This window comes from Streptococcus sp. CP1998, assembly GCF_041026655.1.
Taxonomy (GTDB): domain Bacteria; phylum Bacillota; class Bacilli; order Lactobacillales; family Streptococcaceae; genus Streptococcus; species Streptococcus dentalis.
The window spans coordinates 461,373-519,043 of sequence record NZ_CP163380.1; the positions used below are offsets into that span (position 1 = coordinate 461,373).

Annotated in this window: 51 protein-coding genes, 2 tRNA genes, 3 rRNA genes and 1 pseudogene (1 of these 57 only partly in view); 44 read left to right on the forward strand and 13 right to left on the reverse strand. The window is 42.0% G+C overall.

The window, feature by feature from the left end:
• Positions 1–74: 74 nt before the first annotated feature.
• The 6 genes from AB4X21_RS02485 to AB4X21_RS02510 all read left to right on the forward strand — a co-directional run bounded on the left by AB4X21_RS02485 (position 75) and on the right by AB4X21_RS02510 (position 5,988).
• A complete protein-coding gene (locus tag AB4X21_RS02485) occupies positions 75–1,775 on the forward strand; it encodes an acetolactate synthase large subunit (protein ID WP_003004603.1) in 1,701 nt (566 codons plus the stop codon).
• Positions 1,768–2,244 (forward strand): acetolactate synthase small subunit, encoded by a 477-nt coding sequence (ilvN, locus tag AB4X21_RS02490; protein ID WP_003010242.1) that lies wholly within the window; start codon positions 1,768–1,770, stop codon positions 2,242–2,244. The genes AB4X21_RS02485 and ilvN overlap by 8 nt, the downstream gene beginning before the upstream one ends.
• Before the next feature lie 66 nt (positions 2,245–2,310).
• Positions 2,311–3,333: a ketol-acid reductoisomerase gene (gene ilvC, locus AB4X21_RS02495; RefSeq protein ID WP_320910919.1), complete on the forward strand. Its 1,023-nt coding sequence runs from the start codon at positions 2,311–2,313 to the stop codon at positions 3,331–3,333.
• 76 nt (positions 3,334–3,409) lie between these two features.
• Positions 3,410–4,660, forward strand: a complete 1,251-nt coding sequence (gene ilvA / locus AB4X21_RS02500) for a threonine ammonia-lyase IlvA (protein WP_003004336.1) — start codon at positions 3,410–3,412, stop codon at positions 4,658–4,660.
• 110 nt (positions 4,661–4,770) lie between these two features.
• Positions 4,771–5,664: an SPFH domain-containing protein gene (locus AB4X21_RS02505; RefSeq protein ID WP_369088134.1), complete on the forward strand. Its 894-nt coding sequence runs from the start codon at positions 4,771–4,773 to the stop codon at positions 5,662–5,664.
• A gap of 108 nt (positions 5,665–5,772) precedes the next feature.
• On the forward strand, positions 5,773–5,988 hold the full coding sequence (locus AB4X21_RS02510; RefSeq protein WP_003004771.1) for a hypothetical protein: 216 nt from the start codon (positions 5,773–5,775) through the stop codon (positions 5,986–5,988).
• Between the two features lie 119 nt (positions 5,989–6,107).
• On the opposite strand, the gene AB4X21_RS02515 is transcribed toward AB4X21_RS02510, so the two are convergent.
• Positions 6,108–6,848, reverse strand: a complete 741-nt coding sequence (locus AB4X21_RS02515) for an amino acid ABC transporter ATP-binding protein (protein WP_155127046.1) — start codon at positions 6,846–6,848, stop codon at positions 6,108–6,110.
• Positions 6,848–8,410 carry an ABC transporter substrate-binding protein/permease gene (locus AB4X21_RS02520; RefSeq protein ID WP_155127049.1) on the reverse strand — a complete coding sequence of 521 codons (1,563 nt, stop codon included), beginning with the start codon at positions 8,408–8,410 and terminating at the stop codon, positions 6,848–6,850. The genes AB4X21_RS02515 and AB4X21_RS02520 overlap by 1 nt, the downstream gene beginning before the upstream one ends.
• Before the next feature lie 117 nt (positions 8,411–8,527).
• On the opposite strand from AB4X21_RS02520, the gene AB4X21_RS02525 reads away from it, so the two are divergent.
• The 9 genes from AB4X21_RS02525 to sufB all read left to right on the forward strand — a co-directional run bounded on the left by AB4X21_RS02525 (position 8,528) and on the right by sufB (position 18,743).
• Entirely contained in the window at positions 8,528–10,435 is a 1,908-nt protein-coding gene (locus AB4X21_RS02525) for a DUF2207 domain-containing protein (RefSeq protein ID WP_369088135.1), read from the forward strand.
• Between the two features lie 108 nt (positions 10,436–10,543).
• The gene (locus AB4X21_RS02530; RefSeq protein ID WP_003013906.1) at positions 10,544–11,380 is read left to right on the forward strand and encodes an undecaprenyl-diphosphate phosphatase; all 837 of its coding nucleotides are present in this window, start codon (positions 10,544–10,546) and stop codon (positions 11,378–11,380) included.
• A gap of 135 nt (positions 11,381–11,515) precedes the next feature.
• Positions 11,516–12,253, forward strand: a complete 738-nt coding sequence (mecA, locus tag AB4X21_RS02535) for an adaptor protein MecA (protein WP_151379282.1) — start codon at positions 11,516–11,518, stop codon at positions 12,251–12,253.
• Entirely contained in the window at positions 12,250–13,407 is a 1,158-nt protein-coding gene (locus AB4X21_RS02540; protein ID WP_369088136.1) for a glycosyltransferase family 4 protein, read from the forward strand. Before mecA ends, AB4X21_RS02540 begins: the two co-directional genes overlap by 4 nt.
• A 134-nt stretch (positions 13,408–13,541) precedes the next feature.
• Positions 13,542–14,312, forward strand: a complete 771-nt coding sequence (sufC, locus tag AB4X21_RS02545; protein ID WP_003004238.1) for a Fe-S cluster assembly ATPase SufC — start codon at positions 13,542–13,544, stop codon at positions 14,310–14,312.
• Positions 14,313–14,378: 66 nt separating this feature from the next.
• The gene (gene sufD / locus AB4X21_RS02550; RefSeq protein ID WP_369088137.1) at positions 14,379–15,641 is read left to right on the forward strand and encodes a Fe-S cluster assembly protein SufD; all 1,263 of its coding nucleotides are present in this window, start codon (positions 14,379–14,381) and stop codon (positions 15,639–15,641) included.
• A gap of 9 nt (positions 15,642–15,650) precedes the next feature.
• On the forward strand, positions 15,651–16,877 hold the full coding sequence (locus tag AB4X21_RS02555; protein ID WP_369088138.1) for a cysteine desulfurase: 1,227 nt from the start codon (positions 15,651–15,653) through the stop codon (positions 16,875–16,877).
• Positions 16,864–17,298 carry a Fe-S cluster assembly sulfur transfer protein SufU gene (gene sufU, locus AB4X21_RS02560; RefSeq protein ID WP_003004754.1) on the forward strand — a complete coding sequence of 145 codons (435 nt, stop codon included), beginning with the start codon at positions 16,864–16,866 and terminating at the stop codon, positions 17,296–17,298. Before AB4X21_RS02555 ends, sufU begins: the two co-directional genes overlap by 14 nt.
• 32 nt (positions 17,299–17,330) lie before the next feature.
• Positions 17,331–18,743, forward strand: a complete 1,413-nt coding sequence (gene sufB / locus AB4X21_RS02565; RefSeq protein ID WP_003010279.1) for a Fe-S cluster assembly protein SufB — start codon at positions 17,331–17,333, stop codon at positions 18,741–18,743.
• A gap of 58 nt (positions 18,744–18,801) precedes the next feature.
• On the opposite strand, the gene AB4X21_RS02570 is transcribed toward sufB, so the two are convergent.
• Positions 18,802–20,043 carry a serine hydrolase gene (locus AB4X21_RS02570; protein WP_320910915.1) on the reverse strand — a complete coding sequence of 414 codons (1,242 nt, stop codon included), beginning with the start codon at positions 20,041–20,043 and terminating at the stop codon, positions 18,802–18,804.
• Positions 20,044–20,248: 205 nt separating this feature from the next.
• Between AB4X21_RS02570 and AB4X21_RS02575 the strand changes: the two genes are divergently transcribed.
• The 10 genes from AB4X21_RS02575 (at position 20,249) to AB4X21_RS02620 (ending at position 31,978) form a co-directional block, all read left to right on the forward strand.
• The gene (locus AB4X21_RS02575; protein ID WP_155127073.1) at positions 20,249–22,234 is read left to right on the forward strand and encodes a peptide ABC transporter substrate-binding protein; all 1,986 of its coding nucleotides are present in this window, start codon (positions 20,249–20,251) and stop codon (positions 22,232–22,234) included.
• A 73-nt stretch (positions 22,235–22,307) separates the two neighbouring features.
• Complete coding sequence (locus tag AB4X21_RS02580; protein WP_070595566.1) at positions 22,308–23,807, forward strand: ABC transporter permease; 1,500 nt, start codon at positions 22,308–22,310, stop codon at positions 23,805–23,807.
• Positions 23,807–24,733 carry an oligopeptide ABC transporter permease OppC gene (gene oppC, locus AB4X21_RS02585; RefSeq protein WP_003010290.1) on the forward strand — a complete coding sequence of 309 codons (927 nt, stop codon included), beginning with the start codon at positions 23,807–23,809 and terminating at the stop codon, positions 24,731–24,733. The genes AB4X21_RS02580 and oppC overlap by 1 nt, the downstream gene beginning before the upstream one ends.
• 11 nt (positions 24,734–24,744) lie before the next feature.
• Positions 24,745–25,812: an ABC transporter ATP-binding protein gene (locus AB4X21_RS02590; protein WP_003010293.1), complete on the forward strand. Its 1,068-nt coding sequence runs from the start codon at positions 24,745–24,747 to the stop codon at positions 25,810–25,812.
• 10 nt (positions 25,813–25,822) lie between these two features.
• Positions 25,823–26,746 (forward strand): ATP-binding cassette domain-containing protein, encoded by a 924-nt coding sequence (locus tag AB4X21_RS02595; RefSeq protein ID WP_369088139.1) that lies wholly within the window; start codon positions 25,823–25,825, stop codon positions 26,744–26,746.
• A gap of 265 nt (positions 26,747–27,011) precedes the next feature.
• Positions 27,012–28,556, forward strand: a 16S ribosomal RNA gene (locus tag AB4X21_RS02600).
• Positions 28,557–28,609: 53 nt separating this feature from the next.
• Positions 28,610–28,682: transfer RNA gene (locus AB4X21_RS02605), tRNA-Ala, on the forward strand.
• Positions 28,683–28,805: 123 nt separating this feature from the next.
• Positions 28,806–31,704, forward strand: a 23S ribosomal RNA gene (locus AB4X21_RS02610).
• Positions 31,705–31,783: 79 nt separating this feature from the next.
• Positions 31,784–31,899, forward strand: a 5S ribosomal RNA gene (gene rrf / locus AB4X21_RS02615).
• Together the 16S, 23S and 5S rRNA genes with 2 tRNA genes alongside form the textbook arrangement of a ribosomal RNA operon.
• Positions 31,900–31,904: 5 nt before the next feature.
• Positions 31,905–31,978: transfer RNA gene (locus AB4X21_RS02620), tRNA-Asn, on the forward strand.
• A gap of 94 nt (positions 31,979–32,072) precedes the next feature.
• On the opposite strand, the gene AB4X21_RS02625 is transcribed toward AB4X21_RS02620, so the two are convergent.
• Complete coding sequence (locus tag AB4X21_RS02625) at positions 32,073–33,428, reverse strand: aspartate kinase (RefSeq protein ID WP_369088140.1); 1,356 nt, start codon at positions 33,426–33,428, stop codon at positions 32,073–32,075.
• A 240-nt stretch (positions 33,429–33,668) separates the two neighbouring features.
• Between AB4X21_RS02625 and AB4X21_RS02630 the strand changes: the two genes are divergently transcribed.
• The 13 genes and pseudogenes from AB4X21_RS02630 (at position 33,669) to AB4X21_RS02690 (ending at position 44,328) form a co-directional block, all read left to right on the forward strand.
• Positions 33,669–34,460: an enoyl-CoA hydratase gene (locus AB4X21_RS02630; RefSeq protein ID WP_182322097.1), complete on the forward strand. Its 792-nt coding sequence runs from the start codon at positions 33,669–33,671 to the stop codon at positions 34,458–34,460.
• Between the two features lie 96 nt (positions 34,461–34,556).
• The gene (locus AB4X21_RS02635) at positions 34,557–34,991 is read left to right on the forward strand and encodes a MarR family winged helix-turn-helix transcriptional regulator (protein WP_003003993.1); all 435 of its coding nucleotides are present in this window, start codon (positions 34,557–34,559) and stop codon (positions 34,989–34,991) included.
• Positions 34,991–35,960: pseudogene (locus tag AB4X21_RS02640) on the forward strand (beta-ketoacyl-ACP synthase III). The gene AB4X21_RS02635 and the pseudogene AB4X21_RS02640 overlap by 1 nt, the downstream one beginning before the upstream one ends.
• Before the next feature lie 57 nt (positions 35,961–36,017).
• Positions 36,018–36,242: an acyl carrier protein gene (locus tag AB4X21_RS02645; protein WP_003003892.1), complete on the forward strand. Its 225-nt coding sequence runs from the start codon at positions 36,018–36,020 to the stop codon at positions 36,240–36,242.
• A 114-nt stretch (positions 36,243–36,356) separates the two neighbouring features.
• Complete coding sequence (gene fabK / locus AB4X21_RS02650; protein ID WP_369088141.1) at positions 36,357–37,322, forward strand: enoyl-[acyl-carrier-protein] reductase FabK; 966 nt, start codon at positions 36,357–36,359, stop codon at positions 37,320–37,322.
• A gap of 22 nt (positions 37,323–37,344) precedes the next feature.
• The gene (gene fabD / locus AB4X21_RS02655; RefSeq protein WP_003010459.1) at positions 37,345–38,265 is read left to right on the forward strand and encodes an ACP S-malonyltransferase; all 921 of its coding nucleotides are present in this window, start codon (positions 37,345–37,347) and stop codon (positions 38,263–38,265) included.
• Positions 38,266–38,277: 12 nt separating this feature from the next.
• Positions 38,278–39,012 (forward strand): 3-oxoacyl-[acyl-carrier-protein] reductase, encoded by a 735-nt coding sequence (fabG, locus tag AB4X21_RS02660; protein WP_003010456.1) that lies wholly within the window; start codon positions 38,278–38,280, stop codon positions 39,010–39,012.
• Positions 39,013–39,073: 61 nt separating this feature from the next.
• Positions 39,074–40,306 (forward strand): beta-ketoacyl-ACP synthase II, encoded by a 1,233-nt coding sequence (fabF, locus tag AB4X21_RS02665; protein ID WP_003010454.1) that lies wholly within the window; start codon positions 39,074–39,076, stop codon positions 40,304–40,306.
• Positions 40,307–40,309: 3 nt separating this feature from the next.
• Complete coding sequence (accB, locus tag AB4X21_RS02670; protein WP_369088142.1) at positions 40,310–40,795, forward strand: acetyl-CoA carboxylase biotin carboxyl carrier protein; 486 nt, start codon at positions 40,310–40,312, stop codon at positions 40,793–40,795.
• Positions 40,792–41,217: a 3-hydroxyacyl-ACP dehydratase FabZ gene (fabZ, locus tag AB4X21_RS02675; RefSeq protein ID WP_369088143.1), complete on the forward strand. Its 426-nt coding sequence runs from the start codon at positions 40,792–40,794 to the stop codon at positions 41,215–41,217. The genes accB and fabZ overlap by 4 nt, the downstream gene beginning before the upstream one ends.
• Positions 41,218–41,230: 13 nt before the next feature.
• A complete protein-coding gene (locus tag AB4X21_RS02680) occupies positions 41,231–42,595 on the forward strand; it encodes an acetyl-CoA carboxylase biotin carboxylase subunit (protein ID WP_045760281.1) in 1,365 nt (454 codons plus the stop codon).
• A gap of 103 nt (positions 42,596–42,698) precedes the next feature.
• Positions 42,699–43,565 carry an acetyl-CoA carboxylase, carboxyltransferase subunit beta gene (gene accD / locus AB4X21_RS02685; RefSeq protein WP_061591172.1) on the forward strand — a complete coding sequence of 289 codons (867 nt, stop codon included), beginning with the start codon at positions 42,699–42,701 and terminating at the stop codon, positions 43,563–43,565.
• Entirely contained in the window at positions 43,558–44,328 is a 771-nt protein-coding gene (locus AB4X21_RS02690) for an acetyl-CoA carboxylase carboxyl transferase subunit alpha (RefSeq protein WP_031575185.1), read from the forward strand. The genes accD and AB4X21_RS02690 overlap by 8 nt, the downstream gene beginning before the upstream one ends.
• A gap of 42 nt (positions 44,329–44,370) precedes the next feature.
• Here the strand turns inward: AB4X21_RS02690 and serS are convergent, their stop codons facing one another.
• From serS to AB4X21_RS02725, 7 genes are all read right to left on the reverse strand, one after another.
• Complete coding sequence (serS, locus tag AB4X21_RS02695) at positions 44,371–45,648, reverse strand: serine--tRNA ligase (RefSeq protein WP_155200065.1); 1,278 nt, start codon at positions 45,646–45,648, stop codon at positions 44,371–44,373.
• Positions 45,649–45,865: 217 nt separating this feature from the next.
• Positions 45,866–46,234 (reverse strand): DUF956 family protein, encoded by a 369-nt coding sequence (locus AB4X21_RS02700; protein WP_003003958.1) that lies wholly within the window; start codon positions 46,232–46,234, stop codon positions 45,866–45,868.
• 80 nt (positions 46,235–46,314) lie between these two features.
• Positions 46,315–47,226 (reverse strand): PTS system mannose/fructose/sorbose family transporter subunit IID, encoded by a 912-nt coding sequence (locus AB4X21_RS02705; RefSeq protein WP_369088144.1) that lies wholly within the window; start codon positions 47,224–47,226, stop codon positions 46,315–46,317.
• 18 nt (positions 47,227–47,244) lie between these two features.
• Positions 47,245–48,048 carry a PTS mannose/fructose/sorbose transporter subunit IIC gene (locus AB4X21_RS02710; RefSeq protein ID WP_048789380.1) on the reverse strand — a complete coding sequence of 268 codons (804 nt, stop codon included), beginning with the start codon at positions 48,046–48,048 and terminating at the stop codon, positions 47,245–47,247.
• A 27-nt stretch (positions 48,049–48,075) separates the two neighbouring features.
• The gene (locus AB4X21_RS02715) at positions 48,076–49,065 is read right to left on the reverse strand and encodes a PTS sugar transporter subunit IIB (RefSeq protein WP_003010431.1); all 990 of its coding nucleotides are present in this window, start codon (positions 49,063–49,065) and stop codon (positions 48,076–48,078) included.
• Positions 49,066–49,438: 373 nt separating this feature from the next.
• Positions 49,439–50,461, reverse strand: a complete 1,023-nt coding sequence (gene adhP / locus AB4X21_RS02720; protein WP_003012587.1) for an alcohol dehydrogenase AdhP — start codon at positions 50,459–50,461, stop codon at positions 49,439–49,441.
• 190 nt (positions 50,462–50,651) lie between these two features.
• Positions 50,652–51,464: a Cof-type HAD-IIB family hydrolase gene (locus tag AB4X21_RS02725; protein ID WP_369088145.1), complete on the reverse strand. Its 813-nt coding sequence runs from the start codon at positions 51,462–51,464 to the stop codon at positions 50,652–50,654.
• Between the two features lie 175 nt (positions 51,465–51,639).
• Between AB4X21_RS02725 and AB4X21_RS02730 the strand changes: the two genes are divergently transcribed.
• The 4 genes from AB4X21_RS02730 (at position 51,640) to AB4X21_RS02745 (ending at position 55,425) form a co-directional block, all read left to right on the forward strand.
• The gene (locus AB4X21_RS02730; protein WP_070464909.1) at positions 51,640–53,061 is read left to right on the forward strand and encodes an NCS2 family permease; all 1,422 of its coding nucleotides are present in this window, start codon (positions 51,640–51,642) and stop codon (positions 53,059–53,061) included.
• Positions 53,062–53,239: 178 nt separating this feature from the next.
• On the forward strand, positions 53,240–53,695 hold the full coding sequence (tsaE, locus tag AB4X21_RS02735) for a tRNA (adenosine(37)-N6)-threonylcarbamoyltransferase complex ATPase subunit type 1 TsaE (RefSeq protein ID WP_003012535.1): 456 nt from the start codon (positions 53,240–53,242) through the stop codon (positions 53,693–53,695).
• The gene (locus AB4X21_RS02740; RefSeq protein ID WP_003012634.1) at positions 53,688–54,218 is read left to right on the forward strand and encodes a GNAT family N-acetyltransferase; all 531 of its coding nucleotides are present in this window, start codon (positions 53,688–53,690) and stop codon (positions 54,216–54,218) included. The genes tsaE and AB4X21_RS02740 overlap by 8 nt, the downstream gene beginning before the upstream one ends.
• Before the next feature lie 13 nt (positions 54,219–54,231).
• Positions 54,232–55,425, forward strand: coding sequence for an LCP family protein (locus AB4X21_RS02745; protein WP_155127756.1), 1,194 nt, complete (start codon positions 54,232–54,234; stop codon positions 55,423–55,425).
• Positions 55,426–55,446: 21 nt separating this feature from the next.
• Here the strand turns inward: AB4X21_RS02745 and AB4X21_RS02750 are convergent, their stop codons facing one another.
• Together AB4X21_RS02750 and AB4X21_RS02755 are read right to left on the reverse strand one after the other, a co-directional pair.
• Positions 55,447–55,737, reverse strand: a complete 291-nt coding sequence (locus AB4X21_RS02750; protein WP_155127759.1) for a hypothetical protein — start codon at positions 55,735–55,737, stop codon at positions 55,447–55,449.
• A 12-nt stretch (positions 55,738–55,749) separates the two neighbouring features.
• Positions 55,750–56,163, reverse strand: a complete 414-nt coding sequence (locus AB4X21_RS02755; protein WP_155127762.1) for an HIT family protein — start codon at positions 56,161–56,163, stop codon at positions 55,750–55,752.
• Between the two features lie 67 nt (positions 56,164–56,230).
• Between AB4X21_RS02755 and AB4X21_RS02760 the strand changes: the two genes are divergently transcribed.
• Both AB4X21_RS02760 and AB4X21_RS02765 read left to right on the forward strand, forming a co-directional pair.
• The gene (locus AB4X21_RS02760; RefSeq protein WP_003003794.1) at positions 56,231–56,962 is read left to right on the forward strand and encodes an ABC transporter ATP-binding protein; all 732 of its coding nucleotides are present in this window, start codon (positions 56,231–56,233) and stop codon (positions 56,960–56,962) included.
• Positions 56,959–57,671: the 5' portion of an ABC transporter permease gene (locus AB4X21_RS02765; RefSeq protein ID WP_369088146.1), read on the forward strand. The gene runs 343 nt beyond the window's last position; the window shows 713 of its 1,056 coding nt (coding positions 1–713); it begins with the start codon at positions 56,959–56,961; its stop codon lies beyond the right edge, outside the window. Before AB4X21_RS02760 ends, AB4X21_RS02765 begins: the two co-directional genes overlap by 4 nt.

Consider the following 57,671-nt stretch of genomic DNA (forward strand, 5'->3'; position numbering starts at 1 on the left):
CCTTGAAATATTTTCTAAAAATGGTATGATAGTAGCATGCTAATTTGATATACAAAGTACTGGAAAGGAGAGACATGGAGAAAATTACCTTAGAAACTGCGAAAACTGGTTCAGAGCTCGTTCTTGAAACCCTGCGTGATTTGGGCATTGATACGATTTTTGGATATCCTGGTGGAGCGGTTTTGCCTTTATACGATGCCATCTATAGCTTTGAGGGTATCCAGCATATCTTGGGTCGTCATGAACAAGGATGCTTGCATGAGGCTGAAGGCTACGCTAAATCAACTGGAAAGCTGGGTGTCGCAGTCGTCACTAGCGGACCGGGGGCGACCAATGCCATTACAGGGATTGCAGATGCTATGAGCGATAGCGTTCCCTTACTAGTCTTCACTGGCCAAGTCAATCGTGCTGGGATCGGGAAAGACGCCTTCCAAGAAGCGGATATCGTGGGAATTACCATGCCCATCACCAAGTACAACTATCAAGTACGTGAGACGGCAGATATTCCGCGAATTATCACCGAAGCTGTCCATATTGCGACGACCGGCCGTCCTGGCCCTGTGGTAATTGACCTTCCAAAGGATGTGTCTGCTTTAGAGACAGATTTCATCTATGAACCAAGTGTGAAGCTTCCAAGCTACCAACCTACCATTGAACCCAATGAATTGCAGATCAAAAAGATTTTGAAGCAATTGAGTAAGGCTAAAAAACCAGTTCTTCTTGCTGGTGGTGGGGTAAGTTACGCTGGAGCGGCAAAAGAGTTGATTGCTCTAGCAGAGCGCTATCAGATTCCAGTAGTGACCAGTCTGTTAGGTCAAGGAACGATTGCGACCAGTCATCCTCTTTTCCTAGGGATGGGAGGAATGCACGGATCCTTCGCAGCTAATATTGCTATGACAGAGACAGATTTCATGATCAGTGTTGGTTGTCGATTTGATGACCGTTTAACAGGGAATCCAAAGACTTTCGCTAAAAATGCTAAGGTTGCCCATATCGATATTGATCCCGCAGAGATTGGGAAGATCATTGCTGTTGACATTCCTGTCGTTGGCGATGCAAAGAAGGCCTTACAGCAGTTGCTAGCAGAGCCGACGGTTCATAACAACACAGAAAAATGGATCGAAAAGGTGACCCAAGATAAGAACCGGGTTCGTTCATACGACAAGAAGGAACGGGTTGTGCAGCCACAAGCTGTGATTGAACGCATCGGAGAGTTGACCAAGGGGGACGCTATTGTCGTCACAGACGTTGGACAACACCAAATGTGGGCAGCTCAATACTATCCTTACCAAAATGAGCGACAATTGGTGACATCTGGTGGTCTAGGAACAATGGGATTCGGTGTTCCTGCAGCTATCGGAGCGAAAATTGCCAATCCAGATAAAGAAGTTGTTCTCTTTGTCGGAGATGGTGGTTTCCAAATGACCAACCAAGAATTGGCGATATTAAATATTTATAAGGTTCCGATCAAGGTCGTTATGCTCAACAACCACTCGCTTGGGATGGTCCGCCAATGGCAAGAAGCCTTCTATGATGGTCGGACGTCAGAGTCAGTCTTTGATAGCCTTCCAGATTTCCAATTGATGGCGCAAGCATACGGGATCAAGAATTATAAATTTGATAATCCTGAAACTCTTGAGAAGGATTTGGAAGTCATCACAGAAGATGTACCAATGTTCATCGAAGTAGACATTTCTCGGAAAGAGCATGTCTTACCGATGGTACCAGCTGGTAAGAGTAATCATGAGATGTTGGGGGTGAAGTTTAATGCGTAGAATGTTAACAGCCAAACTTCAAAACCGCTCAGGTGTTCTGAATCGCTTTACAGGAGTCTTGTCGAGACGTCAAGTCAATATCGAAAGTATCTCTGTTGGCGCAACAGAAAACCCTAATGTATCGCGGATTACCATTATCATTGATGTTGCTTCGCACGATGAAGTGGAGCAAATCATCAAACAGCTCAACCGCCAGGTGGATGTGATCCGTGTCCGGGATATCACGGATAAACCACACTTGGAGCGCGAAGTTATCTTGGTGAAAGTTTCTGCACCAGCTGAGAAGCGGGCAGAAATCTTGGCCATTATTCAACCTTTCCGTGCAACCGTGGTCGACGTAGCTCCAAGCTCGATTACTGTTCAAATGACGGGAAATGCAGAAAAGAGCGAAGCCCTCATTCGTGTCATTCGACCTTATGGGATTAAAAACATTGCCCGCACCGGTGCAACCGGATTTACTCGAGATTAATTCTCGCCTTAACATTGTTAACCCCGCCTTAAAAAGGCAAATTAAAATAGAAAAGAGATTTTACTTATGGCAGTTCAGATGGAATACGAAAAAGATGTTAAAGTTGCAGCGTTAACTGGTAAAAAAATTGCTGTAATCGGTTATGGTTCTCAAGGACATGCACACGCACAAAATTTGCGTGACTCAGGTCATGATGTTATTATCGGTGTTCGCCCAGGGAAATCATTCGATAAAGCAAAAGAAGATGGCTTTGATACCTATACGGTGGCAGAAGCGACTAAATTGGCTGATGTCATCATGATTTTGGCACCAGATGAAATCCAACAAGAATTGTACGAAACAGAAATTGCGCCAAACTTGGAAGCTGGTAATGCGGTTGGTTTTGCGCATGGATTTAATATCCATTTCGAATTCATCAAGGTTCCAGCAGATGTCGATGTCTTTATGTGTGCTCCAAAAGGACCAGGTCACTTGGTACGTCGTACTTACACTGAAGGATTTGGTGTACCAGCACTTTACGCTGTCTATCAAGATGCTACTGGTAATGCGAAAGATATCGCTATGGACTGGTGTAAAGGTGTTGGTGCGGCACGCGTTGGTCTTCTTGAAACAACTTACAAAGAAGAAACGGAAGAAGATTTGTTCGGAGAACAAGCTGTACTTTGTGGTGGTTTGACTGCCCTCATCGAGGCTGGTTTTGAAGTATTGACTGAAGCCGGTTATGCTCCAGAATTAGCATACTTTGAAGTTCTTCATGAAATGAAATTGATTGTGGACTTGATCTACGAAGGTGGCTTCAAGAAAATGCGTCAATCAATCTCTAACACTGCTGAATACGGTGACTATGTATCAGGCCCACGTGTAATCACTGAACAAGTGAAAGAAAATATGAAAGCTGTTCTTACTGACATTCAAAATGGTAACTTCGCTAACGACTTTGTTAACGACTACAAAGCTGGACGTCCAAAATTAACTGCTTACCGCGAACAAGCTGCTAACCTTGAAATTGAAAAAGTTGGTGCTGAATTGCGTAAAGCAATGCCGTTCGTTGGTCAAAATGACGATGACGCCTTCAAAATCTACAACTAATTGTCTGTAGAAGACTAAGCAAGTTGGGACACCCTGGCTTGCTTTTTTCATCAAATCACAGCAACAGAGGTATGAAATGATAACAGCAAAAGATGTGGCTAAGGCCCATAAAATATTAAGTGGAGTCGTTGTCAATACGCCCCTTGAATACGACCACTATTTATCTGAAAAATATGGGGCAAAGATTTATTTGAAAAAAGAAAATGCCCAACGCGTTCGTTCTTTCAAGATTCGTGGCGCCTACTTTGCGATCTCTCAATTATCAAAAGAAGAGCGGGAACGTGGGGTAGTGTGTGCATCTGCGGGAAACCATGCGCAAGGGGTTGCTTACACATGTAATGAGATGAAAATTCCAGCGACTATTTTTATGCCCATTACGACACCGCAACAAAAGATTGGACAAGTCCGCTTCTTTGGTGGGGATTATGTAACAATCAAGTTGGTCGGAGATACTTTTGACGCTTCAGCGAAGGCAGCACAAGAATTTACACTTGCAGAAAAAAGGACCTTTATTGACCCATTTGATAATCCATTCGTACAGGCTGGTCAAGGGACGGTTGCCTACGAAATCCTTGAGGATGCTCGGAAAGAGTCGATTGCCTTTGATGCTGTCCTTGTTCCTGTCGGTGGAGGAGGCCTCATTTCAGGTGTTTCTGCCTACATCAAAGAAACGGATCCTCGGATTGAGGTCATTGGGGTAGAGGCCGAGGGAGCACGCTCCATGAAGGCGGCCTTTGAAGCAGGAGGCCCCGTCAAATTACCAGAAATTGATAAGTTTGCAGACGGAATTGCCGTACAAAAGGTGGGACAATTGACCTATGAAGTAACCCGCCAGCATGTGGAAACCCTGGTTGGAGTCGATGAAGGTTTGATTTCAGAGACTTTGATTGATCTTTATTCTAAGCAAGGGATCGTAGCCGAACCAGCGGGAGCTGCCAGTGTAGCATCCCTTGAAATCTTGCGCGAATACATCAAGGGTAAAACGATCTGTTGTATTATCTCAGGTGGGAATAATGACATCAACCGTATGCCTGAGATGGAAGAACGTGCCTTGATCTACGATGGAGTAAAACACTACTTTATCATCAATTTCCCACAACGTCCAGGTGCCCTTCGCGAATTTGTAAATGATATCTTAGGGCCAAATGATGATATCACGCGTTTTGAATACATTAAACGCGCCAGCAAGGGGACAGGTCCTGTCTTGATTGGGGTTACTTTGGCTAATAAACATGACTATGCAGGCTTGGTCAACCGTATTGAGCGTTTTGATCCGTCTTTCATTAATTTGAACGGAAATGAAACTCTCTATAATATGCTAGTCTGAATATCATACAGAAACAAACGACTATTTAAGCAATATATTTTGATGGAATATATTGCTTTTTTATGAAGACTTGTGATATGATATGCGTAAATTAAAAGGAGGAACTTTTTATGCCAGGATTTATTATCTTTGTTTTATTCTTGCTACTAGTTGCAGGAGTCATTGTGATCAGCTCACTATATGTGGTGAAACAACAATCCGTTGCCATCATCGAGCGTTTCGGACGTTATCAAAAAATTAGTGATAGTGGCATTCATATGCGAGCGCCTTTTGGCATCGATAAAATTGCCGCACGAGTTCAATTGCGCGTCTTGCAGAGTGAGATCGTGGTTGAAACAAAAACTCAGGATAACGTATTTGTCACCATGAATGTGGCGACGCAATACCGAGTGAACGAAAGCAACGTAAAGGATGCCTACTACAAACTCATGCGCCCAGAATCACAGATTAAATCATACATTGAAGATGCTCTTCGTTCTTCTGTGCCTAAGCTGACCTTGGATGAATTGTTTGAGAAAAAAGATGAAATCGCCCTTGAAGTTCAAAAACAAGTGGCAGAAGAAATGTCAACTTATGGATATATTATTGTTAAAACCTTGATCACCAAAGTTGAGCCAGATGCCGAAGTGAAACAATCCATGAATGAGATCAATGCGGCGCAAAGAAAACGCGTGGCGACTCAGGAATTGGCAGAAGCAGACAAAATCAAGATCGTTACTGCTGCCGAAGCTGAGGCGGAAAAAGACCGTTTGCACGGGGTTGGTATTGCTGAGCAACGGAAGGCTATTGTCGATGGATTGGCAGACTCTATTAAAGAGTTAAAAGGTGCGAATGTAGACTTGACTGAAGAACAAATCATGTCTATTCTCTTAACCAACCAGTACTTAGATACCTTAAATAATTTTGCAGATAAAGAAGGAAATAATACGATTTTCCTACCAGCAAACCCAGATGGCGTCGAAAACATTCGTACACAAATATTATCAGCCTTGAAAGCAAAGTAAACTTTTTTTCATTTTTTAAAAAAGGTTCGTATTTTCAGCGATTTTAGTTGACAAAATGTGCAAAAAAATTTATATTAGTATTGGAAATAATAATATAGGAGAAAGATCATGGCTAAATCGAACTTTGAAAAAGTAGAATCAGTTGTTGGATGGGTGCGTGATAAGAAAATTACAGGTTATCGTATCAGCAAAGAAACAAACGCCCGTGAAATGTCTATCATTGCCTTGGCTCAAGGACGTGCAAAAGTGAAGAATATCTCGTTTGAAACGGCACTTGGATTGATTGATTTTTATGACAAAAATCATCAAAAATTCGAAGATTAATTTGTTGTTCCAATTGAAAACCAGAGAATTTGCTCTCTGGTTTTTTTTGATGCCTCAAAAGCAGAAGCGATACAAAAAACAGCTTGCTTCCATACTGGTAAGCAAACTGTTTCAAGAGATTAATGCAAGAAGCGTTGAAGGAATTCCTTGGTCCGTTCTTCTTTTGGATTGCTAAAGATTTCTTTTGGATCTCCTTGCTCAGCGATGACTCCCTTGTCCATGAAGATGACCCGGCTAGAGACATCGCGGGCAAATTCCATTTCGTGGGTTACAACAATCATGGTGAGGCCTTCTTTTGCAAGGTCCTGCATGATTTTCAAGACTTCCCCAACCATTTCTGGGTCTAGGGCAGAAGTCGGTTCATCGAAGAGAATGGCATCAGGATCCATAGAGAGGGCGCGTGCGATGGCAACCCGTTGCTTTTGACCACCTGAAAGTTGTTTCGGACGGGCAGCCCAATATTGAGAGCCCATACCGACTTTTTCAAGGTTTTCTTTGGCAATTTTTTCTGCGGTTTCACGATCACGCTTGAGGACGGTTGTTTGTGCAACGATGGTATTTTCCAAGACATTTAAATTTTCAAAGAGATTAAAGCTTTGGAAAACCATTCCCAATTTCTCGCGGTAGTGGGTAAGATCATACTCAGGATCAAGAACATTTTGTCCACGATAGAGAATCTCTCCAGCTGTAGGAGTCTCTAGAAGATTGATGGAGCGAAGGAAGGTTGATTTTCCGCTACCAGAGCTCCCGATGATGGAGATCACCTCTCCTTTTTCAACCGTAAGGGAAATATCTTTCAAAACCTCATTTTGACCATAAGATTTTTTTAAATGTTGGATTTCAAGAATTTTTTCTGCCATTATTTCACCTCATTGACTTGCATTTGATTGGCACCTGTAGTATAAGTATCAGAATCTAAGCGACGTTCGATGTAGCGAAGAATTCGTGTGATGGTAAAGGTGAGAACGAAGTAAATCACAGCGATGATCGTAAAGGTTGGGAAGTATTGGTAGTTTTGAGTTGCGACCGTATTTCCTGTAAAGTACAGTTCAACTACAGAGATAACATTCAAAACAGATGTATCCTTGATGTTAATAACAAATTCATTCCCTGTTGCTGGCAAGATATTGCGAACAACCTGTGGAAGGACGACCTTGCGCATGGTTTGTCCATGGGTCATTCCTAGAGCAGTCGCTGCTTCAAACTGACCTGGATCCACTGCTAAGATCCCGCCACGAACAATCTCACTCATATAAGCTCCGGTATTGATGGATACGATAAAGATGGCGGCCCAGGTACGATCCAAGGAAATGTTGAAGGCTTGGGCGGAACCGTAGAAAATGACCATGGATTGAACGATCATCGGAGTTCCACGGAAGATTTCAATGTAGACATTGAGGAACCAACCAAAGGCAGTTTGGCATCCAGCAAGGAATTTATTTTTAGCCTTCGGAGCTGTCCGGAAGACACCGATTAACAAACCGATAATCAATCCAGCGATGGTCCCTGTCATGGAGATGAGGAGGGTCATACCAGTTCCACGTAAGAACTGTGGTCCATTATCTTTCAAAATCTTCATCATTTGGCTGAAGAAAGTCTGCTCATCATCGCTAGCATCACTGGAAGCTGGTTGCTTCTTAATCATATCATCCATGAGTTTGACTTGGTCTTCAGACGAAATTTTAGCTAGTGCGGCATTGACTTGGTCAATTCTAGTGTCACCCTTCTTCATCCCGATAGCGATAGTCGCATCTTCTTCCCCAACTACAAATCCTTTTTTGAATTGAATCATCTTAAATTTAGAATTAGCGGACTCGGCGGTTAGGGCTTCGGGACGTTCAGAAACATAGGCATCAATAACACCCGATTCTAAAGCTTGACGCATCTGGGCAAAATCACCCATTGCAGTTTCTTGTTTCGCACCCTTGAGTTGGGAAATGAGAGAATAGAGGTAGACCCCTTGTTGAGAGGTGACTTTTGCATCCTTAAAGTCATCTAGACTAGTGGCGTTTGCATAGTTTCCATCTTTACGAACGAGCATGACCGGTTCACTGGTATAGTAGCTCTTGGAGAAGGCGACCTCTTTTTTACGTTCAGCGGTTGGACTCATCCCAGCGATAATCATATCGATTTTACCAGAAGTGAGGGCTGGAATTAAACCGTTCCAAGAAGTTTTTACGATCAGAGGTTTTTTACCTAACTCCTCAGCAACTTTTTTGGCGATTTGGACATCGTACCCATTAGCATATTGATTGGTACCGTCAATTTTAACAGCTCCATTTGCATCATCTTCTTGGGTCCAGTTGAAAGGAGCATAGGCAGCTTCCATTCCAATTCGTAAATAGTCATCTGCATGAGCTACCTGTGTGATGCCTAGGCAAATGAAAAGCCCTGTTAAGAGCGCGAATAATGTTTTTTTCATTTTTTCTCCTCTTCCTTATTTTAACTCTTCCTATTGTACAGTAAAATGGGTTGCATTTCAAACATGGTCCTCTTTTTATTTAAAAAATGCTATAATAATACAAAGGAGCGTGATCAAATGAAAAAGTATTTGTATGTTTTTTTCACCTTTCTGGCCTGCCTTTTTGTCAGTCAGAATGTCCATGCATCTAGCCCATCTTATGATGTACTTTACTATGGTGGAACCTTGACCTTGGACACCTGGGATGATGCCACCTATGAGGAGGAGTTGGTCTATTATTTCAAAGATTCTTATAGAGGGCAGTATGTTAGCCTAGGAACTGCGGGCAACATGCCACAAGGGTTTGCAATTGAGATACCGCCAAAGGTTGAGGTGGAAGGTCGTGATCTTCAAAGAGAACCCGAGATTACGAATCTAGGTGATGGCTACCGAGTGAAAATTTATAACAGTGGTGTAGCGCAAGATACAGTCAAAATAAAAGTCACATGGAAATTAAAAAATCTTCTTTATTCACACAAGGATATCTTGCAGTTGAACTGGAAACCAATTACGGATGGCGATCAGAAGGTGGACGAAGTTCAATTTCGTGTCATTCCTAAGTTTGCACCAGCCAATGCCCAGTCGGAACTGTATATCCATACAGCCTTTATGGGACCGGATGTGACTGTAAAGAAAGAAGATGGAATCTATTCTGCCACTTTCTATAACCTAGGCAAAGGAAAAGCTGTGGAGTTGTATGGTTACTGGTTGAAGTCAGACCTAACTACCTTGTATGATTCTGGTCGAAATACAGGATTGACCAAATTGGATGAATTTCACAAGAACCAAGCTAAAATTGAACAGGAAAAATACTGGACACGCATGTTTTGGAACTGGATCTTACCAGCCTTATTGATTGCACTCTGGCTTCTTTCTCTCTTGGGTCGCAAACGGTTCAAAAAAATGATTTGGCCTGGTGTGACTTATCCGACTGATACTCGTCTTTATGAAATTCCACAGGATATTGCACCTCTTGTCATGAGCTCGGTTGTTTATTCAGCTGAATTAGACGAGGCCTCCCCTACCAATAAAGAGAAGGCAACTCCGCCGGTATTTACATTTGAAAAAATGCTTCAAGCTACATTGCTGGATTTGATGGATCGTGGAGTGATTGTCTACGAGCAACAAGGAAATGAAGTCGTTTTGACCAGAAAGTCTCATGGGCATGTAGATGATTTTGAACGTTCCTTTATGAATATGGCTTTTGGGGATCAAGTTTCCTGTCCTGTTAACCGTCTCTTTGAGAATTATGAATTCAGTGATGATGTATACAAACATGCCAAAAAAGCAGATCAAGATGCGATTCGTTCACTAGGAAGTAAGGCTCAGGCTCGTTTTGATACGGCTGTCAACCAAGTGGCCCGAGATGTTCATCGCAAGGTGGAAGATCTCCATTTGCCAAGCTACTATCGCCCTTTAGAAGCAAAAGAAGAAGCGCAAGCTAGACGAAGTCTCTTCTTTGGTTGGGCTGCTTGGTTTATCGCTCTTGGAGCAGAAATCTTTGCTATCTTTGGGATGGGTTGGTTCTCTGTTCCTTGTTTGATAGGGATCCTCATACTTTGGTTTATGCCAGTGCGCTTCAATGGTGTCTTTAAAGCCTGCCTACGAGATGGGGTTGTCAATCTTGCGGGTGCTGAGCAACGCTATTACTGGGATAGTTTTGGTCGGATGTTGAAAGAGATTGCCCACCTCAACGATGCAGAGTTGCAGTCTCTGGTCCTATGGAATCGCTTATTGGTCTATGCGGCCTTGTATGGTGTAGCTGATCAGGTCACAAAGGTCATGAAGCTTCGGAATATTCATTTAGAAAATCAAGCCTTAAACGCCTTCGTTTACACCCCGTTCTATCATGATGTGACCCACTCAAGTCATGCCATGTCTACTTATGGATCGACAGCATCGACAGCTAGTCATTTCACAGTTTCCTCTGGTAGTGGAGGAGGTTTCTCTGGCGGAGGAGGCGGAGGAGGCTTTGGTGCCTTCTAAGTAGCGCTGAGAATGGTCTTGGTCGCTCTTTCCCTTCTAGTTTAGAAGGCCTAGTCCAGTCCATAGAATTATGATATAATAGAGCAAATGTAAGTTTAGGAGAAAAAGATGTTTCTGATCGAATTAATCAAGGCGGTTCTTTTTGGGATTGTCGAGGGGATTACAGAATGGTTGCCGATCTCAAGTACAGGTCACTTGATTCTGTTACAGGATTTTGTGCAGTTTAAAAATCAAGATCCAGCCTTTATGGAGATGTTCAATGTTGTGATCCAATTGGGAGCGATCCTAGCGGTTGTGGTGATTTATTTCGATAAATTGTATCCGTTCAAACCTGGTAAATCTCCACTCGAAGTACGGCGGACTTGGCAATTATGGGCAAAAGTTGCGGTTGCAACGCTCCCGCTTGTCTTTGTTTTTAAATTAGATGATTGGTTTGAGGCGCATTTCCACAATTCGATTTCCGTTGCGATTATGTTGATCACATATGGGATTGCCTTTATCTATCTAGAAAGACGGGAACAAGTTGAGCCGGCAGTGACGGAATTGCGTAAGCTTCCTTATCGAACAGCTCTTTATATCGGACTCTTCCAAGTCTTATCGCTATTTCCAGGAACAAGCCGTTCAGGTGCTACGATTGTAGGTGGCTTGATCAATGGTGTAAGCCGTCCAGTCGTGACAGAATTCACCTTTTATCTAGGAATTCCAGCTATGTTTGGAGCAAGTCTCTTAAAAGTTGGGAAATTCGTTCTAGGAGGGCATTCGCTTGCACTGGGACAACTCTTTATTCTACTGGTAGCGATGGGAGTAGCCTTTGTGGTTAGTATGTATGCTATCCGCTTCTTGACAGATTATGTGAAAAATCATGATTTCACCGTCTTTGGGAAATACCGGATTGTTCTTGGTTCTATCTTGTTATTGTATGGACTCCTCCGTGTCATTTTCTAATAGAACGGTTGAACTCGATCAAATTGTTTTTTGAGGTTGGAGACTTTTGTCCCAACCTCTTTTCTATGCATCCTTTTTTTGAATTCTATCCAATTTTTTAGTATAATAGTAAGACTAGAAGTATGAGGTTATGCTATGAAGATGAAGCAAATTAGTGATTCAACTATTAAAATCACAATCCAACTAGAAGACTTAGAAGAACGTGGGATGGAAATTGCTGATTTTCTTGTCCCGCAAGAAAAAACAGAAGAATTTTTCTACGCCATTTTGGATGAGCTCGAAATGCCAGAAAGCTTCCTGGATAGCGGGATGCTGAGTTTTCGTGTTACACCAAAACCAGATAAATTGGATGTTTTTGTTACCAAATCAAAAATTGACCAACAATTGGATTTTGAGGATTTGTCAGATCTTCCTGATATGGAAGAGTTGTCGCGCATGACGCCAGATGAATTTATCAAAACCTTGGAAAAAACAATCTCTGATAAGACAAAAGGGGATGCAGAAGCTATTCACCATTTGGAACAAGAAGAGTTACGTGACAATCAAGAACAAGATCCGACACCTGAATCACTAGTAAGTCAGTATATTTATTACATTTTGCGTTTTTCAAATATCCAGCAAGCAGTTGCCTTTTCAAAAACGGTCAGCTTTCCAGTGGATACCTCTGAATTATACAAAATGGGATCCGATTATTATTTAACTGTCTTGATCGATACAGAGGATCAACCAAATCAATATCCAACCTGGTTACTTGCTATCATTCGGGAGTATGCGGATGATTCAGAAGTGACACGGGCAGTTCTGCAGGAACATGGTCATTTATTAATGGTGTCTGGTGCGATTGAGAATTTGAAGAAAGTTGCTAGCTTATGATGTCCTTTTCCTTGCAATTTGTTCTGGTGCTGATTGGGACTTTTGTGATTGCCTTGGTATTGACGCCCTTGGTTCGCCTATTCTCCTTTAAGATTGATGCCGTAGATTATCCGAATGCGCGTCGGATCAATACCAAACCCATGCCAAGCGCGGGTGGACTGTCTATTGTGATCGCTTTTTCGATTGCGACTCTCGTCTTTATTCCTATGCTGACATCCACCGCCGCACCAATCAAAAGTTACCTCTCCTATACATTGCCGGTCGTAGGAGCGGGATGGATTATCGCTCTCACAGGCTTGATCGATGATGTAAAAGAGTTGTCTGCCAAGAAAAAGATGATCGGCATCCTGCTAGCGGCGAGTCTGGTCTGGTTTTTGACGGATTTTCGGCTGAATGATTTTAAGATTCCTTTCGGTGGTCCCTTACTTCATTTTGAACCATGGCTATCGTATCTTTTGACAGTGATTTGGATTGTTTCTATCACCAATGCGGTCAATCTGATTGATGGACTAGATGGATTGGTGAGTGGGGTCTCTATTATTTCTCTCGTGACAATGGGGATTGTGTCCTATTTCTTTCTGCCGGTGCCCAATCTCTTTTTGACCATGACGATCTTTGTCTTGGTTGCGTCCATCGCAGGTTTCTTTCCTTTTAACTACCATCCGGCTATTCTCTATTTGGGAGACACGGGTGCCTTGTTTATAGGATTCATGATTTCTGTCTTGTCCTTGCAAGGTTTGAAAAATTCAACGGCAGTTGCTGTCGTTACTCCTATGATCATTTTGGGAGTACCGATTACAGATACCTTTTTAGCCATTATCCGTCGGACCCTGTCTGGTCAAAAATTTTATAAACCGGATCGCAATCACTTACACCACCGACTTCTGTCTCTGGGCTTGACACATCGGGGAACTGTACTTGTGATCTATGGAATTTCGATGATTTTCTCCTTGATTTCTCTCTTGCTCAACATCTCGAGTCGCATTGGGGGCGTCCTACTTGTGATCGGGCTCTTGTTTGGAGTAGAGTTGTTAGCAGAATTGATCGGGGTACTGGGTCCACATCATAGTCCTTTGTTAAATGTTCTGCGCTATATAGGGAATTCTTCCTACCGGGAGGAAGTTCGTCAAAAACGAAAAGAAAAAACTAAATAAGAATAGTTCTAATCAAAAGAAAAGCCATTTGGGCTTTTTTTTGATATACTTGAAAGGTAAAAAAATACTTTGTGATGAAGGAATCTTTGCTTTGAGAACCTTCTAGACTTCAAAGTAAAAAGAAAGGGAATGCAATGTCGACATTAGAAATTAAAGACCTTCACGTTGAAATTGAAGGCAAAGAAATTTTAAAAGGTGTAAACCTGACCCTAAAAACTGGTGAGATCGCAGCCATCATGGGACCAAACGGAACAGGGAAATCTACTCTGTCAGCTGCCATTATGGGAAATCCGAATTATGAAGTAACCAAAGGGGAGATTCTCTTTGATGGTGTCAACATCTTGGAATTGGAAGTAGACGAACGTGCACGGATGGGCTTGTTCCTTGCTATGCAGTACCCTTCAGAAATCCCAGGAATTACCAATGCAGAATTTTTACGTGCAGCCATGAATGCTGGTAAAGAAGAGGACGAGAAGATCTCTATTCGTGATTTCATCAAAAAATTGGATGAAAAGATGGAACTGCTCAACATGAAAGAAGAAATGGCAGAACGCTATTTGAACGAAGGCTTCTCTGGTGGTGAGAAAAAACGCAATGAAATCCTTCAATTGTTGATGTTGGAACCAACATTTGCCCTTTTGGATGAAATTGACTCTGGTTTGGATATCGATGCTCTTAAGGTTGTATCTAAAGGGGTTAATGCAATGCGAGGTGAAGGTTTTGGAGCGATGATCATCACCCACTACCAACGTTTGTTGAACTATATTACTCCTGACGTCGTTCATGTGATGATGGAAGGCCGTGTCGTGCTTTCAGGTGGACCAGAATTGGCTGCACGCTTGGAACGTGAAGGATATGCCCAACTTGCAGAAGAACTCGGTTACGACTATAAAGAAGAACTATAACCTGATGACAAGTGATCTAATGTTGTCATAAAATCAAACAGATAGTATCTTTATTAGGAGAAAAAAATGAGTATTGAAAATATTACCCTCTTTTCGGAACTACATGCTGAGCCAAGCTGGCTGCAAGATTTACGAAAACAAGCTTTTGACAAGATCGATCAGTTGGAATTGCCAGCCATTGAACGCGTCAAATTCCACCGCTGGAATCTTGGGGATGGAACGATCACAGAAAGCGAGGCTTCTGCCAATGTTCCCGATTTTACAGCCCTTGATTCAAATTTAAAATTGGTCCAAGTTGGAACCCAAACTGTATTTGAACAGGTGCCACAAACCTTGGCAGACCAAGGAGTCCTTTTCACAGATTTCCATACTGCCCTAGAAGAAATTCCGCAGGTAGTGGAAGACTACTTCATGTCTTCCGTTAAATACGACGATGATAAACTAGCAGCTTACCACACGGCTTATTTTAATAGTGGGGCTGTCCTTTATATTCCAGAAAATGTCGAAATTTCAGAACCCATCGAAGGTATTTTCTACCAGGATAGTGATAGTGATGTACCTTTTAATAAACACATTTTGATTATTGCAGGCAAAAACAGCAAGTTTAGCTATTTGGAACGCCTAGAATCAAAAGGTGAAGGCTCAGCAACAGCAACTGCGAATGTGACGGTTGAGGTGATTGCCCGCTCAGGTGCCCAAGTGAAATTTGCGGCGATTGACCGTCTGGGTGGAAATGTCACAGCCTACATCAGTCGACGTGGGAAACTAGGTCAGGATGCCAGCATTGATTGGGCTATCGGTGTTATGAACGAAGGTAACGTGGTTGCAGATTTTGACAGTGACTTGGTTGGAAACGGAAGTCATGCAGATTTGAAAGTCGTTGCTTTATCAAGCGGTCGTCAGGTGCAAGGAATTGACACACGTGTGACTAACTTTGGTTGCAACTCGATCGGAAATATCTTGCAACACGGGGTTATTCTTGAAAAAGGAACCTTGACCTTCAACGGAATTGGTCATATTATCAAGGGGGCTAAAGGAGCAGATGCTCAGCAAGAAAGCCGTGTTTTGATGTTATCGGATCAAGCGCGTTCAGATGCCAATCCAATCCTCTTGATTGATGAAAATGACGTTACAGCAGGCCATGCTGCATCGATCGGTCAAGTGGACCCAGAAGATATGTATTACCTCATGAGTCGTGGTCTGGATCAACACACAGCAGAACGCTTAGTGGTGCGTGGTTTCTTGGGATCTGTTATTGTTGAAATCCCAGTTAAAGAAGTACGTGATGAAATGATTGCCACCATCGAAGAAAAGTTATCTCAACGCTAAGGAGAAACAATGCTAGATAAAAATACGATTGCTCAAGACTTTCCCATTCTCGATCAACTAGTTCACGATGAGCCTTTGGTTTATCTAGATAATGCAGCAACGACGCAAAAACCTAAACGTGTTCTTGAAGCAGTTAATCACTATTATTTGCAAGATAACGCCAATGTTCATCGTGGAGTTCATACTTTGGCTGAACGAGCGACAGCAGCCTATGAGGCGGCGCGTGAGAAAGTCAGAAAATTTATCAAGGCTTCATCAACCAAGGAAGTGCTCTTTACAAGAGGGACAACGACTGGACTCAACTGGGTGGCCCGCTATGCAGAAGAAGTCCTAAAGGAAGGGGATGAAGTCCTGATTTCCATCATGGAACATCATTCCAACATCATTCCTTGGCAGCAAGCCTGCAAGAAGACAGGAGCAAAACTGGTCTATGTCTATCTAAAAGATGACTTACTGGATATGCAGGACTTAAAGAGCAAGCTTAGTGAGAAGACAAAATTTGTCTCTATCACCCATGCTTCGAATGTCTTGGGGGTGGTCAATCCGATCAAGGAGATTGCCCGATTAGCTCATGAAGTTGGAGCGATCATGGTCGTAGATGGGGCTCAATCAACCCCTCATATGGCCATTGATGTACAAGACTTAGATGCGGATTTCTTTGCTTTTTCTGGCCATAAGATGGCTGCACCAACAGGGATTGGTGTCCTCTATGGAAAGGAAGCAATTTTAGAGCAAATGTCTCCGATCGAGTTTGGGGGCGAGATGATTGACTTTGTTTACGAACAATCTGCCTCTTGGAAGGAATTACCTTGGAAATTTGAAGCTGGAACCCCTAATATGGCGGGTGCAATTGGACTTGGTGCAGCAATCGATTACTTAGAAGAGCTGGGAATGGACCGGGTAGAAGCGCATGAGCAAGAATTGATTGCCTATGTGTTTCCAAAATTACAGGCTATCGAAGGCTTGACCATCTATGGTTCCCAAGACTTAGCCCAACGTTCTGGCGTCATTTCCTTTAATCTAGGAGATCTCCATCCGCATGACTTAGCAACAGCACTAGATTATGAAGGAATTGCCGTTCGTGCAGGTCACCACTGTGCACAACCGCTCCTTCAATACCTACAAGTCCCAGCGACAACGAGAGCAAGTTTTTATATCTACAACACCAAGGCGGACTGTGATAAATTAATTGAGGCATTGATCAAAGCAAAGGAGTTTTTCAATGGCACTTTCTAAATTAGATTCGCTGTACATGGCGGTCGTAGCTGACCATTCAAAACACCCCCATCACCAAGGGCAGATTGAAGATGTTGATCAGATCCAACTCAACAATCCAACTTGTGGAGATGTGATCCAGTTAAGTGTGAAATTTGATGAGAATGACAGGGTGGAAGATATTGCCTTTGTGAATTCAGGCTGTACGATCTCAACAGCTTCAGCTAGTATGATGACAGATGCTGTAATGGGAAAAACAAAAGAGGAAGTCGAAGAATTGGCACAGGTCTTTTCAGAAATGGTCCAAGGGAAGTCAGATCCTCGCCAAGAGGAGTTGGGAGATGCAGCCTTCTTATCTGGAGTCTCAAAATTCCCACAACGGATTAAATGTGCAACCCTCTCCTGGAATGCACTTAAAAAAGCGATCGAACGTAGCAAATAATTAAAAGAAGAAACAGAGAAAGAAAGGAAATTATGGCTGAAGAAAGAGTCGAACCGAAACCAATTGATCTCGGTGAATATAAATTTGGATTTCACGATGACGTTCAACCCATTCTCTCTACCGGGAAGGGATTGAATGAAGCGGTTATTCGTGAATTGTCTGCAGCAAAAAATGAACCAGAATGGATGCTCGAATTCCGTTTGAAATCTTTTGAAACCTTCAAAAAGATGCCCATGCAAACCTGGGGAGCCGATCTATCAGAAATTGACTTTGATGATTTGATCTATTATCAAAAACCTTCGGATAAACCTGCCCGTTCATGGGACGAAGTTCCAGAGAAAATCAAGGAAACCTTTGAGCGTATCGGGATTCCTGAAGCAGAACGTGCTTACTTAGCAGGGGCTTCTGCTCAGTATGAATCAGAAGTGGTTTACCACAATATGAAAGAAGAGTTTGAAAAGTTGGGGATTATCTTTACCGATACGGATTCTGCCCTAAAAGAATATCCAGACCTGTTCAAACAGTATTTTGCGAAGTTGGTACCACCAACGGATAACAAATTGGCTGCCCTCAACTCAGCAGTCTGGTCTGGTGGAACCTTCATCTATGTACCAAAAGGCGTAAAAGTCGACGTCCCTCTTCAAACTTACTTCCGTATCAACAACGAAAATACAGGTCAGTTTGAGCGTACCTTGATTATCGTGGATGAGGGAGCAAGTGTTCACTATGTGGAAGGCTGTACAGCACCGACCTATTCAAGCAATAGCCTCCATGCAGCGATTGTTGAGATCTTTGCCTTGGATGGTGCTTATATGCGCTACACGACCATCCAAAACTGGTCTGACAATGTCTACAACTTGGTCACCAAGCGGGCCAAAGCTCAAAAAGATGCTACAGTTGAGTGGATCGACGGGAACTTAGGAGCGAAGACAACCATGAAGTACCCATCTGTTTATCTAGATGGAGAAGGAGCGCGTGGGACCATGTTGTCCATTGCCTTTGCAAATGCAGGTCAACACCAAGATACAGGTGCCAAGATGATCCACAATGCCCCTCACACTAGCTCGTCTATCGTATCCAAATCCATCGCGAAAGGTGGCGGAAAGGTAGACTACCGTGGACAAGTAACCTTTAACAAAAATTCCAAGAAATCAGTTTCTCATATCGAGTGCGATACCATTATTATGGATGATTTATCAGCATCAGATACGATTCCATTTAATGAAATCCACAACTCACAAGTTGCTTTGGAGCACGAAGCTAAAGTTTCAAAAATCTCAGAAGAGCAACTGTATTATTTGATGAGTCGTGGTCTGTCTGAATCAGAAGCGACAGAAATGATTGTCATGGGATTTGTAGAACCCTTTACAAAAGAACTTCCAATGGAATATGCCGTTGAGTTAAACCGACTCATTAGCTACGAAATGGAAGGATCTGTAGGATAATTCGTTTTAATAGCAAAATAAAATCACAATGGATTTGACTCCATTGTGATTTTTTTGCTTATAGCTTTTCGTTGACATAACGAACAAATTCATTCCACCAAACCTTTAAGAAAAAGCTTTTCTCAATGGTTCTTCCCGATACCATATCGACCGTTGGCTCTTGATCTTCTAAGTAGCCACGTCCGATTTTATCTGGATCAGTGTAGTGTAATTTTCCAAGATTTGTGCCTGATTTGACAGGTGCTCGGAATGATTCTTGGTTGCTCTTGAATTGAATTTTTGGTTCCGCTTGACTGCCTTGCTTTTCAACGATATAGAAGTCTTTTTTTGCAACAGCTAAAACAGTCTCGGACTTCCCGTCCATGACAGTTGCCTTACTTTTTCCGTAGGGATCTCCTTCTTTGACGACAATGGAAGAAACAAAGGTTCGTACCACGTAGTTCATCAGAGAAGAAGTAGCCACAAAGCGTGCATATGGATCACCGTCAACTGCCTCCACTCCTAGGACAACCGTGATCATGTGGATGCCATTTTGCGTCGTTGATGCAGCAAATGTGATACCACCTTTGGTAGAGTTGCTGACCCGAAGGCCGTCGACTCCCGACCGGTAATTCGGCATGCCTTCTAGCATCAGGTTGGGGTTTTCAATCTGCGTGTTTGAAAAAAGAGCAGTGGGTTTTGAAGTATATTTGGTCACTTCAGGAAAATCCTGGAGTAAGTGCTTGGCAATGACAGCAATATCATAAGCACTCAATTGATTTTCGTCTCCTTTCCCGTCAGGATCTCCGCTGATGGTTTGAGTATTTAATCCGGTAGCATTAATTAAATGAGGAGATTGAATGCCCCATTCAGAAAGTTTCTGCTTCATTTTTTCAACGAAGCTTTTCTCAGAGCCCCCCACTTTCTCAGCTAAGGCCAAGGCAGCAGTACTAGAATTTCCAACTAAAAGAGCAGTCAATAACTGTTCAACCGTATATTGGTTCGCTTCCATAGGAAGAGTACCAGCACCTTCGATATCATTTAAAGCCAGAGCTTTCTCAGACAATTTGATAGGATCTTTTAGAGAAAGTTTTTTTTCATGAATAGCTTCGAAAATCAGATAAGTGGTCAAGAGTGTAGATAGTCCCCCCACATCTCGTTTTTTCTCTGAATCCTTTTCATATAAAATTTTACCTGTATCAGCTTCAACAGCAATAGCACTTTGAGCAGGAAGTTCTAGCTCATCTGCCAGAACGACTTGATAAGGTAAACTGCATAACAGCAGCATGAAGGTTAAAAAAGAAAGAAAGAATTTTTTCACAGTTGTTTCCTCGTTGCTTAGTCCTCTCTATTGTATCATACAAATGATTAATGGAAAATTGTAAAATCATCAATTAGGCTAAAAAGTCAGTCATAGCAAGGTTTTTGAATAGTGATAAAACGAATATTCAGAAAATTTAGTTTACTTTTTTTTCTACTTGTGATATAATCTTAAACAAATCTAAAAAAACTATTGGAGAATTCCTATGAAAAAAGGTAAAGTATTCGCAGTTGCCGGAGTAACACTCCTTGCAGCTGGATTGTTAGCTGCATGTTCTAGTTCAAATACTAGCAAAGCAAGCTCAGGCGAAGACAAAAACTATGGTTATGTCTACACTTCAGATCCAACAACTTTGGACTATACAATTTCTTCTAAAGCTGCTACCCATGACATCACTACAAATGTGGTAGACGGTTTGTTAGAAAATGATAAATACGGTAACCTTGTACCTTCACTTGCGGAAGACTGGTCTGTTTCTAAAGATGGTTTGACTTATACCTACAAGATTCGTAAAGGTGTCAAATGGTATGATGCGGATGGTGAAGAACACGGCGAAGTGACTGCCAAAGACTTCGTGACTGGTTTGAAACACGCTGCTGATAAAAAATCGGAAACTCTTCCACTCGTTCAAGGTTCTGTCAAAGGATTGGATGATTATGTCCAAGGAAAAATCACAGACTTCAGCCAAGTTGGTGTCAAAGCGGTTGATGATTACACACTTCAATACACATTGAACAAACCTGAAACTTTCTGGAACTCTAAAACGACTAACGGAATTTTGTTCCCAATAAGCACAGAGTTCTTGAAGAGTAAGGGAGATGATTTTGGTCAACCAAACGATGTGAAGTCAATCCTTGCAAACGGACCTTTCCTTCTTAAATCAATCACTTCAAAATCATCTGTTGTATTTGAAAAGAATGACAACTACTGGGATAAGAAAAACGTTCACCTGAAAGAAGTAAAATATACTTATTACGATGGATCAGACCAAGATTCATTGGCACGTGGATTCTCTGATGGTGCTTATACAAAAGCTCGCCTTTTCCCTGCAAGTTCAAACTTTGCAACTGTAGAGAAAAAATATAAAGACGATATCTTTACTACACCAGCAGGATCAGGTGTAGCAGTTCTTGGCTTTAACCTTGATCGTCAATCTTACAAACACACTGCTAAAAAATCAGATGCTGAAAAGACTGCGACTAAGAAAGCAATTTTGAACAAAGATTTCCGTCAGGCCATCACTTTTGCCTTGAACCGTGAAAACTACTCAGCACAAGTCAATGGTAAAGAATTTGCTAAACCAGCTATCCGTAATACATATGTTGCACCTGCATTCGTACAAGTAGATGGAAAAGACTTCGGAAATGTAGTTGCAGATAAGTTGACTACTTATGGAGACCAATGGAAGGGTATCAACCTTGCAGATGGTCAAGATGGTCTTTATAACAAGGATAAAGCGAAAGCGCAACTTGAAAAAGCCAAAGCTGAACTTCAAAAAGATGGTGTTCAATTCCCAATTCATATTGATGTACCGGTAGCACAAAATTCTACAAACTTTGTTTCACGGATGCAATCTCTGAAACAAACGGTAGAAGATACTCTTGGTAAAGACAATGTCGTTCTTGATCTTCAAATGATGGACTCAGACGAAGTGTTGAATATTACTTTGAATGTGCCATCAGCTGCAGACGCAGACTGGGATCTTCAAGGAATGGTAGGATGGAACCCAGACTATGATGATCCATCAACTTACCTTGATACTCTTCAACCAGCTTCTGAGGACCAAACAAAAGTTTACCTTGGTTTTGCAGGTGGTGTAGATAACCCATCAGCAAAAGCTGTAGGTTTGGATGAGTTTGCAAAACTTCTTGACGATGCAAACAACGAAACACAAGATGTTGTGAAACGTTATGAAAAATACGCAGTAGCTCAAGCTTGGTTGACAGATAGTGCGATTGTTATTCCAACAATGTCAAGTACAGGTGCTGCAACAGTTGTTTCTAAGGTAGTTCCATTCTCTGAACCATCATCACAAACAGGTAACAAAGGTTCAACATACTTGAAATACGTTGAAGTTCAAGATGAGCCGGTTACTAAGAAACAATACGATGAAGCCCTTAAGAAATGGCAAAAAGAAAAAGCTGAGTCAAACAAAAAAGCTCAACAAGATCTTGAAAAACACGTTAAATAATTAAATTATTGCTTTTCATTAGAACTTTCTCTTCTAGGGGAGAAAGTTCTTTTGGACATTAAAGGAATGAAATATGAAAAAATATGTTTTTATGCGTATTTTGCGTTCGTTAGTGTCGATCTTTCTCGTCACGACATTAACCTACATGATTATCTATACGCTAACACCGAGAAATCTCATCTTTAAGAATGACCCCAACTACAATAAAGTAGCGAAGACAAAAGATTCGAAGATCAACTACGAAAATACAGTCTATGATCGCATGGGTTATTTGGAATACATGGATTCAAAGAGCTTGCAACAAAAAGCAAGTAAAGAAGATTCTTCCGTAACGGTTGATGCGACAAATGCCAATGAAAAGATCTACAAAAAATATATTGAAAAATTAGGTCATGGTTGGCAGTTGAAACGTTTTCCAGAAAGTAAGTCTTTCTATGCGGTGCGTGAAATTCCGGTTTTTGAACGTGTCATCAGCTTCTATGCGAATTTGATTCAGTTTGATCATCCAGGTTGGGTGAAAGATGCCTCAAATCCAAACCTCAAACGCTATATCCGTATTGAAAATGATCCATCTATTGGTTGGTCAGTTGTAGGTTCTGGTACGAAACACAAATACCTCTTGTACTTTAATGGTCAATTCCCATATGTGCACCAAAACTTTGTAACCTTAAACCTTGGAAATTCATATCCAACTTATTCAAATACCCCTGTTCTTCAAGTTATTACCCAAGGACAAGGAACGACTAAGAAGAGTGAAGTGAACTTCCCAACAGGTAAAAAGACATCTTCCATCGATATCTACTCACGTACCTACAAATCACCAAGTAAGGCAGACTCACAAGATATCAGTCGATTTGGTAAAGGGGATGCCTATACAGCAACGTTGAGCAACTATGAGAATCCATCCATGATTGCATCTTCTTCAATCATTGGTTTGATTGGTATTGCGATTGCTTACTTGATTGCGATCCCATTAGGATCTTACATGGCTCTGTTCAAGGACTCATGGTTTGATAGCATCTCTACTGCGGCTTTGACATTTATGATGTCTCTCCCAACCATTGCCCTTGTCTATATCGTGCGTCTAGCAGGTTCATTCTTTGGACTTCCAGACTCATTCCCAGTACTTGGAGCACAGGACTGGCGTTCATATGTATTGCCGTCTCTGATTCTTGGTTTATTGAGTGCGCCATTTATCGCCGTTTGGATTCGTCGTTACATGATCGATATTCACTCTCAGGATTTCGTCCGTTTTGCTCGTTCAAAAGGATTGTCAGAACGTGAGATCTCAAGAAAACACATCTTCAAAAATGCGATGGTTCCACTAGTTTCTGGAATTCCAGGGGCTATCATTGGAGTTATCTCAGGTGCGACGTTGACTGAAACAGTCTTCGCTTTCCCAGGTATGGGTAAAATGTTGATTGACTCTATTAAAGCATCAAACAACACCATGGTCATCGGACTTGTCTTCATCTTCACATCACTTGGTATCTTTGCTGCCATGTTAGGTGATATCTTGATGACAGTGCTTGATCCACGGATTAAATTAACGAATACGAAAGGAGGCAAATAATGGCTACAATCGATAAAAATAAATTTCAGTTTGTAAAACGCGATGACTTTGCCTCTGAAGTAATCGATGCTCCAGCGTATTCATACTGGAAATCTGTATTCAGACAATTCTTGAAAAAAAGAACCACTATCATTATGCTTGCTATTTTGATTGGGATTCTCTTGATGAGTTTTGTCTACCCGATGTTTTCAAATTTTGATTACAACGACGTAAGTAAGGTAAATGACTTTTCAGCACGTTTGAATCCACCAAGTGCCAAAGCTTTCTTTGGTACAGATAATAACGGTAAATCCCTCTTTGATGGAGTTTGGTTTGGTGCTCGGAATTCAATTATCATTTCCTTCATCGCCACTGTTATTAACGTGGTTGTCGGAGTTATCGTTGGTGGAATTTGGGGGATCTCAAAATCCATCGACCGTATCATGATGGAAGTTTATAACGTTATTTCAAACATTCCGTTTATGTTGATCGTTATCGTCTTGACTTACTCAATGGGATCTGGTTTCTGGAACTTGATTCTTGCCATGTCCTTAACTGGATGGATCGGAATTGCCTATACCATTCGTGTCCAAATCATGCGTTACCGTGATTTGGAGTACAACCTTGCCAGCCGAACATTAGGAACACCAACTTTGAAAATTGTTACGAAAAATATTTTGCCTCAATTGGTATCTGTTATCGTGACACAAACATCACAGTTACTTCCAAGCTTTATTTCTTATGAAGCTTTCCTTTCCTTCTTCGGACTTGGTCTTCCAATCACAGTTCCAAGTTTGGGACGCTTGATTTCTGACTATTCTCAAAACGTAACTACAAATGCCTACCTATTCTGGATTCCGCTTACTGTTTTGATTTTAGTATCCTTGTCATTCTTTATCGTCGGACAAAACTTGGCCGATGCCAGCGACCCACGTACACATAGATAGGAGGAGTAGATATGACATCAAATAACAATATTATTTTATCTGCTCAAGATATCGTAGTGGAATTTGACGTGCGCGATCGCGTATTGACAGCTATTCGTGGCGTATCGCTTGAGCTAGAAGAAGGTGAAGTTCTTGCCTTAGTTGGTGAGTCAGGTTCAGGGAAATCAGTTTTGACAAAAACGTTCACCGGAATGTTAGAAGATAATGGCCGTATTGCCCAAGGTTCGATTAAATACCGTGGTCAAGAATTGACAGATTTGAAATCGAATAAAGATTGGGAAAATATTCGTGGATCTAAGATCGCTACAATTTTCCAAGACCCAATGACAAGTTTGGACCCAATCAACACAATTGGATCACAAATTACAGAAGTCATTATCAAACACCAAGGGAAAACAGCTAAAGAAGCCAAAGAAATGGCTTTGGATTATATGGAGAAAGTTGGAATTCCAGATGCTGAACGTCGTTTTGATGAGTATCCATTCCAATATTCAGGTGGGATGCGTCAACGGATCGTTATTGCCATCGCCTTGGCCTGCCGTCCAGATATCTTAATCTGTGACGAACCAACAACAGCCCTTGACGTAACCATTCAAGCGCAAATCATTGATTTGTTGAAATCCCTTCAAAAAGAATACCAATTTACAGTTATCTTTATCACCCACGATTTAGGTGTGGTTGCAAGTATTGCAGATAAAGTAGCCGTTATGTATGCTGGAGAAATTGTTGAGTTTGGTAAAGTAGAAGAAATTTTCTACGATCCAAAACATCCATACACATGGAGCTTGCTTTCAAGCTTGCCTCAATTGTCAACCTCAGATGGTGATCTTTACTCTATTCCAGGGACTCCGCCATCATTGTATGCTCCAATCAAAGGAGATGCCTTCGCACTTCGTTCAGATTATGCGATGCAGATTGATTTTGAAGAAGAGGCACCCGCTTTCAAAGTGACCGATACTCACTGGGCTAAGACATGGTTGCTCCATCCAGATGCACCAACAGTTCATAAACCAGAAGTAATCGAAAACCTTCACGAAAAGATTGGCTCAAAAATGGGCTTCACTCACATTACAGAATAGGAGGAAGGAAATGACTGAAAAATTAGTTGAAATTAAAGATTTAGAAATTTCCTTCGGTGAAGGAAGTAAAAAATTTGTAGCTGTAAAGAATGCAAATTTCTTCATCAACAAAGGGGAAACATTTTCTCTTGTTGGTGAGTCTGGTAGTGGGAAGACGACAATTGGTCGTGCAATCATTGGTTTGAATGACACTAGTGCAGGTGATATCCTGTATGATGGCAAAAAGATCAATGGGAAGCAATCGCGCAAGGATGAAAATGAATTAATCCGTAAAATTCAAATGATCTTCCAAGACCCAGCGGCAAGTTTGAACGAGCGTGCAACAGTCGACTACATTATTTCAGAAGGTTTGTACAATTATCACCTATTCGAAAATGAAGAAGACCGAGTACGTAAAGTAAAAGAGATTATGCATGAAGTGGGGCTTCTAGCAGAGCATTTAACTCGTTATCCTCATGAATTCTCTGGTGGACAACGCCAGCGGATTGGGATTGCTCGTGCCTTGGTAATGGAGCCAGAATTTGTTATCGCAGACGAGCCTATTTCAGCCCTTGACGTATCCGTACGTGCGCAAGTTTTAAATCTCCTTAAGAAATTCCAAAAAGAGTTGGGCTTGACCTATCTCTTTATCGCGCACGATCTTTCAGTAGTTCGTTTTATCTCTGATCGTATTGCGGTTATTCACAAAGGAGTTATTGTAGAAGTAGCTGAAACGGAAGAATTGTTTAATAATCCGATTCATCCTTATACACAATCTCTCCTGTCTTCTGTTCCGATTCCAGATCCAATTCTAGAACGCAAAAAAGTTCTGAAAGTTTATGAACCTGATCAGCATGATTATTCAACAGACAAACCAGAAATGGTTGAAATCAAGCCAGGACATTACGTTTGGGCAAATAAAGCAGAACAGAAAAAATATAAAGAACTTGTATAATCATAAGAAAACGAGAAGAATACGCTTCTCGTTTTCTATTTTTTGAAAAAAGAAAAACTTTTTTTTAAAAAATAGAAAAAAGATATTGACAGTAGGGGAAGGTCATGATATACTAATATAGTTGTCGCGCGAGAGCGACAAAGACCTTTGAAAACTGAACAAGACGAACCAATGTGCAGGGCGCTATAACTGAGGTTATAGTAACTGAACAATAAAAAAACAATAAATCTGTCAGTGACAGAATGAGTTTAAGACAAACAATTATTTTAATGAGAGTTTGATCCTGGCTCAGGATGAACGCTGGCGGCGTGCCTAATACATGCAAGTAGAACGCTGAAGGAGGAGCTTGCTCTTCTGGAAGAGTTGCGAACGGGTGAGTAACGCGTAGGTAACCTGCCTCTTAGCGGGGGATAACTATTGGAAACGATAGCTAATACCGCATAAAAGTCGACATCGCATGATGTTGACTTGAAAGGTGCAAATGCATCACTAAGAGATGGACCTGCGTTGTATTAGCTAGTTGGTGAGGTAACGGCTCACCAAGGCGACGATACATAGCCGACCTGAGAGGGTGATCGGCCACACTGGGACTGAGACACGGCCCAGACTCCTACGGGAGGCAGCAGTAGGGAATCTTCGGCAATGGGGGCAACCCTGACCGAGCAACGCCGCGTGAGTGAAGAAGGTTTTCGGATCGTAAAGCTCTGTTGTAAGAGAAGAACGAGTGTGAGAGTGGAAAGTTCACGCTGTGACGGTATCTTACCAGAAAGGGACGGCTAACTACGTGCCAGCAGCCGCGGTAATACGTAGGTCCCGAGCGTTATCCGGATTTATTGGGCGTAAAGCGAGCGCAGGCGGTTAGATAAGTCTGAAGTTAAAGGCTGTGGCTTAACCATAGTACGCTTTGGAAACTGTTTAACTTGAGTGCAGAAGGGGAGAGTGGAATTCCATGTGTAGCGGTGAAATGCGTAGATATATGGAGGAACACCGGTGGCGAAAGCGGCTCTCTGGTCTGTAACTGACGCTGAGGCTCGAAAGCGTGGGGAGCAAACAGGATTAGATACCCTGGTAGTCCACGCCGTAAACGATGAGTGCTAGGTGTTGGGTCCTTTCCGGGACTCAGTGCCGCGACTAACGCATTAAGCACTCCGCCTGGGGAGTACGACCGCAAGGTTGAAACTCAAAGGAATTGACGGGGGCCCGCACAAGCGGTGGAGCATGTGGTTTAATTCGAAGCAACGCGAAGAACCTTACCAGGTCTTGACATCCCTCTGACCGCTCTAGAGATAGAGTTTTCCTTCGGGACAGAGGTGACAGGTGGTGCATGGTTGTCGTCAGCTCGTGTCGTGAGATGTTGGGTTAAGTCCCGCAACGAGCGCAACCCCTATTGTTAGTTGCCATCATTGAGTTGGGCACTCTAGCGAGACTGCCGGTAATAAACCGGAGGAAGGTGGGGATGACGTCAAATCATCATGCCCCTTATGACCTGGGCTACACACGTGCTACAATGGCTGGTACAACGAGTCGCGAGTCGGTGACGGCAAGCTAATCTCTTAAAGCCAGTCTCAGTTCGGATTGTAGGCGCAACTCGCCTACATGAAGTCGGAATCGCTAGTAATCGCGGATCAGCACGCCGCGGTGAATACGTTCCCGGGCCTTGTACACACCGCCCGTCACACCACGAGAGTTTGTAACACCCGAAGTCGGTGAGGTAACCATTTGGAGCCAGCCGCCTAAGGTGGGATAGATGATTGGGGTGAAGTCGTAACAAGGTAGCCGTATCGGAAGGTGCGGCTGGATCACCTCCTTTCTAAGGAAAAGGAAACCTGTACGTTGGTCTTGTTTAGTTTTGAGAGGTCTTGTGGGGCCTTAGCTCAGCTGGGAGAGCGCCTGCTTTGCACGCAGGAGGTCAGCGGTTCGATCCCGCTAGGCTCCATTAACACTATAAGGGTGTTAAGATTGAACATTGAAAATTGAATATCTATATCAAATAGTAACAAGAAAATAAACCGAAACGCTGTAAATATTTAAAGAGTTTAGGTCGCAAGACCAAAAATAAGGTTAAGTTAATAAGGGCGCACGGTGGATGCCTTGGCACTAGAAGCCGAAGAAGGACGTGACAAACGACGAAATGCTTTGGGGAGCTGTAAGTAAGCGACGATCCAGAGATGTCCGAATGGGGGAACCCACTAGCTAATGGCTAGTACTCCTATCTGTTAAGGATAGGTAGAGGAAGACGCAGTGAACTGAAACATCTAAGTAGCTGCAGGAAGAGAAAGCAAAAGCGATTGCCTGAGTAGCGGCGAGCGAAACGGCAGGAGGGCAAACCGAAGAGTTTACTCTTCGGGGTTGTAGGACTGCAACGTGGACTTAAAGATTATAGAAGAATGACATGGGAAGGTCAGCCAAAGAGAGTAAGAGCCTCGTATTCGAAATAGTCTTTATACCTAGCAGTATCCTGAGTACGGCGGGACACGAGAAATCCCGTCGGAATCTGGGAGGACCATCTCCCAACCCTAAATACTCTCTAGTGACCGATAGTGAACCAGTACCGTGAGGGAAAGGTGAAAAGCACCCCGGGAGGGGAGTGAAATAGAACCTGAAACCGTGTGCCTACAACAAGTTCGAGCCCGTTAATGGGTGAGAGCGTGCCTTTTGTAGAATGAACCGGCGAGTTACGATATGATGCGAGGTTAAGTTGAAGAGACGGAGCCGTAGGGAAACCGAGTCTGAATAGGGCGCAATAGTATTATGTCGTAGACCCGAAACCATGTGACCTACCCATGAGCAGGTTGAAGGTGAGGTAAAACTCACTGGAGGACCGAACCAGGGCACGTTGAAAAGTGCTTGGATGACTTGTGGGTAGCGGAGAAATTCCAAACGAACTTGGAGATAGCTGGTTCTCTCCGAAATAGCTTTAGGGCTAGCGTCGACATTGAGATTCTTGGAGGTAGAGCACTGTTTGGGTGAGGGGTCCATCCCGGATTACCAATCTCAGATAAACTCCGAATGCCAAAGAATTATGGTCGGCAGTCAGACTGCGAGTGCTAAGATCCGTAGTCGAAAGGGAAACAGCCCAGACCACCAGCTAAGGTCCCAAAATAATTGTTAAGTGGAAAAGGATGTGGGGTTGCACAGACAACTAGGATGTTAGCTTAGAAGCGACTATTCATTCAAAGAGTGCGTAATAGCTCACTAGTCGAGTGACCCTGCGCCGAAAATGTACCGGGGCTAAAACAATTTACCGAAGCTGTGGATACCTTTATAGGTATGGTAGGAGAGCGTTCTATGTGTGGCGAAGGTGTACCGTGAGGAGCGCTGGAACGCATAGAAGTGAGAATGCCGGTATGAGTAGCGAAAGACAGGTGAGAATCCTGTCCACCGTAAGACTAAGGTTTCCAGGGGAAGGCTCGTCCGCCCTGGGTTAGTCGGGACCTAAGGAGAGACCGAAAGGTGTATCCGATGGACAACAGGTTGATATTCCTGTACTAGAGTATGTAGTGAAGGAGGGACGCAGTAGGCTAACTAAAGCGTGCGACTGGAAGTGCACGTCTAAGCAGTGAGGTGTGAATTGAGTTAAATGCTTAATTCTATAACATTGAGCTGTGATGGGGAGCGAAGTTTAGTAGCGAAGTTAGTGACGTCACACTGCCAAGAAAAGCTTCTAGCGTTAATCATACTCTACCCGTACCGCAAACCGACACAGGTAGTCGAGGCGAGTAGCCTCAGGTGAGCGAGAGAACTCTCGTTAAGGAACTCGGCAAAATGACCCCGTAACTTCGGGAGAAGGGGTGCTGGCTTAAAGTCAGCGCAGTGAATAGGCCCAAGCAACTGTTTATCAAAAACACAGCTCTCTGCTAAATCGTAAGATGATGTATAGGGGGTGACGCCTGCCCGGTGCTGGAAGGTTAAGAGGAGTGCTTAGCGTAAGCGAAGGTATGAATTTAAGCCCCAGTAAACGGCGGCCGTAACTATAACGGTCCTAAGGTAGCGAAATTCCTTGTCGGGTAAGTTCCGACCCGCACGAAAGGCGTAATGATTTGGGCACTGTCTCAACGAGAGACTCGGTGAAATTTTAGTACCTGTGAAGATGCAGGTTACCCGCGACAGGACGGAAAGACCCCATGGAGCTTTACTGCAGTTTGATATTGAGTGTCTGTACCACATGTACAGGATAGGTAGGAGCCATTGATATCGGGACGCCAGTTTCGATGGAGGCATTGTTGGGATACTACCCTTGTGTTATGGCCACTCTAACCCGGATAGGTGATCCCTATCGGAGACAGTGTCTGACGGGCAGTTTGACTGGGGCGGTCGCCTCCTAAAAGGTAACGGAGGCGCCCAAAGGTTCCCTCAGAATGGTTGGAAATCATTCGCAGAGTGTAAAGGTATAAGGGAGCTTGACTGCGAGAGCTACAACTCGAGCAGGGACGAAAGTCGGGCTTAGTGATCCGGTGGTTCCGTATGGAAGGGCCATCGCTCAACGGATAAAAGCTACCCTGGGGATAACAGGCTTATCTCCCCCAAGAGTTCACATCGACGGGGAGGTTTGGCACCTCGATGTCGGCTCGTCGCATCCTGGGGCTGTAGTCGGTCCCAAGGGTTGGGCTGTTCGCCCATTAAAGCGGCACGCGAGCTGGGTTCAGAACGTCGTGAGACAGTTCGGTCCCTATCCGTCGCGGGCGTAGGAAATTTGAGAGGATCTGCTCCTAGTACGAGAGGACCAGAGTGGACTTACCGCTGGTGTACCAGTTGTCTCGCCAGAGGCATCGCTGGGTAGCTATGTAGGGAAGGGATAAACGCTGAAAGCATCTAAGTGTGAAACCCACCTCAAGATGAGATTTCCCATGATTTTATATCAGTAAGAGCCCTGAGAGAAGATCAGGTAGATAGGTTAGGAGTGGAAGTTGTGTGAGCAATGGAGCGGACTAATACTAATAGCTCGAGGACTTATCCAAAGAGTCAGAAGATATTGACAACGAAAGGTTAACTTGTTAGAATATAGATGTTCAATTTTGAATGTTTAATCATTCAGAGTTAAGTGACGATAGCCTAGGAGATACACCTGTACCCATGCCGAACACAGCAGTTAAGCCCTAGAACGCCGGAAGTAGTTGGGGGTTGCCCCCTGTGAGATAAGGTAGTCGCTTAGCTTGATTCCGCCATAGCTCAGTTGGTAGTAGCGCATGACTGTTAATCATGATGTCGTAGGTTCGAGTCCTACTGGCGGAGTATAGAATAAAAGAGATCAAGTAATTGATCTCTTTTTTACTTTTCATTTTAATGTTAATTAAAGCTCCGTTTAGTTAACGGAGCTTTTCTCTATTTAGTTATTTGGGAAAAATGCTTGATATAAGGCTTTAATGGCTTTTTCTTCTTGATCTTTACTTACAACAAACATGATGGAAACTTCACTAGAACCTTGCGAGATCATTTGAATATTCACTTCATTTTCTGATAGTGCTTTGGCTGCAGTGGCAGTAACCCCTACCTGACTCTTCATTTTCTCACCAACAATCATAATGATGGAAAGATCATGTTCAATTTCGGCTGTGTCAACTTCTAGCTTTTGCGTTAATTGTTTTAAAATTTCTTGTTCTTTGATTGGAGTTAGTTCACGTGAACGCAAAATGATGGATAAGTCATCGATTCCTGTTGGCATATGCTCCCAACTAATATTGAGATCTTCTAAAATTTGGAGGACTTTTCGACCAAAACCGACTTCACGGTTCATAAGGTATTTTGTAGTGTTAATGCTAACGAATCCTGAATCACCTGCAATTCCTACAACAGTCACATGATCATTTGAATGTTCCAAAACAATGCGGGTTCCAGGGTGGTCTGGATTATTTGTATTTTTAATGACTAATGGAATTTTACCTCTGTATGCTGGAACGAGTGCTTCATCATGCAAGACTGAAAAACCAGCATAGGCCAATTCACGCATTTCTTTGTAGGTTAATTCAGGAATAGAATGTGGGTGTTTAATGATACCTGGATGTGCCGCAAAAATACCATTTACATCTGTAAAGTTTTCGTATAAGTCTGCTTTTACACCTGCTGCAATGATTGATCCTGTAATATCAGATCCTCCACGAGAAAATGTACAAATGTCGCCATCCTGAGTAACACCAAAGAAACCTGGAATGACAATCACTTCACTTGAATCTTTTAGTTCTTCAATTTTATCGTAACTAGATGGTAAAATACGAGCGTTGGAGGGTTCAGCAGTGACCGTAATTCCTGCTTCTTTTGGATGGATGTATCTTGCTTCTAATCCATTTTGATTGAAATAAGCGACAATGAGTTTAGCATTGTTATTTTCGCCTCTTGCTAGGAATGCATCGTATGTGAATGGATTCCCTTTTTTAGGTAAATTTGTTAAATCATAGATATCTTCAGCAATTTCTTGAATAATGGAATCTTTGAGACCCAATTCTTCTGTAATGGCACGATAACGTTCAATAATCCACTGTTGTGTTTGTGTGACATCCTTATCTGAAGTAAATTCTTTATAATACCGGATCAGAGCGTCTGTTACTTTTGTATCTTCAGCGTTGCGTTTGCCTGGAGCTGATACAACTACAAATCTTCTTTCTGGATCATCTTTAATGATATCAAGTACTTTTTTTAATTGAGAAGCTGATGCTAGAGAACTTCCACCGAATTTAGTTACTTTCATATTTTCTCCTTAATAGTTTCATTAATACATTATACCAAAGTTCAGTTATTGATACAATGTATTTACAGATAGGGCATAAAATAATTGATTCTGTAGAGGAGAGAAATTGTAATTATTCAAATTTTACAATTTTGTTACATCTTATAGATATATTTTACTATTTTACTTTTTTGTGGTATGATATGTTATAATTCAAAAGTTTTAATATCAAAATATTTTATATTTAAACAAAAGGAGTCTGTGATGTTTGAAACAATTTTGTATTCTGTCGAAAACGACCTCGCGACAATCTCTTTAAATCGTCCTGAAGTATCCAATGGTTTTAACATTCCAATGTGTCAGGAAATTTTAGCTGCCCTGGAAGATGCAGAAAAAAATGAGGAAGTAAAATTCATTATTCTATCAGCAGAAGGGAAAATCTTTTCAGTTGGTGGAGATTTAAGCGAAATGAAACGCGCAGTCGATGCGGATGACATCGAGTCTCTTGTTTTAATTGCCGAATTAGTTAATACGATTTCAAAGAAAATCAAGCAATTGCCAAAACCGGTTATTATGGTGGCAGATGGAGCGGTTGCTGGAGCAGCTGCTAACATTGCAGTAGCTGTTGATTTTTGTATTATTAGTGATCGTACTAAATTTATCCAAGCCTTTGTTGGGGTTGGTTTAGCACCGGATGCGGGTGGGTTATTCTTGTTAGGAAAAGCCATTGGCATGTCTCGGGCTACTCATTTAGTAATGACGGGTGAAGCCTTGACTGCTGAAAAGGCATTTGATTATGGTCTAGCTTATCGTGTTTGTGAATCTGAAAGACTCGATAAAACAGTTGAGCAATTGCTTAAAAAATTAAGAAGAGGATCTTCAAATTCTTATGCTGCCATGAAAGAAATGGTTTGGGAAGCATTCTTGAAAGAATGGGACCAATATGCGTGTCTTGAATTGGATTTGCAAAAGAAACTAGCATTTACAGAAGATTTCAAGGAAGGGGTTATTGCCTACTCTGAGAAACGTCGGCCACAATTTAAAGGAAAATAAATTTGTAATTTTTCTATGTTTTGTGAAAAAATGCTTGCAAATTATTTTCATTTTTGATAAAATTTGACTATCAAAGTAAAATTAGGAGGTGGAGTTTTGAATTACCAATTAGTTAACGACTATTTAACATCCATCTTTAATAATGTTTTGGTTATTGAGGAGTCGAGCCTAAGAGCAAGTCGATTCAAAGATGTTTCTATTAAAGAAATGCATACGATCGATGTGATTGGTTCGACACCGAATGCAACCCCGAGTGATATTTCACGGGAGTTGATGGTGACTTTGGGGACTGTCACGACAAGTTTGAATAATCTTGAGCGCAAAGGGTATATCGAAAGAAGAAGATCGGAAGTTGATCGCCGGGTTGTACACTTGAGTTTAACGAAGAACGGTCGTCTACTTTATCGTCTTCATCAGCAATTCCATAAACGGATGGTCAACCAGATTATTGGAGATATGAGTCCCGAAGAGAAGAAAGTGATGCAAAAAGGATTGCAAAATCTGTATCGTTTCTTGGAGGAAATTAAATAATGGTCTTTGCTAAAATTAGTCAAGTTGCTCATTATGCACCTGACCAAGTCGTATCAAATGATGATTTGGCTGAGATCATGGATACAAGTGATGAATGGATCAGTAGTCGGACAGGTATCCTTCGGCGTCACATTTCAAAAGATGAGACGACAAGTGATTTAGCAACAGTTGTTGCACAAAGATTATTAGCAAAAGCAAACTTAGACGCTGAGGAAATTGATTTTATCATTGTCGCTACGATTACTCCAGACAGCTTAATGCCATCGACTCCGGGTACAAGCTAATATTGGAGCTTCTCGAGCTTTTGCCTTTGATCTGACTGCAGCATGCAGCGGATTTGTGTTTGCATTAGCCACTGCAGAAAAATACATTTCTTCAGGTATGTACCGGAGAGGAATTGTGATCGGTAGTGAGACGCTTTCAAAAGTATTAGACTGGTCAGAACGTTCCACTTCAGTACTTTTTGGTGATGGGGCTGGTGGTGTCTTGCTTGAAGCGAGCGAGCAAAATTCGTTTTTGGCTGAGAATCTTTTTACAGATGGTAGCCGAGGTGCTAGTCTTGAGTCTTGCTATTTGGGTTTGTCTTCCCCTTATTCAGATGAAGTTTCTGATCGAAGATATCTCACAATGGATGGACGGGCAGTTTTTGATTTTGCCATTCGTGATGTCACGAAAAGTATTCAAAAAATTATAGCAGACGCCTCTATAGAAGCAGAAGAGATTGACTATTTTCTGTTACACCAGGCGAATGACCGAATGTTAGATAAGATGTCAAAAAAACTGGGTGTCTCTAGAGAGAAAATCCCAGCAAATATGATGGAATATGGGAACACTAGTGCTGCTAGTATCCCCATTCTATTATCAGAGTGTGTTGAGAATCATCGAATCAAGATGGATGGAAGTCAAAAAATTCTTCTGACAGGATTCGGTGGAGGTTTGACATGGGGCACACTTCTTGTTACAATCTAGTTAAACATGTGGAAACACATTTTAAAAATTTATATATTTTTTTTAAGGAGGCCTATCATGGCAGTATTTGAAAAAGTACAAGAAATTATCGTTGAAGAACTTGGTAAAGAACCATCAGAAGTAACTCTTGAATCCACATTCGAAGATTTAGAAGCAGATTCATTGGATTTGTTCCAAGTTATCTCTGAAATTGAAGATGCTTTTGACATCCAAATCGAAACTGAAGAAGGATTGTCTACAGTTGGTGATCTTGTCGCTTACGTAGAAGAAAAAACAAAATAATGATGGATGAGAGTATCGAAAGATATTCTCTCTTGTTTAGGTAATAGTTTGAGCCTCAAAGAAACAATCTTTTAAACTCAAACTATTACTTAAGCGAAAAAAGAGGTAGGTATAATGCAAACACGAATTACTGAACTATTGAATATTAAATATCCAATCTTCCAAGGTGGGATGGCATGGGTCGCAGATGGTGACCTGGCTGGAGCAGTATCAAACGCCGGTGGTCTTGGAATCATTGGTGGCGGGAATGCTCCAAAAGAAGTTGTAAAGGCTAACATTGATAAAGTGAAGTCTATTACAGATAAACCTTTTGGTGTAAATATCATGCTTTTGTCCCCATTCGCGGATGACATTGTTGACCTGGTGATTGAAGAAGGTGTAAAAGTTGTTACAACTGGTGCTGGAAATCCTGGGAAATACATGGATCGTTTCCATAAAGCAGGGATCACTGTCATTCCAGTTGTTCCGTCTGTTGCCCTTGCAAAACGGATGGAAAAATTGGGTGCTGATGCGGTGATTGCAGAAGGAATGGAAGCTGGAGGTCACATTGGTAAATTGACGACTATGACCTTGGTTCGTCAAGTGGTTGAAGCTGTTTCTATTCCAGTAATTGGTGCTGGAGGTGTCGCTGATGGTGCTGGTGCTGCAGCTGTCTTTATGTTAGGTGCCGAAGCTGTTCAGGTGGGAACTCGTTTCGTGGTTGCTAAAGAATCTAATGCTCACCAAAACTTTAAGAATAAAATCTTGAAAGCGAAAGATATTGATACGGTAGTTTCAGCATCAGTTGTTGGACACCCTGTTCGTGCGATCAAGAATAAATTGGCTTCTGCCTATAACCAAGCTGAAAAAGATTTCTTGGCAGGGAAGAAGACTCAAGAAGAAATTGAAGAATTAGGAGCAGGTGCCCTTCGCAATGCCGTTGTTGATGGAGATGTTGACAATGGATCTGTCATGGCAGGTCAAATTGCTGGACTTGTCAGCAAGGAAGAAACTTGTGCTGAAATCCTAGAAGATATCTATTATGGTGCGACTAAAGTAATCCAAAGAGAAGTCGCTCGTTGGGCAGATGTAAACGTCTAAAAACGTCGAAAGGATTAGGATAGTGACAAAACGTGCGTTCTTATTTGCTGGTCAAGGGGCTCAGAAATTGGGCATGGCGAGCGATTTGTATGCGGCTTATCCCGTTGTTAAAGAGACATTTGATACGGCTAGTCGTATTCTAGGCTATGATTTGCGTGAATTGATTGATTCTAACGAAGAAAAACTGAATCAGACACGCTATACTCAACCAGCTATTTTGACAACGTCAGTAGCCATTTATCGTCTCTTAGTAGAAAATGGTATCACTCCTGATATTGTTGCCGGTCTCTCTTTGGGGGAATATTCTGCCCTGGTTGCGGCTGGAGCTCTTTCGTTTGAAGATGCAGTAGCTTTGGTTGCGAAACGAGGTGAATTCATGGAAACGGCAGCTCCCGCTGGAAGTGGGAAAATGGTTGCTGTTATGAATACAGACCCAAGTTTGATCGAGGAGATTTGTCAACAAGCATCCGAAAAGGGTGTAGTAACACCAGCTAACTACAATACGCCAGCACAAATTGTGATTGGTGGTGAGGTTGCGGCTGTGGACTATGCTGTGGAACTATTGCAGGAAGCAGGTGCCAAACGCTTGATCCCTTTGAATGTGTCAGGTCCATTCCACACAGCCTTACTGGAATCTGCTAGTCAAAAATTGGCGGCTGAACTAGAAAAAGTATCATTTAATGATTTTGATCTTCCTTTAGTTGGGAATACAGAAGCTACTATCATGAAGTCAGAAGATGTGAAAGCACTTTTGGCCCGTCAAGTAAAAGAACCGGTTCGTTTCTATGATTCAATTGCTACGATTCAAGAATTTGGTGTAGATGAGGTCATCGAAATTGGACCTGGAAAAGTCTTGTCAGGATTCTTGAAGAAAATTGATAAAACTCTTCCAACTCATAACGTCGAAGATCAGGCTAGTCTAGATGCACTTCTGAATGCTTAAAACGAGGTAAAGATGGAACTTAAAAATAAAAATGTTTTTGTAACAGGTTCAACACGCGGAATTGGATTGGCTGTGGCTCATAAATTTGCGAGTCTCGGTGCTAATGTTGTCCTAAATGGACGTTCTGAAATTTCTGAGGACTTGCTTGCGCAGTTTGCTGACTATGGTGTGACTGTTGTTGGTATTTCTGGGGATATTTCTAATGGCGAAGATGCGCAACGTATGGTAGCTGAAGCAATTGAAAAGCTTGGAAGTGTTGATGTTTTGGTCAATAACGCTGGCATCACAAACGACAAGTTGATGTTGAAAATGACTGAAGAAGATTTTGAACGGGTCTTGAAAATCAATTTGACAGGTGCCTTTAATATGACTCAAGCTGTCTTAAAACCGATGTCTAAAGCTCGTCAAGGGGCCATTATCAACATGTCCTCTGTTGTTGGTCTAATGGGGAATATCGGTCAAGCGAACTATGCGGCTTCAAAAGCTGGTTTGATTGGTTTCACTAAATCAGTAGCGCGTGAAGTTGCGGCTCGTGGCGTTCGTGTGAATGCCATTGCACCTGGTTTCATTGAATCAGATATGACTGATGCTATTCCAGAGAAAATGAAAGATGCCATGCTAGCTCAAGTGCCAATGAAACGAATTGGTCAAGCTGAAGAAGTGGCAGAAGTTGCGGCTTTCTTAGCAGGTCAAGAATATTTAACTGGTCAAACAATTGCCATTGATGGCGGAATGACTATGCAATAATGAATGCTCACTGATCGAAAATCACTTACTTAAATATCCATCCGACAAAAGGAGAATATATATGTCTACAAATCGTGTTGTTGTTACAGGTTATGGTGTAACCTCACCAATCGGAAATACACCAGAAGAATTTTGGAATAGCCTTCATGAAGGAAAAATTGGGATCAAACCCATTACGAAATTTGATGCTTCTGAAATTCCAGTCTTTAATGCTGGTGAAATTCAAGATTTCCCATTCGATAAATATTTTGTAAAAAAAGATCAAAATCGTATGGATACTTACTCATTGTATGCAATCTATGCTGCGATGGAAGCTATTGAAAATTCAGGCTTGAACATGGAAGAAGAAGACCGCGATCGTGTAGGTGTGATTGTATCATCTGGTATCGGTGGTTTGCAAGAATTGGAAGATCAAATTATCCGGATGCATGAACGTGGGATGAAGAGAATCCAACCAATGTTTATTCCAAAAGCTCTTTCAAACATGGGTGCTGGAAATATCGCACTTAAGATTGGGGCTCAAGGGGTATGTAAATCCGTGACAACAGCTTGTGCTTCTGCCAATGATGCAATTGGTGAAGCTTTCCGTGAAATTAAATTTGGTATGCATGATGTTGTTTTGGCAGGTGGTGCTGAAGCTTCGATTACTAAGATTGGTATCGGTGGTTTCAATGCCCTTACGGCCCTTTCAACAACGGAAGACCCAGAACGCTCATCTATTCCATTTGACAAAGACCGCAATGGTTTTGTGATGGGGGAAGGTGCAGGGGTTCTTGTCATCGAAAGTTTGGAACATGCCCAAAAACGTGGTGCTAATATTTTAGCTGAAATAGTTGGTTACGGTTCAAACTGTGATGCCTACCACATGACAACACCAACACCAGATGGTTCAGGTGCGGCTAAAGCGATTAAATTAGCGATCAATGAAGCTGGTATCAAACCTGAAGATGTCGATTATGTCAATGCGCATGGTACCTCTACACCTGCCAATGAGAAAGGTGAAAGCGGAGCTATTGTTTCTGTACTTGGTAAAGAAGTTCCTGTATCATCTACTAAATCATTTACAGGACACTTGCTTGGTGCTGCTGGTGCGGTTGAAGCGATTGCTACCATCGAAGCGATTCGTCACAGCTTTGTACCAAAAACTGCTGGTACCAAAGAATTGTCTGACTATATCGAAGCAAACGTTGTTTATGGTGAAGGTCAAGAAGCGGATATTCAGTATGCTATCTCAAATACCTTTGGTTTTGGAGGACACAATGCTGTTCTGGCCTTTAAACGTTGGGAGGGTTAATTCATGAATATTTCTGAAATCAAAGATTTGTTGGCTCAATTTGATGCGTCAACTTTGCGTGAATTCTCATATAAAAATAATGGCGAAGAATTGAATTTGAGTAAAAACCAAACGAGTTCAGTTGCGGCTACACCGGTTGCTCCTGCAGTTGAAGTGGTAGCAACTCCTCAAACTCCTGTAGTAGCCCCTGTTGTTGAAGCCCCAGCAACTCCAGCTGTAGCGGCTGAACCAGTTCGCTCCAGCTCAGGTGCAGAAGGTGATGTGGTTGAAAGTCCATTGGTTGGGGTGGCTTACTTGTCGCCAGCACCGGATAAATCAGCCTTTGTATCTGTAGGAGACAAAGTTACTAAGGGTCAAACACTCTTGATTATCGAAGCCATGAAAGTGATGAATGAAGTCCCAGCACCTAAAGATGGGGTAGTCACTGAAATTTTGGTAACGAATGAAGAAATGGTTGAATTTGGAAAAGGATTGGTTCGAATCAAATGACAATTGATATTAATGCTATTCGTGAGGCTTTGCCGCATCGTTACCCAATGCTTTTGGTGGATCGCGTATTGGAAACAAGCGAAGATACGATTGTTGCCATTAAGAACGTGACAATTAATGAACCATTTTTTAATGGACATTTTCCACAATATCCTGTTATGCCAGGTGTTCTCATCATGGAAGCTTTGGCACAAACAGCAGGTGTACTAGAGTTGTCAAAACCTGAAAATAAAGGAAAATTAGTCTTTTATGCAGGGATGGACAAGGTGAAGTTTAAAAAACAAGTCGTTCCAGGAGATCAACTGGTGATGACAGCTACTTTTGTCAAACGTCGTGGAACAATTGCTGTTGTTGAAGCGAAAGCAGAAGTAGACGGTAAGCTTGTAGCTTCAGGAACGCTTACGTTTGCAATTGGAAATTAAGAAAGGCCTATCTATGTTTCGTAAGATCTTAATCGCCAATCGTGGTGAGATTGCAGTTCGTATTATTCGTGCGGCTCGTGAACTTGGCATCGAGACGGTTGCAGTGTATTCTACTGCTGATAAAGAAGCCTTGCATACCTTACTAGCGGATGAAGCAGTCTGTATTGGACCTGCTAAATCAACAGAGTCTTATTTGAATATGAGTGCTGTCTTGTCTGCAGCTGTTCTAACAGGAGCAGAAGCTATCCATCCTGGTTTTGGATTTTTAAGTGAAAACTCAAAATTTGCGACCATGTGTGAGGAAGTGGGCATTAAATTTATTGGTCCTTCTGCTAAAGTCATGGATTTGATGGGGGATAAGATTAATGCTCGTAAACAGATGATCAAAGCAGGAGTACCTGTTATTCCTGGATCAGATGGTGAAGTGTATACTGCTGAAGAAGCCCTCGAGATTGCAGAGCGTATTGGTTACCCTGTGATGTTGAAAGCATCTGCAGGAGGCGGTGGTAAAGGAATTCGGAAGGTTGAAAAACCAGAAGATTTGGTTGCTGCTTTTGAATCTGCTTCCTCAGAAGCTCAAGCTGCTTTTGGAAATGGTGCCATGTATATGGAACGGGTGATTTATCCGGCACGCCACATTGAAGTACAGATTTTAGCGGATCAGCATGGACATGTTATTCACTTAGGTGAACGCGATTGTTCTCTTCAACGAAATAACCAAAAAGTTCTAGAAGAATCCCCTTCGATTGCTATTGGAAAAACGCTTCGTGATCGGATTGGTTCTGCAGCTGTTCGTGCAGCTGAATCAGTTGGGTACGAGAATGCTGGAACGATTGAATTCTTGTATGATGAAGGCAAGGGTGAGTTCTACTTTATGGAAATGAATACCCGTGTCCAAGTAGAGCATCCTGTCACGGAATTTGTAACAGGAGTTGATATCGTTAAGGAACAGATTAAAATCGCAGCTGGCCAAGAATTATCCGTTACTCAAGAGGATATTGTCATTAAAGGCCATGCGATTGAATGCCGGATCAATGCGGAAAATCCTTCCTTCAACTTTGCACCTAGCCCTGGTAAGATCACTAATCTCTATCTTCCAAGTGGTGGGGTTGGCTTGCGTGTGGATTCTGCTGTGTATCCTGGGTATACGATTCCACCATACTATGATAGTATGATTGCCAAAATCATTGTCCATGGGGAAAATCGCTTTGATGCACTGATGAAAATGCAGCGTGCTCTTTATGAGTTGGAAATCGATGGTGTCACCACCAATAGCAGTTTCCAGTTGGATTTGATTTCAGATTCACATGTGATCGCTGGTGATTATGACACTGCATTTTTGATGGAACAATTCCTTCCAAATTATAATAAGGAATGATGAAAAAGCCTGGACTTGTGAGGGAAGTATGAACATCATCTTCACAGTTTCAGGCTTTTATAGTAATGCTTCAGATACTGTAGCATATTATAAGGAGTAAGTAATGGCATTATTTTCTAAAAAAGATAAATATATTCGGATCAATCCGAATAGGTCAGCCTGGAAGGAGCCTCAGCCAAAACCTGAAGTTCCTGATGAACTATTTTCACAATGCCCAGGTTGTAAACATACCATTTACCAAAAGGATTTAGGTAGTGAACGAGTATGCCCGAATTGTGGCTATACCTTCCGTATTTCTGCTAAAGAACGCTTGGCGTTGACAGTGGATCCAGCTAGCTTTGAAGAAATGTTTACAGGAATCGAAACGACAGATCCTTTGAATTTCCCAAATTATAAGAAGAAATTAGCAGCAGTGCGGGAAATGACAGGACTGGATGAAGCTGTCCTGACTGGAGCTGCCTTGATTAAAGGGCAAAAAGTTGCGCTTGGGATCATGGATTCCAACTTTATCATGGCTTCAATGGGTTCTGTAGTAGGCGAAAAAATTACTCGTTTATTTGAATTTGCGACAAAAGAAAAATTGCCAGTTGTTCTTTTTACCGCTTCCGGTGGTGCTCGGATGCAAGAAGGAATCGTGAGTTTGATGCAAATGGCAAAAATTTCTGCGGCTGTTCAACGTCATTCTAAAGAAAAATTATTCTATTTGACGGTATTGACAGATCCGACAACCGGTGGGGTAACGGCTTCATTTGCTATGGAAGGTGATATTATCATGGCAGAGAGTCAGGCCTTGGTCGGGTTTGCTGGTCGACGCGTGATTGAGTCTACTGTACGTGAACAATTGCCAGATGATTTCCAAAAAGCAGAATTTCTACAAGAACATGGATTTGTAGACTTGATCGTGGAGAGAAGCCAAATCCGAGCAACAGTTGGACAATTATTGGCCCTTCATGGAGGTAAACATGAGTAAAATAACACAGATTATTAAAGAGGCACGTGACCAAGGAAGATTGACTGCGCTTGATTTTGCTCAAGGAATTTTTGATGATTTTATCGAATTACATGGAGATCGAAACTTCCGTGATGATGGTGCGGTGATTGGTGGGATTGGACGATTAGGCGATCAAACGGTTACAGTCGTTGGGATCCAAAAAGGAAAAAATCTTCAGGATAATCTAAAACGTAATTTTGGGCAACCCCATCCAGAAGGCTATCGAAAAGCTTTGCGCCTCATGAAGCAAGCGGAGAAATTTGGTCGTCCAGTTGTGACCTTTATCAATACAGCGGGTGCTTATCCTGGTGTTGGTGCTGAAGAACGAGGACAAGGGGAAGCCATTGCCCGCAACCTCATGGAAATGAGTGATCTAAAAGTTCCAATTATCGCGATTATCATCGGAGAAGGTGGCTCTGGTGGTGCCTTGGCTCTTGCTGTGGCAGATAAGGTCTGGATGCTTGAAAATTCCATCTATGCGGTCTTGAGTCCAGAAGGTTTTGCCTCTATTCTTTGGAAAGATGGAAGCCGTGCAATGGAAGCAGCAGAGTTGATGAAGATTACTTCTCACGAATTATTAAATATGGAAATTGTCGATAAGGTGATTCCCGAGCATGGATTTTCGAATGGGGAACTACTGGCTCAAGTGAAGAAGGAATTACAGGAAGAGTTAAAGGTTTTACAAGCTTTAACTCTCGAAGAGCTTCTGGAGCAACGCTACCAACGTTTTCGTAAATATTAAAAAACTGAGCTTGCAATTTGCAAGACTCAGTTTTTTTAAACTTTATTTTGGTGCGATGACTTCTGCGCCACCCATGTATGGGCGAAGGACTTCTGGAATGGTCACAGAACCGTCTTCGTTTTGGTAGTTTTCAAGAATAGCAGCGACGGTACGTCCGACAGCTAACCCAGAACCGTTCAAAGTGTGAAGGAGTTTTACCTTGCCATCTGCTTCATCACGATAGCGGATTTGCGCACGGCGAGCTTGGAAATCTTCTGTATTAGAACAGCTTGAGATTTCACGGTAGGTGTTTTGCGCTGGAATCCATACTTCCAAGTCATAAGTCTTGGCAGCTGAGAAGCCCATGTCTCCCGTGGAGAGAGCTACTACACGGTATGGAAGGTTCAGTTTTTGAAGGATATTTTCAGCATTGACAACCATTTTTTCCAATTCATCATATGATTCTTCTGGTTTGGCAAATTTCACCATTTCAACCTTATGGAATTGGTGCAAACGGATCAAGCCACGAGTATCACGACCAGCTGAACCAGCTTCTGAACGGAATGATGGACTCATAGCGGTGAAGTAGATTGGAAGGTCTTTCCCATCAAGAATTTCATCGCGGTAGTAGTTCGTCAAAGGAACTTCAGCAGTTGGAATGAGGACATAATTAGTATCGCTAAGTTCAAAAGTATCTTCCTTGAATTTTGGATATTGTCCAGTACCAAACATAGAATCATGGTTGACCATGTAAGGAGGGATGACTTCAGTGTAGCCTTCCTTGCCATGTTCGTCCAACATGAAGTTGTAGATAGCGCGTTCTAAGCGAGCTCCAAGTCCTTTGTAAAAGAGGAAACGAGCACCAGTAACTTTAGCCCCGCGTTCCCAGTCAAGGATATCAAGGTCTTCACCTAAATCCCAGTGAGCTTTTGGTTCGAAGTCAAACTCGCGAGGAGTTCCCCAACGGCGAACTTCAACGTTGTCATCCTCATCTGCTCCAACAGGGACACTGTCAGCAGGGATATTTGGAAGGGTAGTAGTGAATTCAGTTAATTTGGCATCGATTTCAGCCAATTCTGTATCCAATGCTTTGACTTCTGCAGAGAGGGTTTGCATGGCAGCAATCTTATCATCTGCATTTTCCTTGTTGCGTTTAGCTTGTGCGATTTCAGCAGATACAGTATTACGCTCTGCTTTGAGATTTTCTACTTTGACTAAGATATCTCGACGTTTAGCATCGATTTCTTTCATTTCATTCAAAATAGCTGCATCTACGCCACGTGTTGCCAATTTTTTAGCAACAGCATCAAAGTCTGTACGAATTCGTTTAATATCTAACATAGCTTCTCCTTTAACAAAAAACACACCTGTTAGAGTGTTGGAGTGGCAGAGCCACGGTTCCATCCAACTTCACAGGTGTGCACTTGATTCGATATTGTATTTTAAAGAAACGGTAGAATTTCAATTAAGATTTCTATCTGCTCGCAGCAACCGCAGACTTTCTGAAAGAACCTCTTAACTTACTTATCCGTTTGCGTCTATTATACAAGAAAAGATCCTATTTTGCAAATAGATTTTTAATTTTAGCCGTGATGATTTGGATCAACGTAGGAAGTTTGACAATTTTATCATTTCCTAGATGTTCCCGAGCAATCTTTAAAATTTTTCCAGAGTCTTTTGAAGCAAAGAGAAATTTTGATTCTCTGGTATAGATTTCAAAATGGCGGCTAATTTTACGTCCGGATACATTGGCTCCGATTTGTTCGATTTCTTGCCAGGGAATTTGGATGTAGTCTTCAACATTAGCATCCGCATAAAATTCAAAAGCGGCATTCCCGACTAGGATTTTTCCAACCTTTCCCCCCACTCCAAGGTAAGAAACCCCTGTAGTATGGAATTCAACGGTTTTATTCAATGATTGAGCCATGAGATCCTCCTGTATTGCTATTCACTCCATTATATCATAATAAAAAGAAGGCCGAAACCTTCTTTTTAGTTGATCTTTGCTTACATCAAGCCAGCAACGTGTGCTAATACACCGATTACAAAGAGAGCGATAATGATAGTGATTGGAGATACTTTTTTCTTCAACAACCACATACAAGCAAAAGTAAGAAGTAATCCCATCAAACCAGGAATCAATGAATCCAAGTTTTGTTGGAAAGTCGTAACTTTTTCAGGTGTTTGAGAGAGACCTGAGCCAACTTGAGCGAAGGCTTCTTGGATACCCTTGTATCCTTCAGGAAGTTTATCCCAGTGGATATAAGCTTTGTCGTCTAATTTGACAGAAGAAACATTGAAGACGAATTTAATAGATACCCAACGTTCTACCAAAACAGCGAGGATGAACATCCCAAGGATAGAAGCTCCTTTAGTGATGTCTTGCAAGATCCCACCAGACATATCTTTGGTAATTTCAGAACCTGCTCTGTAACCAAGTTCTTGCGTGTACCACAAGAAGGCCATACGAATCGCATTCCATGCGATAAAGAAGATGAGTGGGCCAAGGATATTACCAGACGCAGCAAGTGATGCACCAAGGGCACCAAGGATAGGACGTACTGTAAACCAGAAGACTGGATCTCCGATACCCGCCAAAGGACCCATCATACCAATTTTAACCCCTTGGATGGCAAGATCATCAATCGCAAGACCGTTTGCTCTTTCTTCTTCAAGAGCAAGTGTTACCCCGATGATAGGAGCGGCAACGTATGGGTGAGTGTTGAAGAATTCCATGTGACGTTCAAGAGCAGCCGCTTGGTCTTCTTTCTTCGTGTAGAGTTTTTTGATAGCTGGGATCAATGAGTAAGCCCAACCCAAGTTTTGCATCCGTTCATAGTTCCAAGAACCTTGCAAGAAGGTTGAACGCCACCAAACTTTTTGACGATCTGATTTAGATAATTGTAATTTTTCAGTCATGATAGTGTCACACCTTTCTTAATAGTCTTCGAGAATGTCGCCGATTGGATCGTTAGAAGTAGCGGCTCCGCCACCTCCATTGCCACCTTTCTTAGAAAGAGTAAGGTAGATCAAGGCAAGGGCAACACCAATTGCTCCAAGAGCGATCAAAGTTAATTGGCTAACGGCTGCAAGAGCAAAACCGATGGCAAAGAATGGCCATACTTCACGGCTCGCCATCATGTTGATAACCATGGCATAACCAACGGCTACAACCATACCACCACCGATTTGCATTCCATCAGAGAGCCATTTTGGCATTTGTTCAAGAGCAGTTTTGACAGTTTCAGCAGGAATCATCAACAAGAGGGCTGCAGGAATGGCGATACGAAGACCTTGAAGAAGAAGGGCCACAAAGTGAGCGCGTTCTACACCTTTGATATCCCCTTTTCTAGCAGCAGCGTCGGCAGTGTGAACCAAACCAACGGAAAGGGTACGGACGATCATGGTCAAGAAAAGACCAGCAACTGCAAGTGGAATAGCGACACCTTGAGCGACAGCGATTCCTTTTGTACTGAAGTCTCCCCCAAGTACCATGATGATGGCAGCAGCGACAGATGCAAGGGCAGCATCGGGTGCAACTGCGGCACCAATGTTTGCCCAGCCAAGTGCAATAAATTGAAGTGAACCACCAAGCATAATGCCAGCAGTCAAGTTACCTGTTACCAAACCGATTAAGGTACAAGCAACAAGGGGTTGGTGGAATTGGAATTGGTCAAGGATACCTTCAAGACCTGCTAAGAAGGCAACAACGACCACTAATACCATAGAAATAATAGACATGTTTAAAATCCTTTCGTAAGTAATCGATTATTGAACGTTAGCTTTGTTAATTAAGTCAAACAAATCTTTCTTAGAGTCATTTGGCACTTTACGGACGTCAAATTCAACTCCAAGATCACGCATTTTTTCAAATGTAGCCACGTCATCTTTATCCATTGACAACACATTGTTAACCATGGTTTTACCAGTTGAGTGGGCCATTGAACCAACGTTCAAGGTTTTAATCGGAACACCACCTTCGATGGCGCGAAGAGCATCTTGAGGTGTTTCAAATAAGATCAAAGCATGGGTATTTCCAAAACGTGGATCTTTTGCAACGTCGATCAATTTTTGAATTGGGACAACGTTTGCTTTCACACCATTTGGTGCCGCTTGTTTGATCAATTCCTTACGGAGTTCATCTTTGGCAACAGAATCTGAAGCAACAATGATCCGATCGGCTTTTGAATCAGGTGTCCAAGCAGTTGCGACTTGTCCATGAAGAAGACGTGTATCTAAGCGGGCAAGGTTAATCTTGAGTTTTCCATCTCCGATAACCGTTCCTTCTGGAATAGCAGCTTGGGCTACAGGAGCAGCAGCGGCTGTACTAGCTTCTTCAACAGGATTCAATTCTTCTGGAAGGGCTTTGACACCGTCTTTTGCTTCCTTGATGATGTTTGCAGCGACTTGATCAACGCCGGCATTTGCATCCATCAAACGTTCTGTATAAGCTTGAATCAACATCGGAAGGTTCAATCCTGTGATGATCGCAAATTTACGATCTGGATTTTCTCCCATGACGCGACTTGCTTGGTTAAATGGAGAACCACTCCAAAGGTCAGCCAAAACCAAGACTTCATCTTCTGCATCAAATGCGGCAACAGCTGCATTGAATTTAGCATAGAGATCATCCGGGCCTTCACTTGGCATGAACGTAACCACTTGAACTTTCTCTTGATCCCCAAAGATCATCGAGCCGGATTGGTGGATTCCAGCTGCAAATTCACCGTGGCTAGCAATAATGATACCAATACTCATTATTGACATTCCTCCTTATAAAATTTGTTTGACTTTCAGTTTAAGAAAACTTTAAGCTACTTTATTATAAATCGTTTTCACACTTAAGTCAATTTTTCTATCAAAATCTCGATATAAAAATATTAATTTGTTATATTAAATTAACATTAGATAGAAAAAGAATGCTCTTGAATGAATTTTGTTTATTACTTGTTGATGCTTAAAAAATCAATAATAATATGTTTTATAGGATTTTGTTCTCAATAAAAAGATTCCGACAATCAAACGATATTCCCGAAAACAAAAATAAATATATAATAAATTGTAAAATAGAGTGATTGAGAGCACACAAAAAAGACTAGCCCAGTTGGGCTAGTCCTGTAGGTTCAGTTGTTTAGTTTGTAAAGTCAAGTACCATACGTCCTTGAATGGTTCCGGCTTCCATTTCGTCAAAGACTTTGACTGCATCTTCTACTGGACGTTTTTGAACGACAGGAACTACCAAGCCTTCTGCACCAAATTGGAAAGCTTCTTCCAAGTCTTTACGAGTTCCTACAAGAGAACCAATGACTTGGATACCATCTAATACCGTTTTCACAATGCTGAGGTCCATCATTTCAGAAGGAAGACCAACTGCGACAACGCGGCCACCTGCACGAACAGAATCTACTGCTTGGTTGAAAGCTACTTTAGAAACAGCTGTTACGACAGCAGAGTGAGCTCCACCATTTGTTTTTTCTTTAATCAATCCTGGGACATCTTCAACTTCGCGACCGTTGATGACAAAGTCTGCACCAATTTCTTTCGCCAATTCTAGTTTATCATTGTTGATATCGACAGCGATGACATGTGCGTTGAAGACTTTCTTAGCATATTGAACACCCAAGTTTCCTAGTCCACCAGCTCCATAGATAACGATCCATTGTCCTGGTTCAGCTTTGGCTTCTTTGATGGCTTTGTAAGTTGTAACACCTGCACACGTAATAGAAGAAGCTTGGGCTGGATCTAATCCTTCAGGTACTTTCACTGCATAATCTGCAGTAACGATACATTGTTCAGCCATTCCTCCATCAACAGAGTAACCAGCATTTTTAACAGTCCGACAAAGAGTCTCGCGACCAGTTGTACAGTATTCACAAGTTCCACAACCTTCGAAGAACCAAGCAACACTGACACGATCCCCAACTTTTAGGCTCTTGACATCTGGAGCAACTTCTTTCACAAGTCCGATTCCTTCGTGTCCAAGAACACGGCCTGGAACTTTACCGAAGTCTCCATGTGCGACGTGCAAGTCAGTGTGGCAGACACCACAGTATTCGATTTGAACAAGAGCTTCCCCTGTTTCAAGTGGTCGCATTTCTTTGTTTGCAACAATTTCAACACCAGTACCTTCTGGATTTACAACAACAGCTTTCATTTTGTTCCTCCTTAAGTGAACGAGAAGTGGTTTAGCATTTTTGGAAGCGCTTCTTTAATAACTATGTTAATAATATCACAAGTTAGATGACAAAGCAATGAAAAAAATGGAAAAATAGGGGGGTATTGATTAACCGATTAAGTATTTAGGGTAGAAAAAGACATGAGGGGATAACTCATGTCTGTTCCTATTATAAGAATAATTGAATTAATTGGCGCGCGACACCATCTTCGTTATTGGTGAAATCTGTGACGGAGTCTGCATAAGGGAGAAGGACGGAGCTAGCATTTTTCATGGCGTATCCATGACCAGCGAGAGCTAGCATGTCGGTATCGTTGTGCTCGTCTCCAAAGGCAATCAAATCTTTCTGATCCATATTGAGTTTATCCAGAAGGTAGGTCAGAGCAGATGCTTTGGTCACATTTTTGGGATTGCATTCCAGAATATTTAAGGGACCACCCCAAGTATTGATAGACAGATTGTAGTCATAATGCCGATTCATTTCATCTGCCAGAGCATATTTGTCTTCCGCTTTCGTTTGAAAGAGGATACAGTTTGGGTCGCTCGTTACCCGCTCGGGATTGAATTGATTTTCTGGTTGGAAAGATTCAATACCGAATAATTTAGGGTCTGCAACGTGCTCATTTGGATCAGTAATAAAGAATTTATTGCGGTATTCGCCAGCTATAAAGTCCGCTTGGATGGTGTCTCGGTTAGCGACCATATCTAGCAGGTATTTTTTATCTAAAGTCAAACATTGTTCATCCGCCCATTTTTTCTCAGGTAGATGCGTAAGAGAACCATTAAAATTGATCATTGGAGTATCTAGCTCTAGTTGTTTGTAGTAGGTATGTGCCATACGGTAGGGGCGTCCTGTTGTAATAATGATTTTATGGCCAAGAGCACTAATTTTTTTAATCGTATCAATGGTAAAGTCGCTCAATTTGCTTTCGGAATTTAAGAGGGTGCCGTCTAAATCTAGAGCGATCATCTTTTTATGCATAATTCGGTTCCTTTCGAGAAGAATGAGACCATTATATCAGAAAAATCGGAAAAGCGCTCAAAAATCGAGAAGAGAAGTAGGATTTCTTGAAAGGCGAAAGATCTTTTGGTAAAATAGAAATAACGTTCGCAAATTGATTGGGAGCGAGAATGATGAAAAAGGAGTTTATTCTGAAATGGATAAGTTTTTTAAACTTTCAGAACATGGAACCACTGTTCGGACAGAGGTTCTTGCTGGTTTGACAACCTTTTTTGCGATGAGTTATATCCTCTTCGTAAACCCTCAAATGTTGTCACAAACAGGTATGCCAGCTCAAGGAGTCTTCCTTGCAACGATTATTGGATCCGTTGTCGGGACCTTGATGATGGCTTTTTATGCCAATTTACCTTATGCACAAGCACCTGGGATGGGCTTGAATGCCTTCTTTACCTTTACCGTTGTATTTGGTATGGGCTACTCATGGCAGGAAGCTTTGGGAATGGTCTTCATTTGTGGTGTGATTTCATTGATTATCACATTGACAAATGTTCGAAAGATGATCATTGAATCAATTCCGACCGCTCTTCGGTCTGCTATTTCAGCGGGGATCGGGATTTTCTTGGCTTATGTTGGGATTAAGAATGCAGGATTTTTGAAATTCACGATTGATCCTCATACCTATACAGTGGTCGGGGAAGGAGCAGATAAGGCGAATGCAACGATCTCAGCCAATGCATCTGCTGTTCCTGGATTGGTTGATTTTAACAATCCGGCTGTCCTCTTGGCTCTTGTTGGTCTTGCGATTACTATTTTCTTTGTTGTCAAAGGAATTAAGGGAGGGATTATCCTTTCTATCTTAGCAACGACTGTGCTTGGAATTCTCATCCATGTGGTTGATATCACTAAAATTGACTTTGCAAGTAACCATCTAGGAGCTGCCTTTAATGATTTAGGCACGATCTTTGGTCAAGCTTTGGGATCAAAAGGATTGGGTTCGTTGATTTCCAATACGTCTCGTTTGCCTGAGACCTTAATGGCAATTTTAGCCTTCTCCTTGACTGATATTTTTGATACAATTGGAACTTTAATCGGTACGGGTGAAAAAGTTGGGATTGTTGCGACAAATGGGGAAAACCATCAATCAGCGAAATTAGATAAGGCCCTCTATTCAGACCTTGTAGCGACTTCAGTCGGAGCTATTGCAGGAACTTCAAACGTAACGACGTATGTTGAATCTGCAGCTGGTATTGGAGCTGGTGGACGCACTGGTTTGACAGCCTTGGTTGTGGCAATCTGTTTTGCTATTTCAAGTCTCTTTAGTCCTTTGTTGGCGATTGTACCGACCGCTGCTACAGCTCCAATTTTGATTGTTGTTGGGATCATGATGTTGAGTGGATTGAAAAATATCCATTGGGAAGATATGTCAGAAGCAGTTCCTGCCTTCTTCACCTCTATCTTTATGGGCTTCAGCTACTCGATTACACAAGGGATCGCTGCTGGATTTATCACCTATAGCTTGGTGAAGGTGGTTAAAGGACAAGCCAAAGAAGTGCACAGCATGATTTGGATTTTAGATGTTCTCTTTATTTTAAACTACGTTAGCATGGCCTTGAATTAAGCATCAGGAAAGTGCCAAAAAGGAATGGGAGTTGTCTCCCATTCCTTTTTAGATGGATTGAGGGAATTAATGGGAGAGTTTCCTGTTTTCTTTGATTTCTTTTTCTCAAAAACAAACCGGAGTCGAACATTTTCTAAAAGAAAGAGCAGATTTTTAAAAAGTTTGGTATAATAGAGAAATGATTAGTCACAATGAAACGGAGCTGATCGCTCTAGGAAAACAGCTAGGAAAACTCATAGAAAAGCAAGACGTGATCATCTTATCAGGTGATCTAGGGGCAGGAAAAACGACCTTTACTAAAGGAATTGCAAAGGGGTTAGGGATTGATCAGATGATTAAAAGCCCGACTTATACCATTGTTCGTGAATACGAAGGTCGCTTGCCTTTATACCATTTGGATGTTTACCGGATTGGAAATGATCCAGATTCTATTGATTTAGATGATTTTCTATTTGGAGATGGGGCTACCATTATTGAATGGGGAGAGCTGATTGAGCCGAGTCTTTCGGATGCTTATCTAAAAATTTTTATCCGAAAATTGGAAGATGGGAGAGAGTTAGCTTTTGAAGCTCATGGAGCGCGTGCAGAAGCTTTACTAGCATCCTTTGAGCAGGTGGAAAAAACCGATGACTAAGGAAAAGGAAGTGACGTTAGAAATTCGGCAAGCTGAAAGTGCAGACGCAGCTCTTGTCATTGATTTCTTAAATCAAGTTGGAAAAGAGTCGGACTACATGACGCTAGATGAAACTGGGATTGGCATGACTCTAGCAGACATGGAGCATTTTCTAATGGTGCAAGAGATGTCGGATAACCGGATTTGCCTCTTGCTATTTCTAGATCAGGAATTGGTAGCTTTGTTAAATATCACTGCGGCTTCTAAACGGTCCACTCAGCATATTGGTGATGTCTTTATTGTGGTTCAAAAAGCTTATTGGAATCAAGGGCTTGGACAGATCTTGCTGGAAGAAGGAATTGAGTGGGCACACTCGACCGGTATTCTTCGGAAACTAGTCTTGAATGTCCAAGTGCGCAATGAACGGGCGGTTCACCTGTATAAAAAGTTAGGTTTTGAGATCGAAGGTTGCCAAGCTCGTGGAGCTTGTTCAGCTGAAGGAGAATTTTTAGATGTTTACCTTATGGGGAAACTGATAGATTAGAGAGAGATTCTATATGGTTAAAAAAATTATTTTGATGTTTTTGAGCTTATTGACGGTAACAGTGATTGGGGTCGGAGCCTATGGCCTTACCATCCTTAATCAGACGACGGGGGCACTCAGTAAGACCTATAAGAGCTTTGGAAATGAGACCAATGTCATTGCAGAAAACAAGCCGATGACCATCCTTTTGATGGGGGTTGATACAGGTAGTGGTTCTAGGGAAGATCCTTGGGCTGGAAATAGTGATACCATGATTTTGGTGACTGTTAATCCTCAAACAAAAGAAACAACCATGACGAGCTTGGAAAGAGATATCCTAACCAATATTACTTCAGATGGTGAAACGGTCCAAGCAAAATTGAATTCGGCTTATGCTCAAGGTGGTGCCAAGTTAGCCATTAAGACCATTCAAGATCTTTTGAATATCCATATTGACCGCTATGTCATGATCAATATGAAGGGATTGGTTCAATTAGTGGATAAGGTTGGTGGGATCACGGTTAACAATCCATTTGACTTCGATATCTCGATTGAGGAAAATGAGCCAGAATATACGGCTAAAATCGCACCAGGACGTCAGGAAATTAATGGGGACCAAGCACTCGTTTACTCACGGATGCGCTACCAAGACCCGGAAGGAGACTATGGGCGTCAAAAACGCCAACGTGAAGTGATTAAAAAAATTGTTGAGAAAGTTTTAAGCCTCAATAGTTTGAGTCACTACAAAGGAATTATTGAGTCTGTTAGTGACAATATGCAAACCAACATTTCACTTGATAGCAACAGTCTTCTTCAATTACTCGGATATAAAGACGCCCTTTCAACGATTCATCAGTATCAGCTGAAAGGAGAAGATGCGACCTTGGCAGATGGTGGAAGTTATCAGATTGTCACTTCAAAACATCTCTTGAAAATTCAAAATATCATCCGCAAAGCTTTAGGAAAGAAAGAAATTAAAACACTGAAAACAAATGCTTACTTATTGGATGGAGACGAAGAGTTGAAGAATTCTTCTTCTCAAAATGATACTCCAGTAGCAACATCTGAGGAAGCACCTGTTTACCAAGAGTATAACCAACTACCAGTTGTACCATCAACCCAGGATACAGGTGTAGTGACACCTCAAAGTTCCGTTGCTCCTGTAACGCCAGTTGCCCCTGCAGCTACAGAGTCGAGCAGTGTGACACCTACGGTACCTTCAGAATAAGAAAAAAACGATTGAGTTTTCTCAATCGTTTTTACTTGGTTGCCAGATGTCTTGAATTTCTTTTAGAGAGGCTGTTGCTTGCTGACGAAACAGTTTTGTCTTGTATTGGAAATCCGTTACCAATTCTTGAAGATTGGTCTTTTGGTCTTGGATAATATCCAGGTTGCGTTGGATCTTTGCTAGGTTATCTTGAATTCCCTTGACCAATTGGCTGGATTCAGTCACCTCTGTTTTAATTTCCTGACGGTTTTTTACCAGGTGGTAGCTAATGCTAGCTCCTGTTGCAAACCAAAAGAGATTTTTGAGTTTCATATGGCCTCCTTTTTAACTGTTTTTGATGGTTTCTGCGAGAACTGCTAGTTGTTCAAAATTAGGCTCGTGTTCAGTAAATGAAATGGCAAGCTCATCTTGATCGGAATAGCGAGGGATAATGTGGACATGTGTGTGAAAAACGGTTTGTCCAGAAACTTCTTCCATGTTGCTGATGATATTCATTCCTTTAGCTTGGGTAGCAGCTTCTACTTTTTTTGCAACTTTAGAGACACGTGCAAATAGTTGAGCTGTGACAGTTTCGTCCATCTCTAAGAGGTTGCGAGCGTGTTTTTTTGGAACTACTAACGTATGACCGGGTGTAACCTGAGAGATGTCCAAAAATGCGAGGACCTCCTCGTCCTCGTAGACTTTGGAGGAAGGAATGTCGCCAGCTATAATCTTACAAAAAATACAATCATCAACCATAAATACACCTCATTTAGACTAAATTTTGTTATAATATAAGAACATTATACCAGAAATCGGAGAAAATATGTTAGAAATCAACAAGTTGACAGGGGGCTATGTCAACATCCCTGTCCTGAAAGAGGTGAGTTTTTCAGTTCCGGATGGCCAATTGATTGGTTTGATTGGACTAAATGGAGCTGGGAAGTCAACCACGATTAATGAAATTATTGGTCTGCTGCATCCTTATGCTGGGGAAGTACGGATTGACGGCCTAAGTTTGCCAGAAGCTCCAACGGAATACCGCAAGAAAATTGGTTATATTCCAGAAACCCCTAGTCTATATGAAGAATTAACCTTGCGAGAGCATATCGAGACCGTAGCTATGGCCTATGATTTAGACATGGATCAAGTCATGGTGCGCGTCCAGCCTTTGTTGGAACGATTCCGTTTGGCTGAAAAATTAGATTGGTTCCCTACCCAGTTTTCAAAAGGGATGAAGCAAAAGGTCATGATTATTTGCGCCTATGCAGTGGATCCAAGTCTTTATATTGTCGATGAACCCTTTTTGGGATTGGATCCTGTTGCGATTGCAGATTTGATTCAGTTATTGGCAGATGAGAAAGCAAAAGGAAAATCGATTTTGATGAGTACCCACGTTCTTGATTCGGCTGAAAAGATGTGTGATGGTTTTGTGATCCTCCATAAGGGTCAAATCCGAGCACAAGGGAGCCTGGATGAGTTGCGTTCAACTTTTGGGGATGAGAAAGCAAGTCTAAATGATATCTACATGACCTTGACAGAAGAGGAAACAGCATGAAAGAGTTGATGAAAAAACGGCAAGAAACGTTTCGAACTCAATGTGTAAAATATAGCCGCTATGTTCTCAATGATCATTTCGTCCTCTTTATGCTAATTTTCATAGGATTTTTGGCGGTTCAATACAGCCAATTCTTGCAAGATCTACCCAAAGATACAAGCCTGATCCGCTGGAGTCTCATGATTGGTTTGCTCCTCTTGGTTCCGATAGGCTCCATTGCGACTTACTTAGAGAAGCCCGATGCTTTATTCCTTTTAGTAAAGGAAGAGGAAGTGAAAAGTTATATTAAAGGGCAGGCTAAGAGGTCTTTTGTCTTTTGGTTTTTGATTCAAAGTTTTGTTCTTCTATTATTTGTGCCTCTTCTTCTGGCAACGGGGATGAATAAATTTGCTATAGTAGCTTATATCCTTGTCTTAGGGTTGGCTAAAGGGGCTGTTTTTAGTTGGAAGGAAGCCCGCTTCTACCAGGATGGAAATTTGAATTGGACCTTGGCCATTGCTCGTGAGAATGCAAGGAAACAATTGATCCTTCGTTTCTTTGCCTTGTTTACAACGGTGAAAGGCATTACCAACAGTGTCAAAAGAAGAGCTTACTTGGATGGTTTCTTGGGGCTTCTTCCCAAAACACATGGCAATACTTGGTTTCACTTGTATATGCGCTCCTTCCTACGGAATGGGGATCTTTTCTCTATGACTCTCCGACTCTTGGC

What these genes read in the sequence shown, in the direction of transcription:
- AB4X21_RS02485 (WP_003004603.1), top strand. Translation starts at nt 75, where the DNA reads ATGGAGAAAATTACCTTAGAAACTGCGAAAACTGGTTCAGAGCTCGTT.
- ilvN (WP_003010242.1), top strand. Translation starts at nt 1,768, where the DNA reads ATGCGTAGAATGTTAACAGCCAAACTTCAAAACCGCTCAGGTGTTCTG.
- ilvC (WP_320910919.1), top strand. Translation starts at nt 2,311, where the DNA reads ATGGCAGTTCAGATGGAATACGAAAAAGATGTTAAAGTTGCAGCGTTA.
- ilvA (WP_003004336.1), top strand. Translation starts at nt 3,410, where the DNA reads ATGATAACAGCAAAAGATGTGGCTAAGGCCCATAAAATATTAAGTGGA.
- AB4X21_RS02505 (WP_369088134.1), top strand. Translation starts at nt 4,771, where the DNA reads ATGCCAGGATTTATTATCTTTGTTTTATTCTTGCTACTAGTTGCAGGA.
- AB4X21_RS02510 (WP_003004771.1), top strand. Translation starts at nt 5,773, where the DNA reads ATGGCTAAATCGAACTTTGAAAAAGTAGAATCAGTTGTTGGATGGGTG.
- AB4X21_RS02515 (WP_155127046.1), bottom strand. Translation starts at nt 6,848, where the DNA reads ATGGCAGAAAAAATTCTTGAAATCCAACATTTAAAAAAATCTTATGGT.
- AB4X21_RS02520 (WP_155127049.1), bottom strand. Translation starts at nt 8,410, where the DNA reads ATGAAAAAAACATTATTCGCGCTCTTAACAGGGCTTTTCATTTGCCTA.
- AB4X21_RS02525 (WP_369088135.1), top strand. Translation starts at nt 8,528, where the DNA reads ATGAAAAAGTATTTGTATGTTTTTTTCACCTTTCTGGCCTGCCTTTTT.
- AB4X21_RS02530 (WP_003013906.1), top strand. Translation starts at nt 10,544, where the DNA reads ATGTTTCTGATCGAATTAATCAAGGCGGTTCTTTTTGGGATTGTCGAG.
- mecA (WP_151379282.1), top strand. Translation starts at nt 11,516, where the DNA reads ATGAAGATGAAGCAAATTAGTGATTCAACTATTAAAATCACAATCCAA.
- AB4X21_RS02540 (WP_369088136.1), top strand. Translation starts at nt 12,250, where the DNA reads ATGATGTCCTTTTCCTTGCAATTTGTTCTGGTGCTGATTGGGACTTTT.
- sufC (WP_003004238.1), top strand. Translation starts at nt 13,542, where the DNA reads ATGTCGACATTAGAAATTAAAGACCTTCACGTTGAAATTGAAGGCAAA.
- sufD (WP_369088137.1), top strand. Translation starts at nt 14,379, where the DNA reads ATGAGTATTGAAAATATTACCCTCTTTTCGGAACTACATGCTGAGCCA.
- AB4X21_RS02555 (WP_369088138.1), top strand. Translation starts at nt 15,651, where the DNA reads ATGCTAGATAAAAATACGATTGCTCAAGACTTTCCCATTCTCGATCAA.
- sufU (WP_003004754.1), top strand. Translation starts at nt 16,864, where the DNA reads ATGGCACTTTCTAAATTAGATTCGCTGTACATGGCGGTCGTAGCTGAC.
- sufB (WP_003010279.1), top strand. Translation starts at nt 17,331, where the DNA reads ATGGCTGAAGAAAGAGTCGAACCGAAACCAATTGATCTCGGTGAATAT.
- AB4X21_RS02575 (WP_155127073.1), top strand. Translation starts at nt 20,249, where the DNA reads ATGAAAAAAGGTAAAGTATTCGCAGTTGCCGGAGTAACACTCCTTGCA.
- AB4X21_RS02580 (WP_070595566.1), top strand. Translation starts at nt 22,308, where the DNA reads ATGAAAAAATATGTTTTTATGCGTATTTTGCGTTCGTTAGTGTCGATC.
- oppC (WP_003010290.1), top strand. Translation starts at nt 23,807, where the DNA reads ATGGCTACAATCGATAAAAATAAATTTCAGTTTGTAAAACGCGATGAC.
- AB4X21_RS02590 (WP_003010293.1), top strand. Translation starts at nt 24,745, where the DNA reads ATGACATCAAATAACAATATTATTTTATCTGCTCAAGATATCGTAGTG.
- AB4X21_RS02595 (WP_369088139.1), top strand. Translation starts at nt 25,823, where the DNA reads ATGACTGAAAAATTAGTTGAAATTAAAGATTTAGAAATTTCCTTCGGT.
- AB4X21_RS02625 (WP_369088140.1), bottom strand. Translation starts at nt 33,428, where the DNA reads ATGAAAGTAACTAAATTCGGTGGAAGTTCTCTAGCATCAGCTTCTCAA.
- AB4X21_RS02645 (WP_003003892.1), top strand. Translation starts at nt 36,018, where the DNA reads ATGGCAGTATTTGAAAAAGTACAAGAAATTATCGTTGAAGAACTTGGT.
- fabK (WP_369088141.1), top strand. Translation starts at nt 36,357, where the DNA reads ATGCAAACACGAATTACTGAACTATTGAATATTAAATATCCAATCTTC.
- fabG (WP_003010456.1), top strand. Translation starts at nt 38,278, where the DNA reads ATGGAACTTAAAAATAAAAATGTTTTTGTAACAGGTTCAACACGCGGA.
- fabF (WP_003010454.1), top strand. Translation starts at nt 39,074, where the DNA reads ATGTCTACAAATCGTGTTGTTGTTACAGGTTATGGTGTAACCTCACCA.
- accB (WP_369088142.1), top strand. Translation starts at nt 40,310, where the DNA reads ATGAATATTTCTGAAATCAAAGATTTGTTGGCTCAATTTGATGCGTCA.
- fabZ (WP_369088143.1), top strand. Translation starts at nt 40,792, where the DNA reads ATGACAATTGATATTAATGCTATTCGTGAGGCTTTGCCGCATCGTTAC.
- AB4X21_RS02680 (WP_045760281.1), top strand. Translation starts at nt 41,231, where the DNA reads ATGTTTCGTAAGATCTTAATCGCCAATCGTGGTGAGATTGCAGTTCGT.
- accD (WP_061591172.1), top strand. Translation starts at nt 42,699, where the DNA reads ATGGCATTATTTTCTAAAAAAGATAAATATATTCGGATCAATCCGAAT.
- AB4X21_RS02690 (WP_031575185.1), top strand. Translation starts at nt 43,558, where the DNA reads ATGAGTAAAATAACACAGATTATTAAAGAGGCACGTGACCAAGGAAGA.
- serS (WP_155200065.1), bottom strand. Translation starts at nt 45,648, where the DNA reads ATGTTAGATATTAAACGAATTCGTACAGACTTTGATGCTGTTGCTAAA.
- AB4X21_RS02700 (WP_003003958.1), bottom strand. Translation starts at nt 46,234, where the DNA reads ATGGCTCAATCATTGAATAAAACCGTTGAATTCCATACTACAGGGGTT.
- AB4X21_RS02705 (WP_369088144.1), bottom strand. Translation starts at nt 47,226, where the DNA reads ATGACTGAAAAATTACAATTATCTAAATCAGATCGTCAAAAAGTTTGG.
- AB4X21_RS02710 (WP_048789380.1), bottom strand. Translation starts at nt 48,048, where the DNA reads ATGTCTATTATTTCTATGGTATTAGTGGTCGTTGTTGCCTTCTTAGCA.
- AB4X21_RS02715 (WP_003010431.1), bottom strand. Translation starts at nt 49,065, where the DNA reads ATGAGTATTGGTATCATTATTGCTAGCCACGGTGAATTTGCAGCTGGA.
- adhP (WP_003012587.1), bottom strand. Translation starts at nt 50,461, where the DNA reads ATGAAAGCTGTTGTTGTAAATCCAGAAGGTACTGGTGTTGAAATTGTT.
- AB4X21_RS02725 (WP_369088145.1), bottom strand. Translation starts at nt 51,464, where the DNA reads ATGCATAAAAAGATGATCGCTCTAGATTTAGACGGCACCCTCTTAAAT.
- AB4X21_RS02730 (WP_070464909.1), top strand. Translation starts at nt 51,640, where the DNA reads ATGGATAAGTTTTTTAAACTTTCAGAACATGGAACCACTGTTCGGACA.
- tsaE (WP_003012535.1), top strand. Translation starts at nt 53,240, where the DNA reads ATGATTAGTCACAATGAAACGGAGCTGATCGCTCTAGGAAAACAGCTA.
- AB4X21_RS02740 (WP_003012634.1), top strand. Translation starts at nt 53,688, where the DNA reads ATGACTAAGGAAAAGGAAGTGACGTTAGAAATTCGGCAAGCTGAAAGT.
- AB4X21_RS02745 (WP_155127756.1), top strand. Translation starts at nt 54,232, where the DNA reads ATGGTTAAAAAAATTATTTTGATGTTTTTGAGCTTATTGACGGTAACA.
- AB4X21_RS02750 (WP_155127759.1), bottom strand. Translation starts at nt 55,737, where the DNA reads ATGAAACTCAAAAATCTCTTTTGGTTTGCAACAGGAGCTAGCATTAGC.
- AB4X21_RS02755 (WP_155127762.1), bottom strand. Translation starts at nt 56,163, where the DNA reads ATGGTTGATGATTGTATTTTTTGTAAGATTATAGCTGGCGACATTCCT.
- AB4X21_RS02760 (WP_003003794.1), top strand. Translation starts at nt 56,231, where the DNA reads ATGTTAGAAATCAACAAGTTGACAGGGGGCTATGTCAACATCCCTGTC.